This is a genomic window from Roseateles sp. SL47 (assembly GCF_026625885.1).
GTDB lineage: Bacteria > Pseudomonadota > Gammaproteobacteria > Burkholderiales > Burkholderiaceae_C > Roseateles.
Map to the genome: position 1 here is coordinate 1136077 of NZ_CP113068.1, position 57120 is coordinate 1193196.

The following is a 57120-nucleotide window of genomic DNA, read 5'->3' on the forward strand; positions in this document are numbered from 1 at the left end:
GACGGATCCAACGGGCAATGTTTTCGTCGGTGGGCTGGGCGATCCGGTCGTTCAGCAGTGCATGGTCCAGCGGTGCGACGCAGCGTTCCAGGCATTCCCGCAGCGCATGCACTTCACCGCCAGGGAAGGGGGCCCAGCCGGGTGGCAACTGCGCACGTACGGTGGCCAGATAGCTATGGCCGTGCAGCCTGCGGCTGCGATGGCTTTCAGGCAGGGCGTCGATATGACAGGCGGATTCAAAAGTTGCCGACGCCGTGAACAAGGAGGAGGGTGAAGCAGACATTCCGAGAGTGTGACATGCCCGCTTTTTCTTATTCCTTGTCTTGTATATCTCCTTAGTTGCAGTAATAGAGCGCGGTCGAAATTGTGGATAACGACGAAAAAATCTTTTAAATCATGGAGTTGATCAACCTCAAAGTGTGTGGGCGGGAGGGGGGACGACGCGGGGAGTCGCAGGCAACAACTTCCGCAGAAGCGACGTGCCTGTGGATAAATAGGCAGTTGTGCGAGAACGCTCCACAGCTTCATGCACCGGTCGATGCGGACGATTTGTGTCGCCAATCGCCCGGACATTGAAGCGGTCGACGGCTCACGGATGAGCCGTCGACCGACAGCCTTGGCCGGAAGCGGATGAAAAAAAGCCCCGCACTGCGGGGCTTTTGAGGTGAGCTTGTGAGGCGATTCAGGGCTTGTCCGGCCAGATGGACATCAGCAGCTGCGCCAGGCGTGCGCCGCCCTTGATCAATTCCAGGCGGACTTGCTCGGTGCTGCGGGTGTCATAGTCGGCCGGCGGCGTGGCGGCCCAGCGAGAGCCACGCGGGGTTTGCTGACGCGGACCAAAGCGCATGCCGTCAAACGCCAGTTGGGCTTGCAGCAGCGATTCGCTGGCCCATTCGTCGACCCAGCGGTCCGGCGACCCTCCGGTCGGGGTGACCAGTTTGGCCTGCGCCGGCATCGCTGCCAGCTGTGCCGGGCTCAGGCGGTTCGGCAGCCCGTCCCAATAGCTGTGCAGATTGCCGCCCGGTGTGCCGTCGGGCTTCGGCAGCGTGATGGCATTGCCACCCACCGTGTGGGTCTGCGCATCGGCGCCCTGCTTGTCCGGGTCATACACCTTGCCGTTGGCATCCAGGTAGATCGAGCCCATGTGCAGCGGTTGGTGCAGATCGCCCAGGGTATGGGCCACCAGGGCCAAGGCTTCGCGTTCGTTCAGATCCATCGGCGGGGTTTCCGGGCCGCCACGCAACACGAGGATGGCAGCCTTGAGGGCCGGCACCAGGTCGTGATCGGAAGTGCCGACGGCGCCGGGCTGATATCGCCCCCGCTGGATGGCCACATTCGAATAGTGATACTGCTTGTGGCAACTCTCGTCACCGGCCTTGGGCTTGCACTGCTCCAGGTTGCGCTGGACGTACTGCCGCATGCGGGCTTCTTCGTCCGGCTTCTCGAAGACAGCGCATTCGGGGAAGCGGCCGGTGGAGGTGTATTGGAAGTCCTTGGAGGGGTCGATGCCCTTGACGCAGTCATCCCACACCGCGATGTCGCGCAGCGAGATGTCCCCCAGGATGCGTTTGACCTCCGCTGCTGCCCGGTGGCCCTGGATCAGCTGGCTGGCGATGTCGCCAACTGTGTTGTGGCCGACGGCGCCATAACCGAAGGCCTGGCCGCAACAGGCGGCCAGCAAGGTGAGAGCGGCAGCGCCGCGGGACAGTGAAGTGAACATGAGCGTGGATCGTTGACGGACGGCAAACGGTTTCGGCCCCACAAGCAGGGCCTCGGCACGGCCGATTGTGCCCGGCCCGTTGTGACAGTCCTTCCGCCCGACATCTCACGCAAGCTCGCTTTACCAGTGCTTTACCGCAGCGCCTGGCGGGCCTGTGGATAAGCCTGTGATTGACCCTGTGGAGCATGTGTGGGTGACGATGTTGATGGACTTGTTAACAACTCCCGTGCGGCTGGGCAAAGGCGCTTGGTTGCTGGTCTTATGCGCTCACCGCATGAACTTGCACGCAAGCCTTCGTTCGGCGGTGAAGGCGCTGTGCATAAGCTGAGCCCATCTTTTTGGAGCCCTTCATGAGCATCAGCGCCATCAACGTCCGCAACCAGTTTCGCGGCACCATCAAGGAAATCATCGAAGGCCCGGTGGTGTCCGAGGTCGACGTGCAGACTGTCGGCGGCCTGGTCGTCACCTCGGTCATCACCACGCGCTCGGTCAAGGAACTCAACCTGACCGTGGGTCGCGAAGTGGTGGCGCTGGTGAAGTCGACCGAGGTGTCCCTGGCTACGCTGTAAGGAGATCGACATGGCTGCAGTTCTGACGCCGAAACTCGATGCCACGGACCTGACGGGAACGGGTCGTTGGTCTGGAAAGACCCGGACCGACGCGCCCCGTCTGTTGATCATTCCCGGCCTGCATGACAGCGGTGCTGCCCACTGGCAGACCTGGCTGGAGCAGCAGTGCCGGGATGCGCATCGGGTACGGCAGCGGGACTTCAGCCAGCCTGATCTGGAGCGTTGGTCGGAGCGTATTCAAAGCCGTCTGGAGAATGCGGGCGGCGGGGAATGGATCGCCGTGGCACACAGCTTTGGCTGCCTGGCACTGGCGCATTTCCTGCAGCAGCATCCGGACGCGCCCATCCGGGAAGCCCTGCTGGTGGCACCGGCGGAACCCGACAAGTTCGGCCTGGCCGAGCGCCTGCCCCATCAGCGCCTGGGCCGCCCGACGGCCTTGATCGCCAGCCAGAACGACCCCTGGATGAGCGCCGCCAGCGCCCTGCGCTGGGCCACCCGCTGGGGCAGCAGCTACAGCAACCTCGGCCTGGTGGGCCACATCAACGCGGAATCGGGTTTTGGCCCCTTCCCACTGGCCAAGCGATGGGTGGAAGCCGCCCGCTCACGAGCTGCCCGGGATCGCCGTCCGGAGCGAGCCAGCATTCTGGAGTGGTCGTTCTCCATCTGACGGCCCTCCCCTTCCGCCCGCACCTGTCCCCTTCGCCGCCCACACAGCCACCGGATTGCGGGCCTTCTTCCTTTCACCTTTCCTCACGGAGAACCGACATGGCGACTTTGCGCCTGGGCGATATCGCCCCCGACTTCGAACAAGCCTCCACCGAAGGCACCATCCGTTTCCATGACTGGCTGGGGGACCACTGGGGCGTGCTGTTCTCGCACCCGGCGGATTTCACACCGGTCTGCACGACTGAGCTGGGCACCACGGCCAAGCTCAAGGACGACTTTGCGCGCCGCAACACCAAGGTGATTGCGCTCTCGGTGGATCCGCTGGAGTCGCACCAGCGCTGGATTGCGGACATCAATGACACGCAGAACACCGAGGTGAATTTCCCGATCATTGCGGATGCGGACCGCAAGGTGTCCGAGCTGTATGACCTGATCCATCCCCAGGCCAGCACCACGGCCACCGTGCGTTCGGTATTCGTGATCGACCCTCACAAGAAGATCCGTCTGATCATCACCTACCCGGCCTCCACCGGACGCAACTTCGATGAACTGCTGCGGGTGATCGATTCGCTGCAGCTGACCGAGTACAACAGCGTGGCCACGCCCGCGAACTGGAAGGACGGCGACGACGTCGTGATCGTGCCGTCGCTGCAAGACCCGGAGGTGCTGAAGCAGAAGTTCCCGCAGGGCTGGGAGGCCGTGCGCCCCTATCTGCGCTACACGACGCTGCCGCGCCGATCCGCCGGCTAATGCGTTGATCTTCAACCTCGGATTGAAAGAGGTTCAAGCTGAGCGTAGTTCATTGAAAAAGCCAAGGGCCGCAGACTGCGGCCCTTTCCACTTTCAGCACACGCATCATGCCTTTCCATCGGACGCCCTCCCGTCGAGTTGTCAGGACCAGAAGCCGGAGCCATCCGGCGCAGTCGACACATGACCGCTTCATCGACGGCCTTCGTCAGGCCCTCCGATTTGCGGCGCTGGGGACCGCGCTGGTGCTGTCCACGGCCCATGCACAAACCCGGCCAGCGCCTCACCCCGAAGACGTCTCACCGACCCACCGGATCGGCGACCTCGAAGTGGTCGCCGAACTGCCCATCCGCCCCGGCAACGTCGCACCGGCCGCAGGTGGCCGCGTGTTTGCCACGGTGCACCCCCTCGGGGCGCCAGCCGCCGCGCAACTGATCGAGATCACCGGGGCCAACAGTTATCGCGCCTGGCCCAGTGAGGTGCTGCAGCGCGGCACCGGGGCCTCGGCGGACGATCGGATCGACTCGCCGCTGGGCCTTCTGGTGGACCATCGCGGCCGGCTGTGGGTCATCGACATGGGCCTGCAGTTGGGCAAGACCCGGCTGTGGAGCTTTGACATCCGTAGCGGCCAGGTGCTGCACCGCATCGAGCTGCCGGCAGACCTCGCGCCCAAGGGCAGTTTCATCCAGGATCTGGCCGTGGATGAGGTGGGCGGATGGGTGTATTTGGCCGATATTGCCAATCCTGGCCTGATCACCATCAACATCGCGACGGGTGAAAGCCGCCGGTTCGGCGGCCATGCTTCCGTGCAGGCCGACCCGAAGGCCCGCATGGTGATTGGCGGGCAGGAGATCCAGTTCCAGGGCGCACCCGCCCAGGTGGGGGTGAATCCGATCACCTTGTCGGCCGACCGCAAGACGGTGTTCTACGGGGCCATGAACGGCCAACGCTGGTATGCCGTGCCAGCCCATCTGCTGCGGCCGGGCGTGAGCGATGAACAGACCGCTGCCGGCATTCGGCAGGTGGGCGCCAAGCCGGTCTCCGATGGCGCCGCCACCACCCCGGACGGACGCCATTTCTTCACCAATCTGAATGCCTCCGGCATTGATGTGCTGGACAGCAAAGGCCAACTGAAGCCGCTGGTGCGGGACCCTCGGCTGGACTGGCCGGACAGCGTCCATCACTTCGAGGGCGGTTGGTTGTATGTGTCGGTGAACCAGCTCTACAAAACGCCGGCCTTCACCGGCGGTGCGGATCAAGGCAAACCCCCCTACCGTGTGATGCGGGTGTGGGTCGGTCAACCCAGCCGTTGACGCCATCACAGTGAGCACCAAGGGGGTGTCCAGGGGGGAGGCGGGGCCGCCCCGTCTTCTCCTGGCCCACACAAGGGGATATGGTGGGCCGATGGCCCCCCAGGGGTGCCGGCATGCCGACGGGTGTCGCACATGCTGCAAACGTGACCCACACTTGATTGGAGACAGCATGCCGCACACCATCCACCTGCACCGTGTCATCAAGGCGCCGCCTGAGCGGCTGTACCGGGCTTTTACCGATCCGGCGGCGATGAACAAATGGCTGCCGCCCCATGGATTCGTCGGGCAGGTTCACGACATGGATGTCCGCGTGGAGGGGCGCTGGCGCATGTCCTTCACGAACTTCGCGGGTCAGGCCGTCCATAGCTTCGGTGGCGAATATCTGGACGTCAAACCCGGTGCGCGGCTGCGCTACACCAGCCGGTTTGATGACGCCAAGCTGCCGGGGCAGATGACCACCACGGTGGTGTTCAAGGCTGTGTTTTGCGGAACGGACCTCGACATCACCCAGGAAGGGATTCCGGAGGTGATCCCACCCGAAGCCTGTTTCCTCGGCTGGCAGGAGTCTTTGCAACTGCTGACCTTGCTGGTGGAACCCGACATTCCGAACGCCTGACCCAGGTCGGACGGTATCGGTCCAGGGCGTTGCCGATGTCACGGGATGTCAGGGGCTGTCAGGGTCTGGGCATTTTTGGAGCGCTGAAGCGCCGTCGACCTGCGACCCACGCCTTGACCTTGTCGTTTTTTCCTGAGGGCTTGAATCGACCGCAGGGCATCGTTTTGGGGTGTCGACGTTTTTTCGAGCCCATTTCGTCGGTTTTGGGGCGTTCTGCAGAGGGTTCGCGCGGTCCCTCCCGCCCTCCACCCCACCGCACCAGCGCCGGCCCCCTTCACCACCACGCACTGTCCAGATTCCCCGGGTTCAAGGACATCCGACCTGTCGCACTCTCCGAAGAACGGAATCTCCGCGATTCCAACCCGCGTATTTCCAGGACAGAAGGAAGTAAGGAAACAAGGAGACGTTATGCAGAGGCCACCTTTGGTTCATCAGGGAAGCGCGTTGTCGGGCTATTCCTGAAGCGGTTGTGAACAGACCGATCTGCCCCTTAGCATCGCGGCCATGCGTGCCTCTCTGATTCCTGTTGTTCTGGCCCTGTTGGCACCCCTCTGGGGGGCGGCCCCATCGGCGTTGGCGGCCGGACCTTCATCGCCCTCTCCGTCCGCTGTGGGGACGTCGGATCGTTCGTCCACCGATGAAGTCAGCGTCCGCCTGATGTCGGCGGCCCGTTCCGTTCAACCGGGGCAGACCTTGCTGGTGGGGCTGGAGCAGCGCATCGCTGCGCACTGGCACACCTATTGGCGCAACCCTGGCGATTCTGGACAGCCCACCAGCATCCAGTGGACCTTGCCGACAGGTGCGCAGGCGGGTGAGATCCTGTGGCCGGCGCCGCAACGTTTTGATGTGGGGCCCATTACCAATTACGGTTATGAGAACCAGACGGTTCTGCTCACCGAAATCAAGCTGCCGTCGACGCTTCAGACCGGTTCCACTGTGCAACTGCAAGCCGAAGCCACCTGGCTGGTCTGTCGGGATGAATGCATTCCGCAGCAAGCCACCTTGGTGCTCAAGCTGCCGGTGACCGCGCAGGCGGTAGCGTCGGCCGACGCCAAGGCCTTGCTGGACACCCAGGCCGCGCTGCCCAAGGCTGCACCGTTCACCGTCCATGCAGCGGTGCAGGGGCAGCAACTGGTGGTCAGTTGGCCGGCGGATGCTGCTCTCCATGAGCAGGAGGTCAGTGCGGACAAGACCCTGTTCCTTCCGCAGGATTGGGGCCGTATCCAGCATGCGGCCAAGCCTCAGATCGAACGGGTCGACGGCCAGTGGCGGTTGCGCATGCCCGTTGGGGAGCAACCTGCCCAGGCTGGCCAGACGATGGAAGGGCTGCTGCTGCTGCCAGGGAAGGCCTGGGCCGTCAAAACAAGGGTCGACGGCCTTGCAGGCAGCGCCACAACCGCCCCGTCAACCACCAGCGCCCCCACCGATGCAAGGACTCCCCTCACCGCCACCGCCGCCCCGGACGCCCTGAGCCTCTGGGCTGCCCTGGGCCTTGCCGTGCTGGGCGGGCTCATCCTCAACCTCATGCCCTGCGTATTCCCGGTGCTGGCGATCAAGGCGCTGAGCTTCCTGCACGGCGACGCGGGTGAACATCGTCGCCAGGGCCTGGCCTACACCGGGGGCGTGCTGGTGGCCTTCGGGGGGCTGGCTGCCGTGCTGCTGGCCCTGCGCAGTGCCGGATCCAGCGTCGGTTGGGGCTTCCAGTTCCATTCGCCGGTGTTTGTCCTTCTGTTGGCCTGGCTGATGTTTGTGCTGGGCCTGTCGCTGGCCGGTCTTCTGCAGGTGGGGGCAGGCCTTGCCGGCATCGGCCAGGGCCTTGCCAGCCGTGGAGGTCTGGTGGGCAGCTTCTTTACCGGCGTGCTGGCCACCATCGTGGCCACCCCCTGCACCGCACCGTTCATGGGCGCTGCCATGGCCTATGCACTGGCGCAGCCGCCGCTGCAGCTGTTCCTGGTGTTCATGGCCCTCGGCATCGGTCTGGCCCTGCCTTACCTGGCGCTGGCGTTCTGGCCGGCCTTGCAGCGGCGCATGCCGCGCCCCGGGCGCTGGATGGAGGTGCTCAAGCAAGGTCTGGCCTTCCCCATGTTTGGCGCCGCGATCTGGCTGGTGTGGGTGCTGGCACAGCAGGCAGGGCCGCAGGGTGTGCTGCTGGCGCTCTCCGGCATGGGGCTGCTGGCGCTGGGCATCTGGGCCCATGGCATCAGCCGTGGCAGCGCGCGGGTCGGCCGATGGACCGGCGGTGTTGCTGCATTGGCTTCGGTGGCGGCTGCGGCCGCGCTGCTGCCGATGCTTCAGCAGGAGGCCAATGCCAGCCAGCCGGGCTCGGCGCCCAGCGCGGCTGCCCATGAGGAAGCCTATACGCCGGAACGCCTGGCCGAACTTCGTGCCCAGGGCCAACCGGTGTTTGTGAATCTGACCGCCTCGTGGTGCATCACCTGCCTGGTCAACGAGCGGGTGGCCTTGTCCACCCCCGAAGTGAAGCAGGCCTTCCAGACAGGCGGCATCACCTACCTCAAGGGCGACTGGACCCGTCAGGATGCCCGCATCACTGAACTGCTGGCTCGGCATGGCCGCAGCGGCGTCCCGCTCTATCTGTTCTATCCGGCTGGCACGGGTGACGAGGCACAGGTGCTGCCCCAGATCCTCACGCCGGGCATCGTCACCACGGCGTTGCGCGGCAGTGCCACCTGAGTCGTGTGCTTGCCTGAAGCCAGCCCCGCCCTGTGGCGGATGCCAGCGAAGGTGTTTCAAGCCTGGTGGTGGAAGACACCGACCCGGCAGTTCCCTGTGTTCCACCTCGCGCCCCCGGCGCGCTCTCTGGAGATCGATCCATGAAGCTGACCTTCTCGACGAATGCCCCGAAGTTTTTGGGCCACGGCCTGCATTCGGCCACACGGCGCGGCCTGCTGATCGGCGCTGCGCTGGTCGCCGTGATCGGGCCGGTACACGCACAGGCTCAAATCGACCAGGCGGCTCCGGCATTCAGCGCCACCACGGCGGATGGCAAGACGCTGTCGCTAGACAGCCTGCGTGGCAAAACGGTGGTGCTGGAGTGGACCAACCATGATTGCCCCTACGTGAAAAAGCACTATGGCAGCGGCAACATCCCGGCGCTGCAGAAGGAGGCCGCCGTCAAGGGGGTGGTCTGGCTGCAGGTCATCTCGTCCGCACCGGGCCAGCAGGGCCATGTGGATGGTCCGACCGCCATCAAGCTCAACGAGCAGCGCGGCGCCACGCCGGCCAACACGCTGCTGGATCCCAGCGGCCAGATCGGCAAGGCCTACGGTGCGCAGACCTCCCCGCACCTGTTCATCATCAACCCGCAGGGCGTGCTGGTTTACAAAGGTGGTATCGACAGCATTGCCACCGCCAAGACGGAAGACATCGCCAAGGCCGAGCCCTATGTCAAGACTGCGCTGACCGAACTGACGGCGGGCAAGAAGGTCTCGCAGGCCAACACCCGTCCCTACGGCTGTTCGATCAAGTACGCGAGCTGAAGCCTGCGGCGCCTGCGCTTCCTATCCTTCGGATCGACCCGCCTGCTGCTCTAGGGAGCGCTCCCTCATTCGCGGTGCCCCCCGTCAACGGGTGGCAATGATTCAACCGCTAAAGTCCGTACAAAAGAAATCGGGCAGTGCGATGACGGAAGAACGGCAGGCGTTGGGAAAACGTCCGTTCGCTGAGGGTGTGCTGGAACCTCCGGTGCACCTGGGGCGACGGACGGAAGTGATCGGTGTGCGTGTGGCTGAAGGGCGAAGCGCGCTGCTCAAACTGCTGCGCACCCCGCAGCCGTCCGTGGCCGACATGGCCCGGCTGCGTCGGGAATTCGAACTCCCGCAACGCCTGGACCCCCGCTTCATCCTGCGCCCGACCGCCCTGACCGAGCACGCCGGTCGCGCCGGTCTGCTGTTCGATGCGCCGGAGCTCGCCGGCGCGCAAACCCTTCGGCAACGACTGCGCCAAGGCCCACTGGACCCCCAAGCGCTGCTGCGCATCGCCCTGGACCTGGTCGACGCGCTTCAGCACCTGCATGCCCAGGGCCTCATCCATCGCGACCTGGGGCTGGGCCAGGTGGTTCTGCTGGAGGGGGCGGGCAGCATTCCCGGCCGTGTGCGCGTGGCCGACCTGGGCCTGGCGGCCGAGATTGATCGTGAACGTCCCCTGGTCCAGAAGGCTGAACTGATCGAAGCATCGCTGGCCACGCTGGCGCCGGAGTTGACCGGGCGGATGAGTCGTGACGTGGACTACCGCGCCGACCTCTACAGCTTCGGGGCCTCCCTGCTGGAGGCACTGACCGGCGCGCCGCCCTTCCCCGTCAACGACCCGGCCAGCGCCGTCCATGCCCATCTGGCACTGCCGGCCCCACTGGCCACTCGGCGCAACCCCCGCGTGTTCGCGCCGCTGGCTGCGGTGGTGGCACATTGCCTGAACAAGGAACCCGAGGCACGTTATCAAAGCCATCAGGCGCTGCGTCAGGATCTCCAGCTCTGTCTGGCCGCCCTGGAACAGGGACGTGCATTGCCGGGCTTCACGCCGGCCCGGGGTGACATCGCCCTGCGCTTCCAGGCCAGTGGGCGGCTCTACGGACGCGAAGCCGCGCTGCAGCAACTGGCCCAGGCCTTTGAGCAGGCCGCCCATGGGCAGGTTCGCGGCGCCGGGCTGGTGGCCATCGCCGGCTTTTCGGGCATTGGCAAGACGGCGCTGGTGCTGGCCTCGCAGCGCAGCCTGCTGGCGCAGCAGGGCCACTTTGCCGCTGCCAAGTTCAACCAGTATGGCCAGGACCGCCCGTATGGTGCGCTTTTGCATTTGCTGGCCCAGCGGGCCGCCCAGGTGCTGGCGCTGCCCGAGGCCTTGCAGGCACCCTGGCGTGAGCGGCTGCAGGCATTGCCCGGCCCGAATGCCGCCGTGCTGGCCGGGGCCGTGCCCGAACTGCTGCCGCTGCTGCAGCCGGTGCAGGCACTGGTGCCGGTTGGCCCCACCGAATCCGAGAACCGATTCCTGCGCACCGTCAGCCAGGGCTTTGCCGCCCTGGCCCGAGACGGCGAGCCGCAGACCTTCTTCCTCGATGACTGGCAATGGGCCGATCGAGCCTCACGCCGCCTGCTGCGTGAATGTCTGGGCGATGCCTCGCTGACGCACAGTCTGTTCATCCTGGCCTACCGGGACAACGAAGTCCGCCCCGGTCATCCGATTGCGCAGGAACTTCAGGAACTGCGGCAGCAACTGGGAGAGCGTTTCACGCCGCTGCGCCTGGGCCCGCTGGGGCTGGACGACAGCCGCCAGTTGCTGGCGGACAGCCTGCACCGTGCCGGGGAACCCGACGATGCTGCGCTGTTGGAATTGGCCAGCCTCTGCCAGGCTCGCACGGGGGGCAATCCGTTTTTCATGCGCCGCCTGATGGAAGACCTCTGGCGGCGCGGCCTGTTCCATTTCGATGCGGCCCGGCAGCGCTGGACCTTCCTGCTGGAGCGGATCGCCGCCACGCGCATGGCCGACAACGTGGTGGCGCTGATGCTGGAGCAATTGGAGCAGTTGCCCGAAGCGACCTGCGAAGCGCTGAGTGTGGCGGCGCTGTTGGGCGCCACCGTGGATCTGGAGAGCCTGTCGACGGCCATGTCGGCCGACCCGACGCAGTTGGCGCAAGCGCTGCTGCCGGCCCTGCAGGCGCAGCTGTTGGTGCCGGCCAGTGCGCTGTACCGCTATGGGCCGCAATTGCAGGGCCAAGCCAGTGACGATGTTCGTTATGCCTTTGCGCATGACCGGGTGCAGGAAGCCGCGCTGCAGCGCATGGCTGCGGCCAGTCGCACGGGGCTGCATCTGCGCATCGGAAGGCTGCTGCGCCAGCGTCACCAGACGCAATCACCCCAACAGCCGCTGCCGTATGCGGTGCTGAACCATCTCAATGCGGCCCGCATGCTCCTGCGTCCTGGTGTCGACGACGAGGAGCGTTCGGCGCTGGCCGAGGCGAACCGCGCGGCGTCCCGCCGGGCGCTGGAAGCGGCCGCCTTCGAGCCAGCGGCCGACTATGCGGATGTGGCACTGGAGCTGGCCCCGGAGGGCCCCGCTGTGACCACCTGGCGCCACCATGCTGCCCGCGCTGCTTATCTCGCCGGCCGGCCGGAGCGGATGGAATCGCTGCTGACCGAAGCCCTGGCAGCGGCCGCCACGCCGGCCGAACGCGCGCGCCTGCTGGAGGTGCGGATGGAGGCGTTTTATGCCCAGGGCCGGCTGGCCGATACCGTCAGCCTGGGCCTGGAGCTGTTCGAGCTCCTCGGTGCCGCGCTGCCGCAACTCGATCCCGGCCAGCCGCAAGCCGACCTCGCGCGCATGCTGCGACAACTGCGCGAGGACATCGAGACGCTGGGCATCGACACCCTGGCCGCACAAGCGCCGATGCAGGACGAAGGCTGGCTGCTGCAGATCTCCATCGCCGCCAAGATGACGGCCGCCGCCTACATCGTGCGTCCGGCGCTGCTGCCCTTGCTGACGGTCTTCCAGGTCCGTCTGATGGTGGACCATGGCCACGTGCCGCAGGCGCTATCGGCCTATTCGGTGCTGGGCCTGATGTGTGCGGAGTTCCTGGCGGACTACCACTTCTCGCATGCGATCGGACGCATGACCTTGTTGCTGGTGGAGCGGCATGGCTGGGTGCAGGCGTTTGCCCATGCCGGCTTCTCGTTCCATTCCTTCCTGAGTCACTGGGTCGACGGACTCGCGTCCAGCATGGACGGCTTGATGCAGACGCATCGCAATGGCCTGGAATTCGGCAACTTCCGACATGCCGGGCTGGGGCTGTATGTGCATGACGTGCACGCCTTCCTCAGCGGCCAGCCCCTGCCGCACATGGAGACCATGCTGGACGAGCATGTGCAGCGGCTGCAGGCTATGCGGCAACCGGTGGCGCAGGACTACACCCAGGCCCTGCTGGCGCTGGTCCGTGCCTTGCGCCAGTCACCGTTCAAGCCCGCTGAACTGCCAGGTCTCGCCACCATCACACGCACCTACCAGGAGCGGCAGGATCTAACCGGTCTGATGTTCCTGCACGGCTGGCAGGCGGTGATCGCCTGGGTGGGCAATGACCCGGCGACCGCGTGGCGGCATGCCATTCAGTCGCGCGAGCTGTTTGCGGCCGGGCGCGGCATGCATGCGCAGTCGCTGTTCCTGTTCATCGCGGCCTGGGCGAACCAGCAGTTGGCCCTCCAAGGCGAGGCGCCTCGGGACCCGGTCCTGGTTGAGCAGGCGTTGACGGCGCTGACGCGCTGGAATGACGCCCGGCCGGGGCATCTATCGGCCCGGTTGCTGTTGTTGAAAGCCCAGGCGTGCGAGGGGGATGCGCAGGTCGATGCGCTGCTGGCCCAGGCCCTCATCGCCGCCCAAGCGCCCGGGCAGCCCGCCATGGACCGCGCCGCCGTGTTGCGCGCGCAAGCAGACGCCTGGGCGCATCGCCACCCCGATCGAGCGGCACAGGCACGCCAGGACCTGCAGCAGGCCTGGCAGGACTGGGGCATGACGGTCGCGGTGGTGCCAGCCGTCTCCCTTCCTTCCGCCCCTCCACCGTCCCTCACCGAGGGGCTTGTGTCGCACGCCTCCAGCGATCCTCATCTGGGTGATGCCGCCGACCTGAGCAGCCTGATCAAGGCCGTGCAGGCCATCAGCAGCCAGCCCGACCTTGCGGCCCTGCTGCGGCGGCTGCTGGAGGTGGTGGCCGAGAACGCCGGGGCGCAGCGTGCCGCTGTGGTGCTGGCCAGCGGCACCTCTGGCGCCTCCGCATCGACGGCCGCCGGTGCATCCACCGGGATCGCCGCCGGGAGCTCAGCCATGACGCCTGCAAAAGCGATCTGGCCGCCATGGGTGCTGCAGGGCGAAGTTTGCATGGAGGGCCCGGTGCCGGTTCATTTGCAGGAACAACTCGCGCTGGACGCCGCCGATCATCAACTGCCCACCGCACTCATGCGCGAAGTGCTGCGGACCGGACAGCGCCTGTGGTTGCCGGACGCGAGCACTCCGGACCAGCACCCCTGGTTCCGGCGAGGTGTCTCGCCTGCACGTTCGGTGCTGATCCTGCCGCTGCTCAAGCAGGGCCAGACCGTTGGTGCGCTGTATCTGGAGAACCGCGCCGTGGCCGGCGTGTTCACCGAGGCGCGCGTGAGTTTTCTGGAGCTGCTGTGCGCCAACGTGGTCAGCGCGGTCGATAACGCGCGGCTGGTGGCGGAACTCCGGGACCTCAACACCAGCCTGGAACAGCGAGTCGCCCAGCGGACCCAGGAACTGGTGGACAGTGAGGAGCGCCTGCGCGCCGTCCTGGACAACGCGCCGATGCCGATGGTCGTCACCCGTCTCAGGGATGGTCTGATCGTTTATGGGAACGGCCCATCCGTGGCGATTGGCGGTCATTCGCTGGAAGGCCTGGTGGGCAAACCCGCCTTCTCCTTCTACCGCGACCCGGTCGACCGTGACCGCATCCAGCAACGCTTCCGGGAACAGGGTCGGCTGCAATCGGAGGAGGTCTGTCTGTTGGCCGCCGACGGCAGTGAGCGGTGGATGCTGCTGTCGATGGTGCCGGTGAGGTATGACGGTGAGCCCTCGGTGCTCAGCACCTTGGTGGATTTCACCGAGCGCAAGCGGCTGGAGATTGAACTTCAGCGCCTGGCCACCACCGACGCGCTGACCGGGGCGTTCAATCGACGCTGCTTCATGGAGCGGGCCGAGGCGGAACTCGCCCGCAGTCGGCGTTATGGGGCCGCGTTGTCGTTGGTGATGATGGACGTCGACCACTTCAAGCGGATCAACGACACGCTGGGTCATGCGCGTGGGGACGACGCGTTGTGCCGGGTGGTGCAGGTGTGTGCCCAGCTCGTGCGCAAGCAGGATGTGCTGGGTCGGGTGGGGGGTGAAGAATTTGCGTTGCTGTTGCCGCAGACCTCGCTGGAGGAGGCTCACCATCTGGTCGAACGTCTGCGGGAACGCATTGCCAGCAGCCGGATGGATGACGGCCACCATGGCATGACCGCCGTGGTGTTGACGGCCAGTTTTGGTGTGACCGGCATGCGTCCGGACGACACCAGCATCGACGATTTGTTGGGCCGTGCGGATGAGGCGCTCTATCGCGCCAAGGCGGCTGGGCGCAATCGGGTGGAGCGCGCGGCCTGAGCCGCCGTCGGCATCACGGCACCAGCCGTGATGGCCGCGCTCGCTCCCGGTAGAACTGGTCGAACTGGGTGGCGTAATGGACCTGCGTCTCCGGCGTCAGCCATCGCATCAACCCCTTGCGCAGGGTCGCGGCCCCTTCCGGCCGGCCCAGCGCCCGGTCCAACCCTCGGATGGCGGACCAGCCCCAGGCGGTGCGAGGGCAGGCGATGCCGGCCATGACCAGGTCGCTGGCCCCGACGATGGGCACGGTGACCAGATCCTTGGGGTCTCCCATCATCATCAGGGCCATGTCCGAGTCAATGGAGTAGTCCGCGCGATCCAGGCTGATCATCTGCAGCAGGCGCCCGCCGAAATCGCGGGGCGAATAGAGCGCGACATTGCTGTTCGCCGGACGATGCGCCAGCATGTCGTCAATGGCGGTGCCATAGCTGCGGCCGTCGACCAGCGCGCCACGCAGGGTCTCGTCGGCCAGCAGCCGGGGCAGCAGCACCTCACCGGAGGGCATGCGCGGCAGACGGTTCAGGCGGTCCCGCCGGACCACCAGTTGCGGAGGCGGCGTGAGCTGGGTGTTGGTGAAGTAGGCCATCTTCTCGCGGTCTGGCGTCCTCACGACATTGGCCCGGCACACCTGCTGGCCGTCTTCCATCATTTGCCAGCTTCGTTTGGTGTTGGCAATCAGGATGTCATGCTGCACCCCGGGCCACCAGACCTTGAAGTAAGTCACCAGGCCGTTGGTCACCCCGTGAGCGCCTGGTTGAGCGGCGGCGGTGTTGTCTGACGTCAGCCACACGATGCGGTCGATCGCGACCGGCGCGGGGGCCAGCTTCGGTGCAGGGGTGGGCGTCGTGGGCGGGGACGCGGAGGCCGGCAGGGGCTGGGCCTGGGTCGGCAAGGGCAGCAGCGCTATAAGGGCCACTAGGGCCTGAAGGGCGCCATGGGCCACAAGCGCGGCCGGGGCGGCAAGCGTCACAAATGACGGGAGAGCTGCCCACCCAAGTGGCGAACGCCGTGTCGTGGGGCCAGCCGCATGGACGGCTGTGACAGGCACGCCGCTGGACCGCTGGCCGGGCGTCCAGCTACTGGGGCAAGCCTTGAACATCAGCGGCTTCATCCGCGTCGCGAGAAAAATGACAACGTTATCCACGGCCAACAGCATAACGGGAGAGCCCCACCCTCATCATCGGTGGAATGCCCACCAACGGGGGGCGTTGGTCCTGGCTCACTGTAAGCCATGAGAGACAGGCCAGAAACAAAAAAGGCCCCGCCAGCGTGCTAACGCCAGGGCGGGGCTGCTCTTGGAGCAAACGGTCTGGATGGTGTCAGCCGTGCGGTAACAAGGCCTCGACCGACCGAGGAGACAAACGGTTCGGTAGGAGACGCCAGCAGTCAGCGGGCGAGGTTGATCTGGTCGAAGACGCCGCCGTCATCGAAGTGCGTCTTCTGGGCATTGCGCCAGCCGCCGAAGACCTCATCAATCGTCACCAGTTTCACCGGTGCAAATTGCTTGTCGTACTTCTGAGCGACCTTCGGGTCACGGGGACGGTAGTAGTTCTTGGCCGCAATCTCCTGGCCTTCCGGCGAGTAGAGGTATTGCAGATAGGCCTCGGCCACCTTGCGGGTGCCCTTCTTGTCGACATTCTTGTCCACCACCGACACCGGCGGTTCGGCCAGGATGGAGAGGCTGGGGGTCACGATCTGGAACTTCTCAGGCCCCAGTTCCTTCACCGCCAGGTAGGCTTCGTTTTCCCAGGCAATCAGCACGTCACCAATGCCGCGCTCCACAAAGGTGGTGGTGGCACCCCGTGCGCCGGAATCCAGCACTTTGGTGTTGCCGTAGATGCGCTTCACAAAGGCCTTGGCCGATTCGGCATTGCCCCCCGGCTGCTTCAGGGCATAGGCCCAGGCCGCCAGATAGTTCCAGCGGGCACCGCCGGAGGTCTTCGGATTGGGCGTGATCACGTCCACACCGCTGCGTGCCAGATCCGGCCAGTCATTGATGTGTTTGGGGTTGCCCTTGCGCACCAGGAACACAATGGTCGAGGTGTAGGGGGCGGCATTGTTGGGCAGACGCTTCTGCCAGTCGGCGGGCAACAGCTTGCCGTGGTCGTACAGGGCGTCGATGTCGTAGGCCAGCGCCAGCGTCACCACATCGGCATCCAGGCCGTCAATCACCGACCGGGCCTGCTTGCCCGAACCGCCGTGGGAATTCTTGATGGTCACCGTTTCGCCGGTCTTGGTCTTCCAGTACTTGGCAAAAGAAGCATTAAAAGCCTGGTAGAGCTCCCGTGTTGGGTCATAGGACACATTCAACAGGGTTGTCTGGGCCTGAGCCAGCGCGGCACCCCCTAGCAGGGTGACGGCGGCAAGCAGCGATATGGAGCGGCGAAGAGCGTTCACAGGAGGTGGTCGGTTGATGGTGGGGAGTGCCCACTGTAGGCAGGCATACGAAAAAAGGGAACCAATAAGTTCTGCTTTGCTTTGCAGTTTCAGCGGGACCAACGGGACCAACAGGATCAATCGGCCAGGGCGTGGCTGGCACGGGCCTGTTGCACCACTGATCGATTCAAGGGCGGTGCAAAGGTCTCGATGAAGGCGTAGACATAGTCCCGCAGATAGGCATCCCGCCGCACGGCCAGCCGGGTGAGGTTGTCAGCAAAAAGATGGCGGGCATCAATGGCGCGGAGTTGGCGGTCCCGTTCCTCGTCATAAGCAATCGCCGCGACGATGCCGACACCCAGGCCCAGTTCCACATAGGTCTTGATCACGTCGGCGTCCATGGCCACCAGCACCACATTCAGATCGATGCCAGCGGCTGAAAATGCTTCGTCGATATGGCCCCGGCCGGTGTAGCCGCTTTCGTAGGTGATGATGGGATGGCGGCCCAGTTGCGCCAGCGTCAGCGGCTTCCCCTCCGCCGTTTCAAGGGCCAATGGATGGTCGTGAGGCACCAGCACCGTGTGGGTCCATCGATAGCAGGGCAGCGTCAGCAGTTCCGGATGCTGCGCCAGCGCTTCGGTGGCAATGCCGATATCCGCTTCACCGTCCATCAACAGCCGGGCCACCTGCTGCGGTGTGCCTTGCTGGAATTGCAGGCTCACTTCTGGATGGGTGTTGCGGAAGTCCCGCACCGCTGGCGGCAGCGCATAACGTGCCTGGCTGTGCGTCGCGGCAATGCGCAGATGGCCGCTGTCGGCGCGGGCGAAGTCCTCACCCGCCCGGCGCAGGTTCTCTGCTTCCCGCAGCAATCGTTCCACGATCGGCATCACATTGCGGCCCGGTTCGGTCAGGCCGGTGAGGCGTTTTCCTGCCCGAATGAAGATGTCGATGCCCAATTCATCCTCAAGTTCACGGATCTGACGGCTCACACCCGGCTGGGAAGTGTGCAGGGCCTGGGCCACTTCAGTGAGATTGAATCCGCGGCGTTGTGCCTCGCGAACCGAACGCAGTTGCTGGAAATTCATCTTCGATCATTTCATTGGCTTATTCGGTTTCATTATTCGAATCCACCCCTAATCTGTCCTCCAACAAATATCGATAAGCTTTTCTCGGATGTGGTGATGCGCTTATGCTGCTGTCTCAGGGGACAGACATGAGATCTCACGCCATGACGTGGATACACCGAGCTGCACTGCTTGTTGCGGTGTGTGGCGCTGTGCATGCGGCAGCGGAAGCAGTCAGCCATGCAGGATCCGACCCAGTGACCGTGCCGACGAGCCCAGGGCCAAGCCCAGGCCCTGGCCCTGGCAGAGCGTCGTCACCGACACCGGGGAATGAGCGTATCGTCTGGCTGATGCCGCAGATTGACGCCTCACCGGCTTCCGGCAATGCGGGCAATGCACCGAGGCGCGTGCTGACACAGACCACGGCGGACTACCTCATTTCGAATTGGGGTGGACGCACGCAGCATGAGCTGATGATGGCCAACATCAAGCGCAGCCTGCGCATGCTGCAAACCGGAGAACCGGCCTGCATGCTGGGCATGCTCCACACGCCTGATCGGGACGCGCAGCTGTGGTTTGCAGACACACATCTCACGCCCCCTCATCAATTTGTAGTACGCGTCTCCGCACTGGCCCAGGTGCCGCGTAATGCGGCCGGTGAGGTGAGCCTGCAACGTGTCTGGGATGAACGAAAGCTGAGCGGTGCTTTTGTCCAGGGCCGGAGTTACGGACCGGAATTGGATGAAGTGATTCGACGCCGACCAGCGGACACGATGAGTGCCTATGTGACACCCGATGTCGGCGGTAATCTGCTGTCGATGATCGCAGTCGGCCGTGCGGACTACACGCTCGAATACGACTTCTTTCTGACGGACCATCTGGCTGCGCGCGGCGGCGGCGTGGATCTGGTGAGTCTCCCCATCGAGGGCCATGCCGAGCCCATTCTTTCAGGCGTGGCCTGCCCGAAGAATGACTGGGGACAACGTGTGGCCACTCGGGCCAATGAAGTGTTGTCGTCGCCTCAGGCGCGTCGTTTATTGAAAGACGAATTGCTCAACGGACTGAGTGCGAATGCACGGGCGCGATATGGTGCGCGCATCGATGCTTTCTACAACCGTCCGGCCCCGGGCGCGGCGGCTTCCGCTGCCAGTGCGCCCGCCGGCAAGGATCGTGTCAGCCCTCGATCTCCATCGCCGCCCGCACCCGCTCCTCGGTGAGATCGGCCACACATTCCTGCAGGAATCGATAGGCAAAGCCCCGCAGATAGTGGCCGCGTTTGAGCGCAATGCGAGTGGTGTTGGCCGGGAACAGATGGCTGGCATCCAGCCGCTGCAATCCCGCATCCCGGTTGGGCTCGAACGCCATGGCCGCGATGATGCCCACCCCCAGGCCCACCTGCACATAGGTCTTGATGACATCCGCATCGAGTGCGGACATGACGATGTCCGGCGCCAGGCCGGCCTGCGCAAAACTCGCATCAATGCGGGCGCGGCCGGTATAGCCCTCGTGATAGGTGATGAGCGCTTGCTCGGACAGCGCCTCCAGCGTGAGCGGCTGCTGCGTCAGCGGATGGCCTTCCGGCACCACCACCGCGTGCCGCCATTCATAGAACGGGAAGGTCACAAAGGCCTCATCCCGGCCCAGTGCTTCGGTGGCAATGCCGACATCGGCCTCACCGCTTTGCAGCAGCGAGACGATCTCCGCCGGGCTGCCTTGATGCAGCACCAGATGCACGCGGGGATAGGCGGCCTTGAACCGCGCCACCACCTGCGGCAGTGCATATCGCGCCTGGGTATGGGTGGTGGCAATGGTCAGTTGCCCCTGGTCGGCGCTGGAGAACTGCTGGGCCAGCCGCTTGATGTTGCGTACATCCTGCAGCATGCGGTCGACCACCTGTGCCACTTCCTTGCCGGGTTCGGTGAGCCCCAGCAGGCGCTTTCCCCGGCGCTGGAACAGCTCCACCCCCAGCTCATCCTCCAGGTCCTTGATGTGTTTGCTGACCCCCGACTGCGAGGTGAACAGCGCCGCCGCCACCTCGGTCAGGTTGAAGTTCTGCTGCACCGCCTCGCGGACGATGCGCAACTGCTGGAGGTTCATGGCAGGGTCAGGCTGCCTCGGTCAGGCCGAACACGCTCAGGCGCGAGGCCTGCAGGCGCACCTGCTGGCCGTGGCTCAGCGCCAGGGCTTCGGCCTGCTCGCGGCTCAGTTCGGCTTCCAGATGCTCCCCTTGGGGTCCACGCAGTTCCACCCGTGCGGCGGCGCCAAAGCTCAGCACCCGCTCCACGGTGGCCGGCAGGCCCGGCGCATCGGCCTGCGGAATGATCTGCAGCTCATGCGGACGGGCATAGGCCTGCACCAGCCCTTGCGGCTGCGCGTCGTCATGCACCAGCCCCTGCGCCAGCAACTGGTCACCCACCTTCAGCACGCCGCCTTCGGAGCGCCCTTCAAATCGGTTCACCGCACCGAGGAAGCCGTAGACAAAGGGCGTGGCGGGGCGCTCGTACACCTCGACCGGCGAGCCCACCTGTTCCACGCGGCCATGGTCCATCAAGACCACGCGGTCGGCCACTTCCAGGGCTTCTTCCTGATCGTGCGTCACGAAGATGCTGGTGATGTGCAGCTCATCATGCAGGCGGCGCAGCCAGCGGCGCAGTTCCTTGCGCACCTTGGCATCCAGGGCCCCAAAGGGTTCGTCCAGGAGCAGCACGCGGGGCTCCACCGCCAGCGCGCGCGCCAGTGCAATCCGCTGGCGTTGACCGCCGGAGAGTTGCGGCGGATAGCGGTCGGCCAGCCAATCCAGTTGCACCAGCTGCAGCAGCTCATGCACCTTGCGCTTGATCTCGGATTCCGGCGGGCGCTGCTTGCGCGGCTTCACACGCAGGCCGAAGGCAACGTTGTCGAACACCGTCATGTGGCGGAACAGCGCGTAATGCTGGAAGACAAAACCGACTTCACGCTCACGCACATGCGTGTCGGAGGCGTCGTTGCCGTCCAGCAGCACCTGGCCTCGGTCGGCCGTTTCCAGGCCGGCGATGATGCGCAGCAGGGTGGTCTTGCCGCAGCCGGAAGGGCCCAGCAGTGCGGTCAGCTCGCCGGCGGGGAAATCCAGACTGACATCGCCCAGCGCGGTGAAGCTGCCAAACGACTTGTGGATGTTGCGGACTTGGATGCTCATGGGGGTCTTTCTTCGGCGTTCCGCTCAATCAACGACCACGGCGCGCGAGGCGCGCCATTCAACAACCTGCTTGAGCACCAGCGTGGCCACGGCCAGCAGCGCCAGCAGCGAGGCCACCGCAAAGGCGGCGGCGAACTGGTACTCGTTATAGAGAATTTCCACCTGCAGCGGCAGCGTGTTGGTCTGGCCGCGCACATGGCCCGACACCACCGACACCGCGCCGAATTCACCAAAGGCTCGCGCATTGCAGAGGATCACCCCATACAGCAGGCCCCATTTGATGTTGGGCAGGGTGACATGCCAGAAGGTGCGCCAGCCGGAGGCCCCCAGCACGGTGGCCGCTTCTTCCTCATCTCGCCCTTGTGCCTGCATCAGCGGGATCAGCTCGCGGGCCACGAAGGGGAAGGTCACGAACACGGTGGCCAGCACAATGCCGGGCACGGCGAAGATGATGCGGATGTCATGGGCCTGCAGCCACGGGCCGAACCAGCCCTGCGCGCCGAAGATCAGCACATAGATCAGGCCGGCGACCACCGGAGACACCGAGAAGGGCAGGTCGATCAGCGTGATCAGCAGCTGCTTGCCGCGAAAGTCATGCTTGGTAATGGCCCAGGCGGCGCAAACGCCAAACACCAGGTTCAGCGGCACCGAGATCACGGCAGCCAGCAGCGTCAGTTTGATGGCGGAGATGGCATCCGGCTCGATCAGCGACGCCAGATAAGCGTCCCAGCCCTTGCGCAGGGCTTCGGTGAACACGGCGGCCAGCGGCATCAGCAGGAACAGGGCGAAGAAGCCCAGGCCCAGCGTGAGCAGTGCGTAGCGCACCCAAGGGGCTTCGCGGGTGGCGGGGTTGTGCTGGTAATAGCCGGCGCTGCGAGCGCGGCCCAGGTTTGCGGCGGATCCAGCCATCTCAGCGCCTTCCGTCCAGGCCGTTGCGACGCAGGCTCCAGGCCTGCAGTCCATTGATGGCCAGCAACAAGGTGAACGAGAACACCAGCATCACCACGGCAATCGCGGTGGCGCCGACGTAGTCGTACTGTTCCAGTTTGGTGATGATCATCAGCGGGGTGATCTCGCTGACCATCGGCATGTTGCCGGCGATGAAGATCACCGACCCATATTCGCCAACGGCACGGGCAAAGGCCAATGCAAATCCGGTCAGCAGGGCCGGGGTGAGCATGGGCAGCACCACCAGGCGGAAGGCCTGCCAGCGGTGCGCGCCGAGCGAGGCGGCGGCCTCTTCCAATTCGGTATCCAGGTCTTCCAGGACCGGCTGCACCGTGCGCACCACAAAGGGCAGCCCGATGAAGATCAGCGCCACCAGCACGCCCAGCGGGGTGAAGGCCACCTTGATGCCCAGCGGCTCCAGATGGCTGCCCAGCCAGCCGTTGGGTGCATACAGCGCCGTCAGGGCAATGCCGGCCACGGCGGTCGGCAGGGCAAAGGGCAGGTCGATCAGGGCGTCGACCAGCTTCTTGCCGAAGAAGTCATACCGCACCAGGGACCAGGCGAGGATGAAACCAAACACCACATTGATGCCGGCCGCCAGCAGCGCAGCGCCAAAGCTCAGGCGATAGGAGGCCAGCACCCGCGGCGATGTTGCGGCCGCCCAGAAGGCTTCCGCGCCATGGCCGGCGGACTTGAGAAACACTGCACACAGCGGGATCAGCACCAGCAGCGACAGGTAGAACAGCGTGAAGCCCAGCGTCGGGGCGAAGCCCGGCAGCACGCGTCGGCGCTTGCGGCGCGGCGCCGGCGGTGCCGACGCCGTGGAGAGGACGGCTGTATTCATCGGAAGGTGCTCAACGCTTCAGGGACGCCATGATCTGATCGTATTGGCCGCCGTCCACAAAGTGCGTCTTGTAGACCTTGCTCCAGCCGCCCAGCGTCTGGTCGACGCCAAACAGCTTGATCGGTGCAAAGCGTTGGGCGTGCTTCTTGAACACGTTGGGGTCACGCGGGCGGAAATTGTTCTGGGCGATGATCTCCTGGGCCTCCGGCGTCCACAGGAAATCGAGATAAGCCTTGGCCAGGGCGGTGGAGCCCTTCCTGGCGGCCACCTTGTCGACCACGGCCACCGGCGCATCGGCCTCGATGGAAATGCTGGGGTAGACCACCTCGAACTGGCCCTTGCCGAATTCGTTTTCAATCAGCTCGGCTTCGGATTCGAAGGTCAGCAGCACATCACCAATGCCGCGCTGGGTGAAGGTGGTGGTGGCGCCACGGCCGCCGCCGTCCAGCACCGGCACATTGCTCAGGATGTGGGTCAGCAGGTCCTTGGCCTGGGCGTCGGTGCCGCCTTTGGCGATCACGCTGCCCCAGGCGGCCAGGTAGCCATAACGGCCGTTGCCGGTCACCTTCGGGTTGGGAATGATCACCTGCACACCGGGGCGAGCCAGATCGTTCCAGTCCTTGATCTGCTTCGGATTGCCCTTGCGCACCAGGAACAGCATGGTGGAGCTGTAGGGCGCGGCGCCGTTCGGGAACCGCTGGCGCCAGTCGGCGCCGGTCAGGCCCTTGTCGGCGAGCGTGTCCACGTCGGTGGCCTGGTTCATGGTCACCACGTCGGCCTCCAGCCCGCCGATCACCGAACCGATCTGCTTGGACGAGCCGCCGTGGGACTGATTGATCGTCACTGTCTGCCCGGTCTTGGCCTTCCAGTGGTTCACAAAGGCTGGGTTGACCTGCTTGTACAGCTCACGGGCCACGTCGTAGGACACGTTCAACAGCGTGTGCGGCGCGGCGGCCTGGGCGTGGACCGGGTGGACAGCCTGGACGCCCACCAGCGGCAGCGCAGCGGCGGCCAGCATCAGGATCTGGCGGCGGGAGGTCGAAATGGAACTGACTGCGCGGGACTTGTGGATGGGCATGGCTGAGAGACGTAACAATCGACAGTGGGTCGGGCTACGTAGCTTGCCAATAAGTCCTTATTCGCGGAACGATTGTTTAAGTATTTGCTTATCCCGAATAAGCAATAAGCGATCCTGAAGTGGGGGGTGAACGCCGCAGGAGCGTGACGCGGAAGCCCGAAGCGCCTCCCCCAGACCCCGAGGGCCCCACGTCACGTCCTGGGTTTTCACCATGCAACTCCGACGCATGACGCCGGCTGGGCCTTCCATGGAAAGGTGATCCGTGCAGGCAGTGTGGGCGATGCTCGCGCGGGCCGCCAATCACCAATCGGCCTATGCAAGCAAAAAAATCGCATATCGAGGGGGGGCCCCCTCACTCTGTCCAGTACTCAGCCAGCCACGGCGTCGGGCGCACGTAGCGGGTCAGGTGCTTCCAGCGGTTCTTCATGCCCTTGTCGAACGTTTTGCGGAAGTGATCCCACGGGCTTTCATGCGCCGGTTCCTGCTGCGTCCAGCGTCCCACCAGCACGTCGCTGGGATTGGGCCCGCCCGGGAAGGTCACGATCTTCGCGCCATTGGGCAGCTTCGCTGACTTGAAGTAGCGCAGCGGGAACGGCGGCAGGCAATGCAGCCGGAAGTGGCGCGTCCACAGATGCGGCCAGAACTTGATGCCGCCCGGCACTGACGCGGTCACGAAATGCTGCTCGAAACCGTGACGGTCCGCCACGCCCTGCGGGTCGGCCCGGAACTGCGCCAGGATGTGCGGATATTTGCCCACCGGGAAGCGGAACACCGACGTCTGGCCCAATTTCTGCATCGGCTTGGCCCAGTTGCGGGCCAGCACCACATCGTCCGGAGCACCGTGGGTGAAGTAGCCGTCGATGTTGTCCACAATCACCGAATCCAGGTCGATGAACAGCACCGGGCCCGACAGACCCGTGGTCGGGCCCAGGTCCGAGCCCCACATCACCAGCTTGCGCCACTTGCCCATCGACTTCTTGGGCCATTCGCAACCCAGTTCCGGCAGGTCGTAAGCATCCACTTCGGGGCGAATGCCGTCCTTGTTGTCGGTCAGGCACACCAACCGGAAGTCACCGGTGATGTGACGGCGCAGCATGCCGTAGAGCCGGTTCACATAGTCCGCCCCGTAGGCTGTGCCCCACTTCACGCAGATGACTTGTTTCATTCACAACCTCTCTCAGGACGGATCACCGCCACGATCAAACTTTCGAACTCTAGGGATCCGGCTTGTCGCCCACATCCTCAGCGAGTAAAGATTGGTGAAATGGATCCGCAATAACCCGCGGCTGCGGGCGAAGGGCGACACCATAGCAGAAGCTGACTATTCTCGAAAAACGCGCTAACTCATGCGGCCTTATTCGTTCCCGTAGGAGATCAGGCTTTTTAGAGTCGGGCGCCATGACTGCCGCCGCCTCCCGCCTCCTCACCCCTCATCCTGCCGATCCCGCCGATCCCGCCGATCCAGCGTCGGGGCGGCCACGTGCCACTGTCCGGCCACCCGACCGGACGCAGGAAGCGCCGCTCAGCCAGTCCGCCGCTGGTGGCCGTTCTGAAACCTTCGAGATTCGCCCATTCGGCGGCCCACTGGGCGCCGAAGTCCTGGGTCTGGATCTGGGTCAACCCCTGAGCGACGCCGGTTTCGCCCGTCTGCATCGTGCCCATCTGGCGCACCATGTTCTGGTCTTCCGCGGCCAGCGCATCACCCCCGCCGCCCACGTCGCCTTCAGCCGCCGCTGGGGTCCGCTGGAAGTGCATGTGCTGCGCAATTTCCAGCTACCCGGCCATCCCGAAATCCTGCAGGTGTCCAACCTGCGGGACGAGTCCGGCCAGCCGCTGGGGCTGGGCGATGCCGGTGTCTTCTGGCATTCCGACCTCTCCTACAAAGAAAAGCCCAGCCTGGGCTCCTTGCTGCATGCGCAGGAACTGCCGGCCGAAGGCGGCGACACCTTGTTCGCCGACCAGCATCTCGCTTATGAGCAGTTGCCCCAGGCGCTCAAGCAGGCCATCCAGGGTCTGAAGGCCGAGCACAGTTATCTCGCCCGTTATGAAGAGCTGCGGGCTCGCAATCCCTGGCGCCCCAAGCTCACCGACGCCCAACTGGCCGAGGTGCGGCCCACGGTGCATCCGGTGGTCCGCCGCCATCCAGAAACCGGCCATCCCGCCTTGTTTGTGAGTGAGCACTTCACCACCCGCATCGTGGGTGTGCCGCAGGATGAAAGCCTGGACCTGCTGGCCCAGCTGTTTGCGCTCAGCACCCGGCCCGAACTGGTCTACCGCCACCAGTGGCAGCCGCACGACCTCGTGTTCTGGGACAACCGCTCGGTGATGCACCTGGCCACCGGTTGTCCGCCTGAGCTGCGGCGGCACTTGCACCGCACCACCGTGGAAGGGGATGCGGTTCTCGGCTGAGCGCCGAAGCTGCGGTCCCCAACCTTCTGAGCGCCTGCCCGGCGCTGCCCCACCCGCCCCGTCTCAAAGGCCTCTCATGAAACGATGGATTGCCACGGCGCTTGTCGCCGCCCTGGGCCTGAATGCCCTTCCCGCCCGGGCCGAAGGCCAACTCCGCATTGCCGAGCAGTTCGGCATCGTCTATTTGCTGCTCAATGTGGCGCAGGATCAGAAACTGATCGAAAAACATGGCAAGGCCGAAGGCATCGACATTCGGGTGCAGACGGTGCAGCTGTCCGGCGGGCCTGCCATCAATGAAGCGCTGCTCTCCGGCAGCATCGATGTGGCTGGCGCCGGGGTCGGTCCGCTGCTGACCCTCTGGGACAAGACCTACGGCAAGCAGAACGTGCGCGGCATTGCCTCGCTGGGCAACTTCCCGTATTACCTCACCAGCAGCAATCCGGCGGTCAAGACCATTGCCGACTTCAGTGACAAGGACCGCATCGCCCTACCCGCCGTGGGCGTGTCCGTCCAGGCGCGGCTGCTGCAGCTGGCCTCGGCGCGGCAGTGGGGTGACAGCCAGTTCAACCGGCTGGACCGCCTGCAGGTGGCCCTGCCGCATCCCGAGGCCACGGCCGCGTTGATCAAGGGCGGTACCGAGATCAACGCGCACTTCGGCAACCCGCCGTTCCAGGAGCAGGGGCTGGCCGGCAATCCGGGCGTGCATGTGGTGCTCAAGAGTTATGACGTGTTGGGCGGCCCGGCCTCCGCCACGGTGCTCTACACCACCGAGAAATTCCGCAAGGAGAACCCGAAGACCTACAAGGCCTTTGTGGCGGCACTGTCGGAGGCGGCGGATTTCATCACCCGCCACCCGGAACAGGCGGCCGACATCTACCAGCGCAACGAGGGTTCCAAAGTACCGCGCGAGTTGCTGCTGAAGGTGATCCGCAACCCGGAAGTGCAATTCAAGATCGCGCCGCAGAACACCTTTGCCCTGGCCGAATTCATGCACCGCGTGGGCGCGATCAAGAACAAGCCGACCTCGGTGAAGGATTACTTCTTCGACGATCCGCATAACGCCTCCGGCAGCTGACGGAGCCCTCCGCATGAGTGCCCTGCCTCACCTGATCGACCCTGCGGATGCCGCGCTGAAAGCTGCACGTGCCTCGCTGGAAGCCGGCGCCAGGACCCCAGCGCTTGGCCTGCGACCGGCGGCGGCGCCGGATCGAGCAAGCGCCGCCGCGCCAGACATCCCCCGACTGCAGGTGGACGGCCTCAGCCTCGACTACCGGGTCGACACCCGCGTGATCCGCGCCACCCATCAGGTGGACTTCAGCGTCATGCCGGGAGAACGCTTTGTGTTGCTGGGGGCCTCGGGCTGCGGCAAGTCTTCCCTGCTCAAGGCGGTGGGCGGTTTCCTGCCTCCCGCCGAAGGACGCATTCTGCTGGACGGCCAAGCCATCCGGGGCCCCGGCCCCGACCGGATGGTGGTGTTCCAGGAGTTTGATCAGCTGCCACCCTGGAAGACGGTGCTGGACAACGTCGCTTTCCCGCTGACGGCTTCCCGCCAGAGGGACAAGACGGCTGCCCGCCAGCATGCCCGTGACTGGCTGGCGCGGGTGGGCCTGGCCGCCTTCGGTGATGCCTTCCCGCATCAGCTCTCCGGCGGCATGAAGCAGCGTGTGGCCATTGCCCGCGCCCTGGCCATGGCGCCGCGCATGCTGCTGATGGATGAACCCTTTGCGGCGCTGGATGCGCTCACCCGCCGTCGCATGCTGGAAGAACTGCTGGCGCTGTGGGAGCAGGAGCGGTTCACGCTGTTGTTTGTCACCCATTCCATCGAGGAGGCCCTGCATGTGGGCCATCGCATCCTCGTGCTGTCGCCGCATCCCGGTCGGGTGCGGGCCGAATTCAATGCGCAGGGCCTGACACCGGCTCAGCGGGATGCGCTCGGCCAGCGCATTGAAGCACTGCTGTTTGAATCATGAGCGTCACCTCGTTGCCCAGCATGCCCGGTCCGGCCGGTCTCGATCCCTCCGCGCGAAGCGGCTGTGATGCCTGTGGGGGCGACATGCCCGTCACGGTGGCGGGCGGCCTGCCCGCAGCGGTGGCCGGTGGCGCAGGACGGCCGGGCAGCGTCCGGCACACGCCGTCACCCCGGCCCGACCGGCTGATCGACCCCGTCTCCTACGTGCCGACGCCGCAGCGCGCCCCTGCGCTGTGGCACCGCCTGGTGGATTCAGGCGGATGGCGCCAGGCCAGCCTGCTGCTGCTGCTGGCCGGTCTGTGGGAAATCGCCGCCCGTTGGGCCGGCAACGACCTGCTGCTGCCGACCTTCAGCGCGGCCGCCCAGGCACTGTGGCAGGGGCTGGTCAGTGGGGAACTGCTGATGCGTGCGGGCGTGTCGCTGCAACTGCTGCTGCAGGGCTATGCCTTGGGCGTGGTGCTGGCGCTGGGCCTCACCGCCCTGGCCACCGCCTCACGCTGGGGCCGCGACCTGCTGGCCAGCCTCACGGCGATGTTCAATCCGCTGCCCGCCATTGCCCTGCTGCCGCTGGCCCTGCTCTGGTTTGGCCTGGGCGCCCGCAGCTTGATCTTTGTGCTGATCCATGCGGTGCTGTGGCCCCTGGCTCTGGCGGCCAGTGGCGGTGTCTCGGCCGTGCCGGAGACCTTGCGCATGGCCGGCCGCAACTACGGTCTCACCGGCCCGCGTTATGTCCTGCAGATCCTGTTGCCCGCTGCGCTGCCCTCGGTGCTGTCCGGCCTGCGTGTCGGCTGGGCCTTTGCCTGGCGCACCCTGATCGCCGCCGAGCTGTTCTTTGGCGCTTCGTCGGGCCAGGGCGGGCTGGGCTGGTACATCTTCCAGAACCGCAACGAACTGATGACCGACCATGTCTTTGCCGGCCTGGCACTGGTCATTTTGATCGGCTGGCTGGTGGAGCGGCTGGTGTTCAGCACGGTGGAGCGCTGGACGGTGCGTCGTTGGGGCATGCAGCGCTGATCAAAAAGAAACGCCCCGGCCGAAGCCGGGGCGCGCTCGCATCGGATGACAAGGTGATCAGTTCATCTGGGTCGTCTCAGTCCTCCATCGTTGCACTCGAACAGCAGATACACCGAGCGCGGCCGGTGGCGTGCCCGCCTGACTCCGCGACCGTGCAGGCAGACCCAGCATGGCGGCAGTGGTGGCAATGATGAGCTGCGCACGCTCGGTGAAGGCGTGGCGGGCCGGCGTGAAACGGTGAATCGACATGGCTGCAGCTTAAGAACCGCCTCGGCGACAACGAACGAATGCTTGTTCATATGCAAGTGAGCTTTCCGTTTGCACCCAAGCTCCCGAGTGATGCCAAGTGATGCCAAGCAGCGCCACGGCCAGCCAGGGAGAGTCGATTGCCCGGCGCGGCACCTGGGACCGTGCTGCCCCTCATGCGCTCACGGTATAAGCTGCTGCGAAAACCGTGTTTGGTCGTCATGACCGGATCTGGTTAGGCTGCACGGTTTTGCCCGCGTGCCGCGCTACCCGTGCGGCTGCGACGAGGGCGTTGTCCCCCAGATCCCACCAGGATTCAAGGAGCTTGCATGACCGCCATCCCCTCTGCCCCCGCTTCGACCTCGGCCACGGCGGACCGTCCCGCAGATCCCTCTTCGTCCCGCCGCTCAGCCGCAGACGCCCCGCGCCCTGCCGTGCTGGACCTGATCGGCAACACGCCGCTGGTGCCGGTGCGCCGGCTGGACACCGGCCCCTGCGAACTCTTCCTGAAGCTGGAATCCCAGAATCCGGGCGGCTCCATCAAGGACCGCATCGGCCTGTCCATGATCGAAGCCGCCGAGCGCGATGGCCTGCTGCCGCCCGGCGGCACCGTGGTGGAGGCCACTGCCGGCAACACCGGCCTGGGCCTGGCTCTGGTGGCGCGGGCCAAGGGCTACCGGGTGGTGCTGGTGGTGCCCGACAAGATGTCGGCGGAAAAGGTGTTGCAGCTCAAGGCGCTGGGTGCCGAGGTCCACATGACCCGTTCCGATGTGGGCAAGGGGCACCCGGACTACTACCAGGACCGCGCCGCCCGCCTGGTGCAGGACATCCCCGGCGCCTGGTATGCGGACCAGTTCAACAACCCGGCCAATCCCCTGGCCCATGAAACCACCACCGGCCCCGAGATCTGGCAGCAGACCGGCCACCGTATCGATGCGCTGGTGTGCGGGGTGGGCTCCGGCGGCACGCTGACGGGCCTGTCGCGCTTCTTTGCCAAGGTCCGGCCGGGCCTGGACCTGGTGCTGGCCGACCCGGAGGGGTCGGTGCTGAAGGACTATGTGGAAACCGGCCACTACGGTGAAGCCGGGGCCTGGGCGGTCGAGGGCATCGGCGAAGACTTCATTCCGCCGATTGCCGACCTCAGCGGTGTGCGCCACGCCTATGCAGTGAGCGACACCGAGAGCTTTGCCACCGCCCGCGAGCTCTACCGCGCCGAAGGCATCCTGGCCGGCTCCTCCAGCGGCACGCTGCTGGCGGCCGCCCTGCGTTACTGCCGGGCCCAGACCACGCCGCGCCGGGTGGTGACCTTTGTCTGCGATACCGGCACCCGGTATCTCTCCAAGGTCTACAACGATCACTGGATGTTCGACCAGGGCCTGCTGCAGCGCGCCCATCAAGGTGACCTGCGGGACCTGGTCTCCCGCCGGGCCGAGGACGGCGCGGTGGTGAGCGTGTCGCCGGAGGACACGCTGGCAACGGCCTTCTCGCGCATGCGCCAGGCCGATGTCTCCCAATTGCCGGTCCTGCGCCAGGGCCGGCTGGTGGGCCTGCTGGACGAATCCGACCTGCTGGCCCAGATGCACATGGACGCCCGTCACTTCAAGGACCCGGTGGAGAGCGCCATGAGCCATGATGTACACACCCTGCCGCCCGGTGCGCCGCTGGCCTCGCTGATTGAACAGCTGCGCCGCGGCCTGGTGGCGGTGATTGCCGACGACCAGCGCTTTTATGGCCTGGTCACCCGATTCGATCTGCTGAACCATCTGCGAAAGGGCTTGTCATGAGCCAGGACCATCAGGATTCCCACGGCGCGCCGCTGCGCTTTGACACGCTGGCCATCCACGGCGGCCAGCATCCGGACCCCCTGACCGGCGCGGTGATGCCGCCGATTTATGCCACCTCCACCTATCGGCAGCAGAGCCCGGGGGTGCACCAGGGCTATGAATACGGCCGCACCCACAACCCCACCCGGCAGGCCTACGAGCGTGCCGTGGCCAGCCTGGAAGGCGGGGCGCAGGGGTTTGCCTTCTCGTCCGGGCTGGCGGCCATGGCCACGGTGCTGGACACGCTGGAGGCCGGGTCCCATATCGTCGCCGGGGATGACCTGTACGGCGGCAGCTACCGTCTGTTCGAGCGGGTGCGTCGCAAAAGCGCCGGCCTGCAGGTGACCTATGTCGACAGCACCGATCCCGAGCAGGTGCGCGCGGCCTTGCGGCCCGACACCAAACTCATCTGGATCGAGACACCCAGCAATCCGATCCTGAAGCTGACGGACCTGTCGGCGGTGGCTGCCATTGCGCGTGAGCACGGCGCACTGACCGTGGCGGACAACACCTTTGCCAGCCCCTGGGGCCAGCGGCCGCTTTCGCTGGGCTTTGATCTGGTGCTCCATTCCGCCACCAAATACCTCAACGGGCACAGCGACGTGATTTCCGGTGTGGTGGTGGTCGGTGGCGCGCCGCGCCAGGCGGCGCTGCGCGAGCAGTTGGAGTTCCTGCACAACGCCATCGGATCGGTGTCCGGTCCGTTCGACAGCTTTCTCGCCCTGCGCGGCTTGAAGACGCTGGCCCTGCGCATGGCCCGACACAACGACAGCGCGCTGACGCTGGCGCGTTGGCTGGAAGCGCAGCCGAAGGTGCGCAAGGTCTTTTACCCGGGGCTGGAAAGCCATCCGCAGCATGCGCTGGCCCAGCGGCAGATGCGCGGCGGCGGCGGCATGATCAGCGTGCAGCTGGACACTGATCTGGCCGGCGCCCGTCGCTTCCTGGAGCGGGTGCGCATCTTCTCGCTGGCGGAAAGCCTGGGCGGGGTGGAGAGCCTGATCTCGTTGCCCGCGCTGATGACCCATGCCTCCATCCCGGCGGACAAGCGGGCCCAGTTGGGCATCACCGATTCCCTGGTCCGGATTTCGGCCGGCATCGAGGACGTGGAAGACCTGAAGGCGGATCTCCAGGCGGGCCTGGATTCGATCTGACGACGCAGGCTGGGAGGGGGGGCAGCCGGAGGGCGGCGCAGGGCTCAGGGTCGCCCTCCCAGCAGCCGGGCCGGCAGGAACAGGATCGCCTTCAGCAGGGCGAAGATGGCGTCCACGCTGATGCCGATCAGCCGGAACGGCAACAGCACCAGCCACACCAGCGGCCACAGCACCAGTGCCAGCACGGCCAGCGGCCAGCACAGCACGAAAAGAAACATCCACAGCAGCAGGCTCAGCATCTCGGGCTCCGTCTTCCATGCTCGCCGACCGGGAGGTCGGCGGTCGTGTCACTTTAGGAGGGGGGGCGGCACCGTCCCGGGGGATGCGACGAACCGACGGCGGCCAAGGCCAGGCCGTCTTCCGGAGCGACTGGTGCTGCGGCGCTCGGTCCCTTCGGCGCCTGTTCAACCGTTCAGAGGCCAACCTTCCATAATCGCCGCGCGACCCGTCGGGATGTCCGAAGCACGCTCACCGCCGTTCCAGGGTTGACTCGGAAATCCCATAGGGATGAAGTTTTTAGATCCCGTTTATCCGAAGTTATGTATGATCTGGCTTCGTCTTTTCGGAGAGTTAGATGAGTTCGCTGAATTACCGTCACCTGCATTACTTCTGGGTGGTCGCCAAGGAAGGCGGCTTTGCCCGAGCGGCCGACCGTCTGGGCATGGCGGTGCAAACCATCAGCGCTCAGGTGCGCGAGCTGGAACGTTCGCTGGGGCACCAGTTGCTCAAGCCGGAGGGCCGGGGCCTGGTGCTGACAGAAGCCGGCCAGGCGGCCTTCAGCCGGGCAGAAGAGATCTTCCAGATCGGCCAACTGGTGCCGCATGAGGTCCATGAGGCGGCCACCCAGCGGGTACAGCGGCTGTCGGTGGGCCTGTCGGACGGGTTGTCCAAACTGGCCGCCCATGCGCTGCTGGCCCCGGTACTGGACACCCCCAACCTGCGCCTGGTGTGCCATGAAGGCGAGGTCGACCAACTCCTGGGCGAGCTGGCCTTGCATCATCTGGACTTAGTACTGACTGACCAGCCAGCCCCCGTCAATCCGACACTTCGCATCACCAGCCAGTTGCTGGCCAGCACCTCGGTGGACTGGTGGGGGCCGGCGGAACTGGTGGCTCGCGCGCAGCGCTCACCCAGCCGGCCCTTCCCGCATGGGTTGGAAGATCTGCCGGTGCTGCTGCCCACCCGCCACGCCTCCCTGCGGGCCGGTCTGGAGCGTTGGTTCGAGCAGCATCACATCCGTCCGCAGGTGGTGGGTGAGTTCGAGGACAGCGCCCTGATGAGCGTGTTTGCCGCGCGCGGCCTGGGCGTGTTCCCGGTCAGCCGGCTGGGGGCCGATGACTTGGCGCTCATGAGTGGCCTGCATCTGTTGGGGCAGACCGAGGTGATGGAAGACGTCCATGGCATCTATTCGCGCCGCGGGCAGAACCATCCGCTGGTGGCCAAGCTGCTGGCGGCGTCTCGCCGCCCTGGCCGTGCGGACGGGGGTGTTTCCACGGCGGGCAATGATTCCGATTTTCCTTCAGAAGAATGAGCAAATAGATGGTTTTTCGGAAGTCGAGATTGCCCTAAGGTGTGCTTACGCGCGCGCGGTTTCCAGTCAGGGGCCGGGCGTCTTTTCCCACCCCAAGGAGTTCAGTCATGAGTGACTTCCAACGTTCCCCGGCGTCCCCCACGACCTGGACGCCCACCCCGGCCGGCGGCTCGGTCTTCAGCCAGGGCGCCGACGTGACGCGTGTGTTGCGCAACACCTACGCGTTGCTGTCGATGACGCTGCTGTTCAGCGGTGCCATTGCCACCGCCACGGTCAGCTACCAGTGGCCCGCCCCCGGCATGCTGCTGACGCTGCTGGGCTATTTCGGCCTGCTGTTCGGTATCCACCGTGCTCGCAACAGCGGCATGGCCATTCCGCTGGTGTTTGCGCTCACCGGCTTCATGGGCTGGTCGCTGGGCCCGATGCTGAATGCCGTCCTGAGCCTGCCGGGCGGGGCCAACACCATCGCGCTGGCGCTGGGCACCACCGGTGCCACCTTCCTGGCGCTGTCGGCCTATGTGCTGGCCACCAAGAAGGACTTCAGCTTCATGGGCGGCTTCCTGTTCGCCGGCATGATCGTCGCCCTGCTGGCCGCCGTCGCCAACATCTGGCTGCAGATGCCGGTGCTGGGTCTGGTGATCTCCGGTGTGGTGGCGCTGGCTTCCATCGGTCTGATCCTGTATGAGACCAGCAACATCGTCCATGGCGGCGAGCGCAACTATGTGATGGCCACCGTCAGCCTGTTTGTGTCGATCTTCAACCTGTTCACCAGCCTGCTGAGCATTTTCGGCTTTGCTGGCAGCAGCGACGACTGAGTGCAGACAGCGCTGAGCCCGGCCCCGGGTGGGTCGGGCGCAAGCGTCCCAGCTTCGAGGTCGTCCCTTTGCGGGGACGGCTTTTTTTATGCGGGCTGTCCCGAAGCGCGGCTTCAGAGCGCTTCGGAGGGCGCGTCGAAGGGCAGACGCGCCCCCACCTTGTCGCGGATGCGGTCGATCCAACCCAGTACCGCCAGCGTTTCCGAATGCGGCATGCCCGGGCTTTCGATCTCACCAGCGCGGATGCACCGCATGGCCTCGGCAATCTGATATTCAAAGCCGTTGGTCTTGAACGGCAAGTCCACCGTTTCTGCCGGGTTGCTGGGCCGCAGCCATTGGGCACGGGTCGCCTGCCAGAAGGTTTCCGGCAGCACGATGGCGCCCGCGTCCCCCATCACCTGCAAGGTGTTGGGGGCAAACGTGTCGATGCCGCAGACGAACTGGGCCACCAATCCATCACCGAAGTCCAGGCTGGCCGACACCCGTGCATCCACGCCTGTCGGCGCCAGCACGCCGTGGGCTTCCAGCGCACGCAACTCGGGCACTTCTCCCAGCGCATGCCGCAGCACAAAGCGGGTGGCGTTCAGGTTGTAAACCCCCACGTCGAGCAAGGCGCCCCCCGCCAGCGCGGGGCTGAAGAGACGGCTGTCCGGGTTGTAAGGGGCAGGGAAGCAGAAGCTGGACTGCAAGGCGCGCAGCTGACCGATGCGACCTTGTTGCAGCCAGCGGGCGATCTCCTGATAGACCGGCAGGAAGCGTGTCCACACCGCTTCCATCAAGAACACGCCCTGCGCCTGGGCGGTCTCCACCAAGGTCCGGGCCATGGCTTCGGTCGGTACCAGCGACTTCTCGCACAACACGGCCTTGCCCGCTTTCAGCGCCGCCCTTGCATAGTCGAAATGCTGACCATGCGGCGTGGCGATATACACCCCATCCACCTCGGGGTCGGCCAGCAGCGCGGCGGGGTCCGTGGTCACGCGCAGGGCCGGCTCCCCCGGCTCCGACCAGCGCTGTGCAAACTGCTCGGCCCGATGGCTGTCGCGGCCGCAGACGGCATGCAGGCGGCAGCCGTCCAGGTGCCGGACGGCGTCCGCGAACACATGGGCGATCGCACCGGGCCCGATGAGCGCCCATTGGAAAGTGGAAGTCATGCTGGTGGGCGGCGAAGCCGCGCAAGAGGGGCAGGTAGGCGGATGCTAGTGTGCTGTCCCGCAAGTCACGACCAAAAATGCAACCGATGGATTGACCTGAGACGTTTCCTGTCGCCAGAACAAGGCGCGAAAGACGCGGTTTCATTGGCAGTGACTTGCGGGACAGCACACGAGTTCACGCGCCGGTGGATGGGCGGAAGCCGCCCGACCGGACCCATGCCCTTCGGCTGAACTCCCCCCATGGGCTAGGCTTGCGCCTTTGCCCGATTGCCATCGAACAGCGAGCTCCCCCTCATGAGGATTCCATTTGTCCTGGCCGCCTCCCTGGCCATTGCCGCGCCGGTGCTGGCGCAGACCGTGCCTGCCCAGGCCGCTTCCGCTGCAACGGCCAATGCGCTGATCGCGCCGAGCCCGCTGCCGCTGCAATATCCGCCGTTTGACAAGATCCGGGACGAAGACATCGGCCCCGCGCTTGAACAGGGCATGGCCGAGCAGCTGCAGGAAGTGAAGGCGATTGCCGCCAATCCGCAGCCTGCCACGTTTGACAACACCATCGTCGCGCTGGAGCGGGCCGGCCGCACGCTGGCACGCGCCAACACCCTGCTGTCCAGCCTGCTGGGCGCCGATGCCAACCCGGCGCGACTGAAGCTGCAGGGCGACTTTGCCGCGCGGCTGGCCGCTCATCGCGATGCCATCGCACTGAATCCGCAGCTCTTCGCCCGGGTGGAATCGCTCTGGCAGCGTCGCACCGAGCTGGGCCTGGGTGCGCAGGAGCAGCGCCTGATCGAGCGCCGCTACACCAGCCTGGTGCGAGCCGGCGCCAAGCTGGATGAAGCGGGCAAGGCCCGTATGAAGGCCATCAATGCCGAGCTGGCCACCCTGGGGGCCCGCTTCAACCAGAACGTGTTGGCCGAAGTGAATGACTCCGCCGTGGTGGTGGAGAAGGCCGACGAACTGGCCGGCTTGAGCGATGAGCAGATCACCAGCGCCGCAGCGGCCGCCAAGGCCCGTGGCCTGGAAGGCAAGTATGTGATTGTCCTGCTCAACACCACCGGCCAGCCGGTGCTGTCCCAGCTGGAAAACCGCGCGCTGCGCGAGCGCATCTACAAGGCTTCGGTGGCCCGTGGCAGCCGTGGCAATGAATTCGACAACACCGCGCTGGTGTCCCGCGTGGCCACGCTGCGTGCCGAACGGGCCCGTTTGCTCGGCTTTGCCACCCATGCGGACTTTGTCCTGAGCGACGAGACCGCCCGCAAGCCGCAGGCGGTGAATGCCATGCTGCGCCAACTGGCCCCGGCCGCTGTGGCTGCTGCCCGCCGCGAAGGCGACGACCTGCAGGCCATGATCGACCGCGAACAGGCCGCCCGTCATCAGCCCAGCTTCAAGCTGGCGGCGTGGGACTGGAGCTACTACACCGAGAAGGTGCGGGCCGCGAAGTACGGTTTCGACCAATCCCAGCTCAAGCCCTATCTGGAGCTGCGCAATGTGCTGGAAAACGGTGTGTTCTACGCTGCAGCTCAGCTCTACGGCTTGAGCTTCAAGGAACGCAAAGACCTGCCCGTCTATCACAAGGACGTGATGGTCTATGACGTGTTGAATGCCGATGGCTCGCAACTGGCCATCTTCATTGCCGACATGTATGCCCGTCCTTCCAAGCGCGGGGGCGCCTGGATGAATGCCTATGTGGACCAGAACGGCCTGTTCAACCAGAAGCCCGTCATTGCCAACCACCTCAACATTCCCAAGCCGGCCGACGGCAAGCCCACGCTGCTGACCTGGGACGAGGTCAACACCATGTTCCACGAGTTCGGCCACGCCCTGCACGGCATGTTCTCGAACGTGAAGTACCCGAGCATGGCCGGCACCCGGGTGCCGCGAGACTTCGTCGAATATCCGTCGCAGGTCAACGAGATGTGGGCCACCTGGCCGAGCGTGCTGGCCAACTATGCCAAGCACTACAAGACCGGCGAGCCCATGCCGCGTGAGCTGCTGGACAAGGTGCAGGCCGCCAGCAAGTTCAATCAGGGCTTTGCCACCACCGAATACCTGAGCGCTGCCATGCTGGACCAACGCTGGCATCAGCTGCCGCTGGACCAGGTGCCGTCCGCTGCGGGCGTGATGGATTTTGAAGCGAAGGTGCTGAAGGAAGAGGGGTATGACTATGCGGCCGTACCGCCGCGTTATCGCACGCCCTACTTCAGCCACATCATGGGCGGTTATGCCGCCGGCTACTACGCCTATATCTGGTCGGAGGTGCTGGATGCAGACACGGTGGAATGGTTCAAGACCAATGGCGGCCTGAAGCGCGAGCTGGGCGACATGTTCCGTGAGCGCTTGCTGTCGCAGGGCGGTAGCCAGGACGCACTGACCCTGTTCCGCAGCGTGGTCGGCCATGAACCCGACATCGCACCGCTGCTGGAGCGTCGTGGCCTGGTGATCGACAAGCCCAAGGCGGCCGCTGGCAAATAAACGCAGCGGAGCATGAAAAATGGGCGCCGCAGGGCGCCCATTTTGTTTTCATCGACCTCAGCAGCTCAGCAGCTCAGCAGCTCAGCAGCTCAGCAGCTCAGCACATCTGCACATCTGCACATCCGCGCCGGGAGCACCGGGCACGGAGCTGCTTCAAGGCGCCGGCGCCGCCTCCCCGCCAGACACCACCTGCGCCTGCTCCTTCAGCATCTTCTGCATCAGCGAAAAGAAGCGGTCGTAGAACTGACCGGCCGGGATGGTTTCCGAGGCCACCTTCACCAGCGATTCGGAGGTGGAGGACAGCGGGACGGAGATGGAGCCAATGGCGCTGACGCCCAGACTGGTGGAATTGGTGCTGCGCTTGACGGTGTAGCGGTCCTGCAGCGCGGAGACATAGGCGGTGGAGAGCTTGCCTGCGCCGCCCTCGGGCACGCAGACGATGTTGAAGCTGATCTCCACATGGACCTCGCCTTCCGGCTGGAAGCGCTTGCTGCCGCTGATGGAGCCGCTCTGGGCGAGGTTGATCACATAGCCCTGGCTCAGCAGGGCGCGCCGCGCAGCTTCGCAGGTGTCCTCGACGCTGGCGTCGAAGAGCCGGGAGAAGGTTTCATCGGCCTGGAAACGTTCGTTCTGGTAGACCGAACCTTTGCGCCCACCAGCGGCGTTGTCGTTGCCAAAAGTGGCGCAGCCAGCCAGGCCAACGCTCAGGCCCAGCGCGATGGCGGCTGCAAGCCGGCCAGTCACCAGAGGTTTTGCCTTGCGGCTTGTGAAACCATTGCTTCGAGGCGTACTGAATAAGCGCTGTGTCATCGTCGTCGGGCCCCTGCGGCCACTCACGACATTATCGCCAACCCCGTCCGCCCCGCCCTTCGAGAGCCTGACGGATATGCTGCAAATCTGTAAAGAACGATGTCAGTGCTGGATCTGCGCCGCCAGCAGCGTCTGCCATTCACCGTCCACGCAAGCGCTCATCCGGCAGGCATGGCCGCTGCAGCGGTGCCAATGTTCCTGCGCGGCGGACAGCAGCGCGGGCCAGTAGGGATGATCCCCTTCGCAGCGATTGCGCGAAATCACCAGCGCCACCTCATCCTGCATTTCATGCCCCTGCGCATCGAAATAGTCCAGGCGCGCCCGGACCACCACCGTCAGCGGGGTCGACAGCAACAGTTCGGCATTCACGCAATGCGAGGGTTTGAATGCTGGCGACGCCGGGGCTGGCGCAAAGCGCATGGCGGCCGAGTCGGCGAGTGGGGTCGGGAGGGGGGCATTCCTGGCGCTTCCCCATCGAGCGCGCAATGTGTTCTTGTCCATGGCCGAAATCCTAAAGAGACTGTCTCGCCGCACCTGTCGGGTGCAGGCGCGACCCGTTGTAGGACAGCATGCCGTCGTCGTGCGTCCAACGCGTGACAAACCCCTGATGGCCGCTTGTCCTACAAAGAGTCGCGGACGTGGACGACAGGCCGCCATGTTCGGCATACGTAGAGTTCATCTCAGCACGCCACGGGGCGCCAAGGAGCCAGAGATGGGACAAGCCGACCACTTCCAGACCTTTCACCTTCATGCCGATGACAGCGGTGCCCAGATTCACTGGGCGTCGGTGTCCGACATGGAATCGTTGCTGGGTTTGGAAGCGGCACTGCCCTACCTCACGGACCACGCCCCCGCGACGTTTGCCGAGCCGGCCCCTGCCGTCGTGTCGAATCCCCGCCACGCCGCGTGAGCCAGTGTCTGTCATCGACAAGGAGATCTACATGATGATTCGAGCCACCGTTCTCGCCCTGGCCACTGCTGTGGGCGCCCTCACGATCCTGCCGGGCTGCGCCGTGACCCGCGGTCAGTCTTCCGTTGGCGAATATGTGGACGACGCCTCCATCACCACGGCGGTGAAGGCCAAGTTCGTGGAAGCCAGGACGGTGGATGCTTCGTCCATCAGTGTGGAAACGCTGCAGGGTGAAGTGATGCTGTCCGGTTTCGCCAAGAACGCCACCGAAAAGACCAATGCGGAAGCGATTGCCCGCCAGGTCAAGGGCGTGAAGCGCGTCAAGAACGAAATCGCCATCCGTAACTGATGGCGGGAGACCGCCACCTCGGTCCGCCAGGACGGAGGCCCGGGTGGCGGCTGCCTTCTGTCAGGATTTGCGCGGACGGTCCGCATGCCGGAGCATGTTGACCGTCCGCGCGCCGTTGTTCCCCGTCCACCGCCCCGTTCCAGCGCCTGCCATGGACTCCCACGTTTCCCCGTCCACACTGACCTGCTTTCTGGTGGAGGACAACCCCGTCATCCGCGAGAACCTGGTCGCCACCCTGGAAGAGATGGTGGATCTGAGGGTGCTGGGCCATGCCGTGGATGAGGAGGGCGCCTTGACCTGGCTGACGCAGGACAACCGACCCTGCGACCTGCTGATCATCGACATCTTCCTGAGCCAGGGCACCGGCCTGAATGTGTTGCAGGCCGCCAGCGCCCGGATGCCGTCGGCACGCCGTGTGATCCTGAGCAACTACGCCACCCCGGACATGCGACAACGCTGCATGGCGCTGGGTGCGCACCGGGTGTTCGACAAATCGGCCGAGCTGGAAGATCTGCTGGCCTACTGCCAGTGCCTGGCCGAGCGCCAGGAGCCTGATGCGGCGGATGGCAATGCCGGGCCGTATTGAGCGACGCCCGGCGCAGCGCCATGGCATTCGCCAGTGGTGGTGGTGGGGCCCGTGTTGGCGCTGTCGATGGCTTGATCGGCCCCTCTTACTCAATCAGCCCATTCTTGAGCGCGTAATAGGTCAACTCGCTGTTGGTGTTGAGCGCCAGCTTTTCCAGCACCCGGGAACGATAGGTGCTCACGGTCTTGACGCTGAGCGACATGCCGTCCGCAATATGACCCACCGTTTCCCCTCGCGCCAGTCTCAGGAAGACCTGCAGCTCACGCTCGGACAGCGTGTCATGCGGCGCCTGGTCCTGGGCGGCACCCAGGCCGTCGGCCAGCAGTTCGGCCACGGCGGGCGTGATGTATTTGCGTCCCCGAAAGACGGTTCGCACTGCCGTGGCGATTTCTTCGGGGTCGCATTCCTTGTTCAGATAACCGCTGGCCCCCTGGCGCAGCAGCGTGGTGGCGTAGTGGGCCTCCGGAAAGCCACTCAGGATGAGTACCGGAAGTTCCGGCTTGCGGGCCTTGATGGCCGCCAGTGTTTCCACGCCGCTCTGGTCGGGCAGCGACAGGTCCATCAGCATGACGTCGACGTCGCCAGCGCGGACCAGGTCCAGCGCTTCGCGGCCGGAGCTGGCTTCACCGGTCACACGCAGGTCGACCTGTTCGGACAGAAATTGCCGCAATCCGGCGCGGACAATCGCATGGTCATCAACGATGGCGATTCGGATCATGGTGGCTCTGGTCAGTGGGGCGTCATGCCCTGGGGAGTGTAGAGGATGAGTTTCAAAGACACCGTGGCCAACCTGGGGAGCAAGGCCTGGGCCTTGCCGCTCGGGCTCTTCGTGGCCTTGCTGATGGTGTTGATCAGCGAGTTGGCCTACTTCGGAGCCGTCTCCCAGATGGACCGACTGGTGACCCTGGGCCGGGCCCGGCTGGAGCTTGTCAGGCTGCTGGCGCGGGTGACGGACGCGGAATCAGGGCAACGGGGATACCTGATCACCGGACGGCCGGAATATCTGGACCCTTACCGGTTTGCCGCCGAGGATGCCTCCAAGGGCCTGGACTCCCTGCAGCGCATGTACGGACAGGTGGGGGCCGAGGATGCACAGCGGCGCAGCAAGGAGATTGCCACCGCCGTCAGCGCCAAGCTCAGCGAGCTGCAGGAGGTGCTCAAGCTTTCGCAGGACGGACGCACACAGGCGGCCCAGACCTTGATGATGACGGACATCGGGCGCGACCAGATGGAGCAGATCCGCCGCAAGTCGGCGGAATTGCTGGCGGACGAGAACCAGCGCATCGCCCTGGGAACTGCCCAGGTCTATGACACCCTCATGCTCAACCGCATCGGTGTGGCCGCCATGACGCTGATCAGCATCGTGGTGTTTGTGCTGTTCCTGCGCAAGAGCAAGGCCATGGACAGCCAGCGCGAGCAACAGCAGCAGGACATCCGGGCGGAACGGGACCGGCTGGAGATCGAGGTGGGCCGCCGCACTGCCGAACTCACCCAGCTGGCCCGCCATCTGCAAACGGCCCGGGAGGATGAACGGGCCCGCCTGGCCCGCGACCTGCATGACGAGCTGGGCGCCCTGCTCACCGCCGCGAAGCTGGATGTGGCCCGCTTGCGGCCCAAGCTCCAGGCGGGAGCCCCGGAACTCATGCAGCGGCTCACCCACCTCACCGAAACCCTGAACAGCGGCATTGCGCTGAAGCGTCGCATCATTGAAGACCTGAGGCCCTCCACCTTGGATCAACTGGGCCTGGTGCCCGCGCTGGAAATCCTCTGCCGGGAAACGTCGGAGCGGCTGGGCGTGCCCATCGAGGTCGAGCTGGAAGAACAGGTGCAGTTGCCGCGCAGCGCGCAGCTCACCACCTTCCGCCTGGTGCAGGAAGCCCTGACCAACATGGCCAAATATGCGCAGGCCACGCAGGCCAAGGTGACTTTGAAGCAGGAATATGCGCAGGCCATGGTCAGCGTGGTGGACAACGGCTGCGGTTTTGACCCTGCCCGCATGACGCTGGGCTCGCATGGGCTGCTGGGCATGCGCTTCCGGGTGGAAGCCGAGCGCGGGCAACTTCAGTTGCGAAGTGCCCCCGGGCAGGGCTGCGAGGTCCGCGCCTGGCTGCCGCTGTCGGTGCCGACCGTGGACACGCCCACGGTGGACGTAGGCCTGTTCCTACAACCGGCCGGCACGCCGGGTGACCCCGGATCGTGGCTGCGACCGACCCCACGCGACTGAGCGCCTGCCTACAGTCAAGCCATGGCCCGGGTGAGCTGCCCGGCCGCATTGACTTCCCACGCAGGACCGATGCAAGGCCCTCTCCACACCAGGGCCGAGGCCTTCCCGCGGCCATCGGATCCTTCATTCCTTCAAGGAGCCCGATATGAAGCAAACGCAAGAACACCGCCCGATGTTGATGGTGCTGCCGGCCCTGGTGGCTGCCGTGGCGCTGGCTGCCTGCGGCCGCGAGGACGATGACCGGACGGCCGGCCAGCGTCTGGATGACGGCATCGCCAAGATGGAGCAGAAATCCGATCAGGCGCGCCAGGATACCCGTGAGGCCATGGATGCCATGGGCCAGAAGGTAGACCGTGCGGCCGACAAGATGGGCGCAGAAGCCTCGGATGCCTCCATCACGACCTCCATCAAGGCTGCGCTGGCGGGTGATCCCAAGCTGAGCGCGCTGGACGTGAAGGTGGAGACGAACAACGGCCATGTCACGCTGGATGGCACGGCACCGGATCTGGCCGCCCGCGACCGGGCCGGCTCCATGGCGCTGGCTGCCAAGGGCGTTCAATCGGTCAACAACCGCATCAAGGTCAACAGCTGACCCAGCTCATCCCGTGCGAGTGAGGACCGCAGTGAGCGGTTGAGGCCCTCCACGGTGGCCGCGTTTTGCGCCGAACCGTGAGCGCCGCACGTTGAGCTCCGCACCCTGAGCGGCCCTCCACCAGCCCCGATGCCGGTCCTGGACAGCCTCGGGGCTTTTTCCATGCACACAGAGGCCAGGAACTGGAGCCACCCGGTGCCACAACTCATCCGCACCGCCCCGTCTATCTCCGGGGCCCGGCTGAATAGGAGTACCAGATGTTTCGCGCCCATTCCCCCACCCCAGGCCCCGTGCAGCTGCACAGCACGGGCGCCCCCTCCGAAGCTGTGCCGCAGGAGCTTGCGTATGCGGAGGTCGCCCTGCCAAGTCCCCCGCAGAAGCTCACCGATCCTGATTTGATCACCTGGAAAGGTCATGACACCTGCTCCACGCTCGTGCCGGATCGGCTGCTGGAGATTCCGTCGCGTTTCGGGCTTCCCCCTGTTCATGAACTGGCGCAATTGGGCGTGACACACGCCACGGTGGCCAACGCCACTTTGCTCCCGGCCGTGGAGGGAAGGAAATGCATGATGGTGTTCGGGAGCCCTGGCGAATCCACCACGGCAGACGCCAAGCTTCGAATGGCGAAATTGTGTTGTGGTCTGGCGGATCAACGGGTGGGGCAGATCGTCTTTGCGATCAAACCGAAGGTCCTGCACGTCGACACCTTCGCGTCGGACAGATCCGTCACGCTTCCGGCAGACCGAGGTCCGTTGACGGTGGATGTGCAGAAGGTCGCGCCCTCCATGTCGGGTGCGCCGGAAGCGCTGGCGCTCTCGGTCACACTGCCCACCGGAGAAACGGAACGGACGGATGAGATCGGCCTGTGGCCGGTCCGGTTGGAGGGGGCGACGGCCGAAACCCTGCACACCACCATCAAGAACCTGCATGAGGCCGCAGGCAGGGAGATGGTGGCCTTTGGGTGCCGTGGTGGCAACACCGAGTCGGGCATCCTGGCGATCCTTTATGCCCAGCGTCTGACGGCCGAGGCCGTGTTCAAGGACGGTGAGGCGCCCAAGGCGAGCGAGCTGGTGAGTGCGAGCACTCGCTGGACCCAGCTCTGCAAAAGGGTGCGTAGTGACCAATTCGCGGCGAAGTGCTCCCCCACCCTCCTCCAGGAGCACGCCGAGCTGCTGGAGCAGGAATTCCGCCAACGTGGTGAGTTCAAACCGGGCTTGGTGCCCCCGCCAACACACCCCAAGCCGGCGCAAACTGCGGCTCGGACTCACACCGCTGCAACGGCTGGGGTCGCTTCAAACGCTTCAACCCCTTCAACGACCGAGGCGATCGCCGCCCACCGAGGCCAGGCGCTTCGCCTCCAGGGTGCACTGAAGCCCCCCAAAAAACCGATGGGCGCGGTGCATCCGCCCGGACATCTTCACAACGCGGTGACGGGAGGGAAGCCCCAATCAGCCGGGACCCACAACGCCGCGACCGTACAGCGCGAGCTCGACGATACGGGTTCCGTGTCGGACGGTTCCGATTCCCTCTACTCGACCGTGAATGACGCACTGTCGGTGATGTCCGACGATTCGACCACCGCACCCCAGTGGGTGCCCGTGCAGGTGGAAGGGCAGACATTGCATTCCTACGCCCGTTTGAATCAGACCCCTCTCAAGGACCACTCCCGCAACTTGTACGGCGCCGCTTCTGAACTGCCAGCCGCCGGGGCCGGGGCTGCCGCTGCGTTGCGAAACGCGTCACCGGCAGTGATACCCACCGAAGGACTCTATTCGGTGGCCGCTGCGGAGGAGCCCAGGTTCAAGGCGAGCACCGCTCAACTACGTCGCTCCATTCATCACACCGGCATCTCCCTGAGGCGCGCTGACACCGCCCCTGCGGACTCGCCCAAGTCGGATCGATCCAGCCTGCCTGGAGCCGCATGGTTGTCTCGAACTCATCCGTCCAGTGGCGAGCTGACGAGCTATCTCCAGCATGTCGCCACCCAGTTCGTCCAGGAAGCCAGGCGCGGCCCCCTGGGTCTCTTTGCCAACAAGGAAACCTACGGCGTGGGTAAGGCGATTGAGTCGGTCAAAAGCCTGGCTGTGACGGGCGGCAATCGATTGGCACTTGCCGAAGCGATTGATCAGTCCTTGTCTCAGGCAAAAACTGATGAAGACCTGGAGGCATCGATTGCACTGCTCGAACGAGCAATGTTCAGTGAACTGAACAAGTGCTTCGAAGAACTGGGTGATCCTGCTCAAAAGAACACCTGGCTTCGTCGCAGCCAGCAGCGAAAGGAACTGTCTGGTGCTATCCAGTCGATGGCCGAGGATCTCCGGCGGATCGAAGCCGGACCCTTCCTCACAACTCAAGCAGCTGAACAGGCTGCAAGGCACGCGCAGGGCATGAACATGACCTTGATGGCCTTGAACGCGCTCTACAAGGTGGGGAACGACCCCAGTCGGATTCGATGAGGAAAGGGCACCGGCCCCCTCTCCCGTGGGGAGACAGGGGCCGAGTGTCCGTTCTGCCCGGCAGCCACCGGCGTCGCGGCTGCCGACGCCCTGTCAGCGGATCAGCAGGTCTTCGGCCTTCTTGCCAGCGGCCAGTGCGTCCTTGAACCAATTGGGACGCTTGCCCACACCGGTCCAGGTACGGCCTGCGCCGTCGTGATACTTGGGGCTGCCCATGGATGCGCGGCCGGCGACGCCACGCTGGCCAGCCGCCTTGCGGCCGGGCTTGCCGGCAATGCCGGCCTTGGCGGCACGGCCTCGGCGGCCCGACGTCTTCACGCTGGCGCCAAACAGCTCCTCGGGGGTCAGCCCGTAATGGTCGATGGCTTCACGAATGCGGGCCACCACACCAGAAATCTCCTTCGTCCGAAGCGATTCAGCTTCCTTCTGGAGTTTTTCGATTTGACTGAGCACTTGCTTCAACGATTTGGGCATTGATCTACTCCGGATCACGCGACGGGCCTCAGGCTCTATGTCGCATTTGCCTCCCAGGCGGGACTTTAGCGCGTTTGAGATTGCAAGTGGAATCGCGTTGTCGCTTGTGCTAAGTCAATGCATGAATACTTGGCATCTCAACATCCGCGAAATCAGCCTGAAATCATCGCTTCATGCTTGTTATCAAATCGAGAATGGCTCTTCCGTGAGGTGTCGAGGAGGAACACATGACCGAGCCGGAGAGCCAGGGCGCGCCGGAATCACGAATCCGCATTCCAGGTGGGGCTGCCACTGCACAGCAGATTTTGGAGGTCAGGGCAGTGTTGGTGTCGCAGTTGTGGGAGGCCCTTCGAATGCCTCTGACCATGGCCTGGACCGAAGCACTGGAAGCGGGTTGGCTCGTCTTTTGCGGCAGCCTCACGCACGCCAGTCGCCATGGCATTGCCGAGCAGGAATGGACACTGCGTCAGGCGCTGTTCGAGCGTCTCGGGTTGATGGGCAATGGTTTGGCGGCCGACCTGCTGGCGCAAGGCGATGCCGCTTTCATCGAGTGCTGTGGCGGCCGGCCGCCAACCCTCTGGCCGGAGCGGCGCCGGGAGGTGATGCAATCGCTCATCACCGCGCTCAAGGCTGGCGATTCAGCGGCGGCGCAGCGTGAGGCGCTCATTCAGGTGGAGTTGGACCGATATGAATTGATGGCATTCATCGCTCCATAAACACCCAGAGTGGCCATGGGGACATGACATCGGATTGATGAACAACAAGCTTCCGCACCGGAGCGTCGCGGCGACCTGCCGTCGTGGGAAGGGCCTGTTTACAGTAGCCAGCCCGACCGTTTTCCCGTTGCCCCATGGTTCAAGCTCCGCCGATCAATACGCCGACCTATTTGCGATTGAGGATCCAGATCCGCGAGGACATCATGAGCGGTCAGTGGGCGCTCGGCAGCCACCTGACCCTGCGAGGTCTTGGTGCGCATTACCGAGTGAGCAATGTGCCAGTGCGCGAAGCGCTGCTGCAATTGCAGGGGGACGGCCTGGTGGAGATGCGAATGAACCTGGGCGCGACGGTCACCGTGGTGGATGAATCATGGCTGCGGGATTTCCTGTCCGTTCGCGATGCCCTGGAAGCCATGCTCACTCGCAATGCCTGTGAGCGGCATCGTGTGGAACAGCTCGCCTTGCTGGGGCGGCATCAGCGCACGCTGGCCAAGGCCGTGGAGGAGCAGGACTGGGAGTCGATGTTTGCTGCCGAGCGCCAATTCACCAGCCGCCTGTATGAGACCGGCGGCAATGCCCATGCAGCGGGGGTACTGGAACCTCGCAACTGTCTGCTGGAAGCTTTTCGGCGCTCCAGGCCGCCGCTGGCGCCTGTTGATCCCCCTCGGTGGGCGGAGCGCTTGCATCTGCTGTGTGATGCGATCAGCCGCTCGGACACCGACACCGCCTGCTCCCAGGTGGCGCAACATCTGGCGGCATTGCGGCTGCATCTGACGCGGCTGCTTCGTTCCCCTGAGCGGGCAGCCTCACGGAGACATCGGGCTGAAGCCTGATGGCTCAAGGTCCGGGTGCCGCTCCCGCCAGGCGCGCAGGGCTTGCCGGTAACGATCCATCTCCAGGTCGTGGAGATCAAAAATGCAGGGGTCGCAGCCATTGCCGCAGCAGGCGTCGAAATCCGGCTGCGGCGGCGGGACGGGCATCGGGTCCGCGTCGACAGGGCGGCCGTCGGGGAGCGGGCTGGGGGATTCCGGCGCAATCATGCGGTGATTCTGCCAAAGCCCCCCGGCCTTCTCACGACGGGCTGACCGTCACCTTCCATCCCGCGTCGGTCTGCTCGGTGGTGATGCCCACCGGCAGGAAGCGCTGGATGGTGTCGAAATTGGTGGTGGCGTGTTGCGTCAATTCCGTGGCGGTGTAGGACGCCGCCCTCCCGCGTTTCCATACCGCCAGTGCCAGCGGCAGCACCCACTGGTCCGTCAGATGCGGGCCCAGCGCGCCAGGCAGGCGCTGATAGTCAGTCAATTCCTTGACCAGCCGCTGCGAAACCGCTTCCGCTGTCACCCCCTTCTCACCCAGCTGCGTGAAGACCTCGGTGACCTGCTCATGGGTGAGCGTGGCCATCAGCGCGTTCCCCGGCCCCTCGTTCTGCCGAACCGGGAGGATCTGGCGAGGATCAAATGTCCAACCCAGCGCCGACGTCAGTTGCTCCAGCTCCCGCTGCGGCACGTGGCGCGGCAGGCCCGGGGCCATGCACTCGGCCTGGCCGGACAGCAGCGGGCCGCGCGCCATCAGGTCAAAGGGCTGAAGACGTTCGGCCGCTGAGGCCAGTGCCACCTGCACCTCTCCCCCGCCGGCCGGGTAGAAGCCGGCGCGGCGCAGATGCAGATCGGCGTCGGAGCCCAAGCGGCGCAGCAGCGGCGCATAACTGCGCTGCAGGAACTGGAAGGACGGCGCCATCGGGTTGTGCGTCCCGCCCGACAGATGCAGGGTGGACGGTCCATCGGCCAGCATCAGGGCCGGCCACACCGTTTGCAGCACCAGCAGGCAGCTACCGGCCGTGCCCACCTGGAAACGGTAGTCGCCGGACCGCACCGGGCCCGGGGCAAAGCGCAACTGAGTGGATTGCAGCGTGTCGCCTTCCACCTCCGCGCCGCTGATCTCGGCCGCCGCCCGCACACAGGCCAGATGCTGCCGCATCAGACCCGGCTTGGCGCGGCCAGCGCGGATTCGATCCAGTGTCACCGCCTGGCCCGTACACATGGCCAGTGCCAGCGACGTGCGCAGGATCTGCCCGCCGCCCTCCCCGGCGGCTCCATCGATTTTGATCATCTTCTTCTTTCCGTTGTCTGGCGCAGCCTCCTTCAGCCGATCAGCCGGTGAGCCGATCAGCGGGTGAGCCTGTCATCCTTTCACGCAGACCACCTGCTTCAAGGTGTGCACCACCTCCACCAGATCCTTCTGCGCGTCCATCACCGCATCAATGTCCTTGTAGGCCATCGGAATCTCATCGATCACGTCGGCGTCCTTACGGCATTCCACGCCTTCGGTCGCCTTGATCTGATCGTCCACGGTGAACATCTTCTTCGCCTTGGTACGGCTCATCACGCGGCCGGCGCCGTGGCTGCAGCTCTCGAAACTCTCCGGATTCCCCAGGCCACGCACGATGTAGCTGCGTGCCCCCATGCTTCCGGGAATGATGCCCAGCTGGCCGCGCTTGGCGCTCACCGCGCCCTTGCGGGTCACAAAGACTTCTTCCCCGAAGTGGGTCTCCTTCTGCACATAGTTGTGGTGGCAGTTCACCGCTTCCACATGGGATTCGAAGGGCTTGGGAATGAGCTTACGCACCGTGGCCATCAGGTTGGCCATCATCACTTCACGGTTGCGCATCGCGAATTTCTGGGCCCATGACACCCCGCGGACATAGTCACCGAAGTACTGGGCGCCTTCCTCGAAATAGGCCAGGTCCTTGTCCGGCAGATTGCGCTGGTTGCGTTCTGCATCCTTCTTGGCCAGTTCGATGAAGTGAGTGCCGATGGCATTACCGACACCGCGAGAACCGGAGTGCAGCATGAACCAGACAAAGCCGGCTTCATCCAGGCAGATCTCAATGAAGTGATTCCCGGTTCCCAGCGTGCCCAGGTGTTTGCGGTTGTTGGTGTTCTTCAGGCGCGGGTGCAATTCGCACAATGCGTCGAATTCCTCCACCAGCGTGCTCCACATCTGGTCCACCAGCGCCGGCGGGTTTTCCCAGGCGCCCTGGTCGCGGCCGCGGTGGCGAGGCGACGAGCCGTGTGGAACGGCGCGTTCGATCGCCGAGCGTAGCGGGCCCAGGTTGTCGGGCAGGTCTTCGGCGCGCAGCGTGGTCTTGGCGGCCATCATCCCGCAGCCGATATCCACGCCCACGGCCGCCGGAATGATGGCCTTGATGGTGGGAATCACCGAGCCGACGGTAGCGCCGATCCCCAAGTGCACATCCGGCATGGCCGCCACATGCTTGAACACCACCGGCAGGCGGGCGGCATTGGAGAGCTGCTGCATGGCTTCCGGCTCCACCGGAACGCCCTGGGTCCACATCTTCACCGGCACACCGCCAGGGACTTCTTGCGTCTTGTAGTTCATGTTTTTCTCTTTTGATCAGGTGTCCTGCTTAGCGCAAGGCCTGTGCCAACAGCTGGGCGTTGTCGCGAAAGAATTCTAAGTTCTTGATTTGCAAAGAATATTTGAATCTTCGGCGGAAGTGGTTGGAACACGCAACCGGCTGCGAATATTCAAAACGAGAAAGATGGCTAGCTCATTTAGCGTATGGGCTCGCGCTGCGATGCCGGCACGCATCGGCAGGCTCGGGAGAGCCGTGTGCCCTCTTTAGGGGATTGCAGCGAAGCGTCCCAGCAACCATGGTGCATAGGGGCACCACAGTGGGGCAAAAGACGCAGAAAAGCGGTCTCCAAGCCGCCAGGCACTCACCAAATTGACATCTGACACCTCAACGCTGCGCCAAGGCGGGGCGGGTGGGGGCATGGAGACTTCAGGATGAAAATCGCCTACCTGATCAATCACTATCCCAAGGTGAGCCACACCTTTATCCGGCGCGAGATCATCGCGCTGGAACGGCAAGGGATGGAGGTGCTACGGGTGGCCGTGCGCGGTTGGGATGACGCCGCGCCGGACCCTCAGGACCAGCAGGAAAAGACCCGCACCCATTACCTACTGCGCGGCGGGCTGTTGCCGCTGCTGGGGGCGACCGTATCGGAGGCGCTGGCGTCACCCGCGCGCCTTTTCAAGGCGCTGGCCCTGGCGCTGCGCCTGGGTCACCGGGCGGACCGACCGATGCCGCTGCACCTGATCTACCTGGCCGAAGCCTGCATGGCCCTCCGGCTGCTGCGTCAACACGACATCAGCCATGTCCACGCGCATTTCGGCACCAATTCCACCGAGGTGGCCTTGCTGATTGAAGCCTTGGGCGGGCTGGGCTACAGCTTCACCTGCCATGGCTCGGAAGAGTTCGACAAACCCGAATCGCTGCATCTGGGCGAAAAGATCCGCCGTGCGCGATTTGTGGTGGCCATCACCTCCTTCTGCCGCAGCCAGGTCTACCGCTGGGTGGACCATGCCCACTGGCCCAAGATCGAGGTGGTGCGCTGCGGGGTGGATCCCGCGTTCCACACCTTTCAGCCGGTGCCGGCCGCCGGGCGCCGGCTGGTGGCGGTTGGCCGGCTGTGCGAACAGAAGGGGCATCTGCTGCTGCTGGAAGCGGCGGCCCGGCTGGCGGCGGACGGCGTGGATTTTGAGCTGGTGCTGGCGGGGGACGGTGAACTGCGCGGGCCCATTGAAAAGCGGATCGCCGAGCTGAAGCTACAGCGCCATGTGCGCATCACCGGTTGGATCGGCAGCGATCAGGTGCGCGAGGAGATGCTGGCGGCCCGGGCGCTGGTGGTGTCCAGCTTTGCCGAAGGGCTGCCGGTGGTGGCCATGGAAGCGATGGCGCTGCGTCGGCCGGTCATCAGTACGGCGATTGCAGGCATTCCGGAGCTGGTCGTGCCCAAGGAGAACGGCTGGCTGGTGCCTGCGGGCGATCCCAAGGCCCTGGCACGCGCCATGGCGGCTTGCCTGGCGTGTGACGACCCCACGCTGCAGCGCATGGGGGAGGCCGCCCGCCTGCGGGTCATGGCCAGCCATGATGTCGACCAGGAAGCGGCACGACTGGCGGTGCTGTTCCGGGAGCATGTGCAACCCACTGAAACCGCTTCGGGGATGAGGACATCGGCCCATGGCGTGGTGGTCGGTGGGCACGGGGACTGAACGGCTATCGCCTAGCCCTTATCCGCCATGGGGTGGCAGCGGTGGCTGGAGCCGGTCGATAAGCGGCAACAAGCGGCGACCAACGGCCAGCCAGCAGCCACCGTTGACTGATGAATGTTGACTGATGAATGTTGACTGATGAATGTTGACTGCTGACTGCTGACCGGTTGAACTCAGTCCAGTGTCTGCACTTCATCATCCGGATGTACCGGTTGGCAGTCGTCGCCCAGCGGCGTCCATCCCCGGTGAACCACCACCCGGCGCTCATTCAGGCACAACTCCACCCGCTGTGCACCGGGCGCCTGCTGACGCACGAACCGCTCCAGCGAGTCCGGCAGGCTGACGCGCATTCGAAGTGCGTAGAGATCGTCCAGTGGATGGTCGTCCATGTGCAGCAGCGGCACCCACTGGCCGATGAACATCAACCCGTGGGACCTCACCTGCACATCCGTTGGCTGATAGTCCTGGGACCGGAGCCACGCCTGGGCTTGGGCGCGGTCGTAGCGAGGCGTGGACACAGGCACGGGGACTGGCCCTTGCCCTTGCCCTTGCCCTTGCCCTTGCCCTTGACGTGTTCCTGTTCCTGGCGCCTGCGTCTTCACCTGCGGCTGGCTGTGAGGGTCCCAAGCCGCAGCCAGCATCTCCGCCACCCACTGATTGCAGTTCTGGTAGCGCAGGCCATAGGCATAGGCGTTGGCACTGTAGCGGTCGCTCAGCAGCCGCAAGGCGGTGGCTTTGTCCAGGGCGCGATCGTGCAGTGCTTCGCCCGACTGCCACCTGCCCGAGCCACTGGCCACCCCACCGCCTGCGTCTGCGTCTGCGTCTGCTGGCCACGTGACAATGGAGACAAAGATCGGGCCGGTGGCCTTCCCAGCCAGGAGGAATGCGGCCAGTCCTTGATCAAACAACCGGGGGCGCGACTCGTCGCAGACGTAATAGAGCTGGCGCACGGACCAAGGCCCTTCCGGGTTGTCCTTGAGCGCCAGCCCGGCGTGTGAATAGCGGATGCCGAACCGACGCAGGTCGGTGCCGGCACGGGACACAAGGGCGATGTTGGCGCCGTCGCGGGCCAATTCCCGCATCACGGTGGCGGTGAAACGCAGGATCAGATCCTGGTCACCTGCCGAAACCGCGTGCGAACGCTCGCACAGTCCCAGAGATTGAGCTTGTGCGGCCAGCGGGACGCTGAGCAGCAGCGCAGCGACCCCCCTCCCGCTCAGGGAGCGTCGAGGGGGTAACGGTGTGTCGCCTCCGAACGGGTCATCGAGGCGAATGGGGGCGAACAGAGCGAACAGAACCAACAGGGCCGCTGGTCAGATCTTCACCACCTTCGCGCTCATCTGCTGGCGCCACCCGTCGTCCAGCACCAGGAAGAAGGGCCGCTGCGACGCGTCATCGGAAAACTCCAGACCGTAGGTCCGCTCCTTGACCTGCACCCGCTGGCCCTTGGCCAACGGCTGCTGTTCCAGCGTCTTGCCGGGCACGTAAAGATTGAACGATTGCAGCGCTTCCGGCGAGACGCCCTCGTCCGCCTGCAGGGCCACCTGCATCACACCCGGGCGGTCCTTGGCCTCCGCCACATCCACCACCCGGTAACGGCCCTGGCCCACCTTGCGGTCGTCCTTTTTGGAGCTGTTGCTGGAGGAGCCGATGGAATTGGACACACTGCCAGAGGATTCAGAACCCGCGCTGGAGGCTGAGGAGACAAAACTCTCGGCATGGGCGGCGAGGGAGGCCAGTGCCAGGGTGGCAGCGGCGGACAGGGTGGTCAGGCTTAAACGCATGGCATCAACAGGCACAGTGGCGGACGGCATGATTAAAACAGAGTGATGTGTACGGTAGTGGTGCAGCAGGTGTGCGGCGTGTATGCGGCGTGTAGAAGTTGTGACCACATTGACCAATTGGGCAGAGGCTCACCATGGCCCGCAGATCGCATCGCCGGGTGACCGCCGCTGCGCCATGGCGTCCACCAGGAACTCCACCAGCGCCCGGGTCTTGGCCGCCAGATGGTGCCGGGTGGGAAACACCAGCCAGATGTCGGCCGGTGGCAGGCTCCACTCCGGCAGCACGGGAAGCAGCCGCCCCTGCCGAAGCGCCTCGGCGGCGTCCCACTGCGACCGCATCACGATGCCCCGACCCTCCAGCGCCCAGGCCATGGCCGAAGCGCCGTCATTGGTGCTGAGGGGCCCCCGCACCTTTACCGCTTCCTGCTGTCCGCCCTGTGTGAGGTGCCAGGTGCCAAAAACCTCATCCCCTTCGCGCAGGAACAGGCAGGCATGCCGGGCCAGGTCCCGGGGAGACCGCGCACGCCGGCGCGGGCGAGGTAGGCCGGGGCCGCGCACAGGACGCGCCGGTTGTGGGCCAGCTTGCGAGCGGTCAGGCGAGCGTCCGGCAGTTCTCCCACTCGCACCTGCAGGTCAAAGGCTTCGTCCACCGGATGGCCCGGGCGGTCACTCAGATGCAACTGCACTTCCACCTCCGGGTAGGCGTCCGCAAACCGGCCCAGCAGCGGTGCCACCTGCTGCCGTCCGAAGCCCAGCGAGGCGCTCACCCGCAGCAGGCCCTGCGGGCGGGCACCCCGGCCCGCGACGGTCTCCTCCAGTGCGGCCAGGTCTTCCAGCACCCGCGTGCCCTCCACCAGATAGGTCTCACCTTCCGGAGTCAGGTTGATGCGCCGCGTGGTGCGATGCAGCAGCCGCACGCCCAAGCGCTGCTCCAGCGCCGCCAGCCGTTTGCTGGCCGTGGAAGGCGTGATCCCGAGTTCCTGGGCGGCCGCTGCCAGGCTGCCTCGCCGCACCAGCAGCACAAAGAAGCTCAGGTCGGAGAAGCCGCCCATTCGTGAATCTGGCGCACTAAAGATGTTCATGAGGTGACATTGTGTCGCTTGATCGCGGGATTAGGATCGGCTCACCGGCATCGATTGCCACCCCCTCAGGCCCCGGAGAACCCCACCATGTCCGAGCTGTTTCCCGGCTTCGCCGCCCAGACCGTCGACACCGACGAGGGCGTCCATATCCAGACCCGGGTGGGCGGCAGTGGCCCGCCCTTGCTGCTGCTGCATGGCCATCCGCAGACCCATGCGCTCTGGCACAAGGTCACGCCAGCGCTGGCTCGGCATTTCACCGTGGTGCTGGCCGACCTGCGGGGTTATGGGGATTCCTCCAAGCCGACCGGCCTGCCCGACCATGAGAACTACAGCAAACGGGTGATGGCCCGTGACATGCTGCGAGTGATGCAGTCGCTGGGTCATGGCCGCTTCCGGGTGATGGCGCACGACCGCGGCGCCCGGGTGGCCCACCGGCTGGCGGCCGACCATGGCGATGCCGTGCAGCGCCTGGTGCTGCTGGACATTGCGCCCACCCTGGCGATGTATGAGCAGACCAGCGAGGCCTTTGCCCGTGCGTACTGGCACTGGTTCTTCCTGATCCAGCCCGCACCGCTGCCGGAGCGATTCCTCCTGGCCGACCCGGAAGCCTATGTCCGTGAGGTGATGGGCCGCCGCAATGCCGGCCTGGCGCCGTTTGACCCCCGCGCCCTGGCCGAATACATCCGATGTGCGCGTCAGCCGGAGACTGCGCACGGGGTGTGTGAGGACTATCGCGCCGCCGCCGGCATCGACCTGGTGCATGACCGTGAAGACCGCGACCGGGGGCATCGGCTGGCCACACCCCTGCTGGCGCTCTGGGGGGAACAGGGCGTGGTGCACCGCTGCTTCGATCCGCTGGCCGAATGGCGCCGCGTGGCAACGGATGTGCGGGGCGAAGCGCTGCCCTGTGGGCATTACATCGCCGAAGAGGCACCGCAGGCCCTGCTGCAGCGTGCCCTGCCGTTCCTGCTGGAGGACCTGCAATGACCGCCCGGACCCTCTACCGCAAGCTGGTCGACGCCCACACCGTCACGGTGTTGGATGAGCAGCATGTGCTGCTGTTCTGCGACCTGCACCTGATGAATGAATACACCAGCCCCCAGGCTTTTGCCGGCCTGCATGAGAAAGGGCGAGGTGTGCCGATGCCGGGCCGGCATGTGGCGGTGGTGAGCCACATCATCCCCACCCATCCAGCCCTGCCGCGTGTCATCAAC

52 protein-coding genes and 1 pseudogene (2 of these 53 cut by a window edge) are annotated in these 57120 nt (G+C 65.2%); 29 read left to right on the forward strand and 24 right to left on the reverse strand.

What is annotated here, in order from left to right; genetic code table 11:
• Positions 1–283, reverse strand: partial view of a 6-pyruvoyl trahydropterin synthase family protein gene (locus tag OU995_RS04970; RefSeq protein WP_267834405.1) — the 5' portion only. The gene continues 830 nt to the left of window position 1, outside the view; the window shows 283 of its 1113 coding nt (coding positions 1–283); the start codon lies at positions 281–283; its stop codon lies off the left edge, out of view.
• Positions 284–682: 399 nt separating this feature from the next.
• Positions 683–1720 (reverse strand): S1/P1 nuclease, encoded by a 1038-nt coding sequence (locus OU995_RS04975; protein ID WP_267834406.1) that lies wholly within the window; start codon positions 1718–1720, stop codon positions 683–685.
• Positions 1721–2070: 350 nt separating this feature from the next.
• On the opposite strand from OU995_RS04975, the gene OU995_RS04980 reads away from it, so the two are divergent.
• The 8 genes from OU995_RS04980 to OU995_RS05015 all read left to right on the forward strand — a co-directional run bounded on the left by OU995_RS04980 (position 2071) and on the right by OU995_RS05015 (position 14781).
• Positions 2071–2289, forward strand: a complete 219-nt coding sequence (locus OU995_RS04980; RefSeq protein WP_267834407.1) for a TOBE domain-containing protein — start codon at positions 2071–2073, stop codon at positions 2287–2289.
• A 10-nt stretch (positions 2290–2299) separates the two neighbouring features.
• On the forward strand, positions 2300–2956 hold the full coding sequence (locus tag OU995_RS04985; RefSeq protein ID WP_267834408.1) for an RBBP9/YdeN family alpha/beta hydrolase: 657 nt from the start codon (positions 2300–2302) through the stop codon (positions 2954–2956).
• Between the two features lie 98 nt (positions 2957–3054).
• A complete protein-coding gene (locus OU995_RS04990; protein ID WP_267834409.1) occupies positions 3055–3705 on the forward strand; it encodes a peroxiredoxin in 651 nt (216 codons plus the stop codon).
• A 242-nt stretch (positions 3706–3947) separates the two neighbouring features.
• Positions 3948–5015, forward strand: coding sequence for an L-dopachrome tautomerase-related protein (locus OU995_RS04995; RefSeq protein ID WP_267834410.1), 1068 nt, complete (start codon positions 3948–3950; stop codon positions 5013–5015).
• Positions 5016–5184: 169 nt separating this feature from the next.
• Positions 5185–5631 (forward strand): SRPBCC family protein, encoded by a 447-nt coding sequence (locus OU995_RS05000; RefSeq protein ID WP_267834411.1) that lies wholly within the window; start codon positions 5185–5187, stop codon positions 5629–5631.
• Between the two features lie 504 nt (positions 5632–6135).
• Entirely contained in the window at positions 6136–8322 is a 2187-nt protein-coding gene (locus OU995_RS05005; protein WP_267834412.1) for a protein-disulfide reductase DsbD family protein, read from the forward strand.
• 140 nt (positions 8323–8462) lie between these two features.
• Complete coding sequence (locus OU995_RS05010; RefSeq protein WP_267834413.1) at positions 8463–9128, forward strand: redoxin domain-containing protein; 666 nt, start codon at positions 8463–8465, stop codon at positions 9126–9128.
• A 142-nt stretch (positions 9129–9270) separates the two neighbouring features.
• A complete protein-coding gene (locus OU995_RS05015; RefSeq protein ID WP_267834414.1) occupies positions 9271–14781 on the forward strand; it encodes a diguanylate cyclase in 5511 nt (1836 codons plus the stop codon).
• Positions 14782–14794: 13 nt separating this feature from the next.
• Here OU995_RS05015 and OU995_RS05020 read toward each other — a convergent pair whose 3' ends face one another.
• The 3 genes from OU995_RS05020 to OU995_RS05030 all read right to left on the reverse strand — a co-directional run bounded on the left by OU995_RS05020 (position 14795) and on the right by OU995_RS05030 (position 18242).
• On the reverse strand, positions 14795–15751 hold the full coding sequence (locus tag OU995_RS05020) for a TIGR02285 family protein (RefSeq protein ID WP_267834415.1): 957 nt from the start codon (positions 15749–15751) through the stop codon (positions 14795–14797).
• 416 nt (positions 15752–16167) lie between these two features.
• Positions 16168–17178 carry a sulfate ABC transporter substrate-binding protein gene (locus OU995_RS05025; protein WP_420714811.1) on the reverse strand — a complete coding sequence of 337 codons (1011 nt, stop codon included), beginning with the start codon at positions 17176–17178 and terminating at the stop codon, positions 16168–16170.
• Positions 17179–17294: 116 nt separating this feature from the next.
• Entirely contained in the window at positions 17295–18242 is a 948-nt protein-coding gene (locus OU995_RS05030; protein ID WP_267834416.1) for a CysB family HTH-type transcriptional regulator, read from the reverse strand.
• 329 nt (positions 18243–18571) lie between these two features.
• On the opposite strand from OU995_RS05030, the gene OU995_RS05035 reads away from it, so the two are divergent.
• Positions 18572–19438: a hypothetical protein gene (locus OU995_RS05035; RefSeq protein ID WP_267834418.1), complete on the forward strand. Its 867-nt coding sequence runs from the start codon at positions 18572–18574 to the stop codon at positions 19436–19438.
• On the opposite strand, the gene OU995_RS05040 is transcribed toward OU995_RS05035, so the two are convergent.
• The 6 genes from OU995_RS05040 to OU995_RS05065 all read right to left on the reverse strand — a co-directional run bounded on the left by OU995_RS05040 (position 19395) and on the right by OU995_RS05065 (position 25431).
• On the reverse strand, positions 19395–20318 hold the full coding sequence (locus OU995_RS05040) for a CysB family HTH-type transcriptional regulator (RefSeq protein ID WP_267834419.1): 924 nt from the start codon (positions 20316–20318) through the stop codon (positions 19395–19397). The genes OU995_RS05035 and OU995_RS05040 overlap by 44 nt on opposite strands.
• Before the next feature lie 7 nt (positions 20319–20325).
• The gene (locus OU995_RS05045) at positions 20326–21396 is read right to left on the reverse strand and encodes a sulfate/molybdate ABC transporter ATP-binding protein (RefSeq protein WP_267834420.1); all 1071 of its coding nucleotides are present in this window, start codon (positions 21394–21396) and stop codon (positions 20326–20328) included.
• A 24-nt stretch (positions 21397–21420) separates the two neighbouring features.
• Positions 21421–22305, reverse strand: coding sequence for a sulfate ABC transporter permease subunit CysW (gene cysW, locus OU995_RS05050; RefSeq protein WP_267834421.1), 885 nt, complete (start codon positions 22303–22305; stop codon positions 21421–21423).
• Position 22306: 1 nt separating this feature from the next.
• Positions 22307–23188, reverse strand: a complete 882-nt coding sequence (cysT, locus tag OU995_RS05055) for a sulfate ABC transporter permease subunit CysT (protein ID WP_267834422.1) — start codon at positions 23186–23188, stop codon at positions 22307–22309.
• A gap of 10 nt (positions 23189–23198) precedes the next feature.
• On the reverse strand, positions 23199–24266 hold the full coding sequence (locus OU995_RS05060; RefSeq protein WP_267834423.1) for a sulfate ABC transporter substrate-binding protein: 1068 nt from the start codon (positions 24264–24266) through the stop codon (positions 23199–23201).
• A gap of 352 nt (positions 24267–24618) precedes the next feature.
• Positions 24619–25431 carry a glycosyl transferase gene (locus tag OU995_RS05065; protein WP_267834424.1) on the reverse strand — a complete coding sequence of 271 codons (813 nt, stop codon included), beginning with the start codon at positions 25429–25431 and terminating at the stop codon, positions 24619–24621.
• Positions 25432–25664: 233 nt separating this feature from the next.
• On the opposite strand from OU995_RS05065, the gene OU995_RS05070 reads away from it, so the two are divergent.
• The 4 genes from OU995_RS05070 (at position 25665) to OU995_RS05085 (ending at position 29658) form a co-directional block, all read left to right on the forward strand.
• Positions 25665–26675: a TauD/TfdA dioxygenase family protein gene (locus OU995_RS05070; protein ID WP_267834425.1), complete on the forward strand. Its 1011-nt coding sequence runs from the start codon at positions 25665–25667 to the stop codon at positions 26673–26675.
• A 76-nt stretch (positions 26676–26751) separates the two neighbouring features.
• Entirely contained in the window at positions 26752–27750 is a 999-nt protein-coding gene (locus tag OU995_RS05075; protein ID WP_267834426.1) for an ABC transporter substrate-binding protein, read from the forward strand.
• A 13-nt stretch (positions 27751–27763) separates the two neighbouring features.
• Positions 27764–28645 (forward strand): ABC transporter ATP-binding protein, encoded by an 882-nt coding sequence (locus tag OU995_RS05080; RefSeq protein ID WP_267834427.1) that lies wholly within the window; start codon positions 27764–27766, stop codon positions 28643–28645.
• Positions 28642–29658, forward strand: coding sequence for an ABC transporter permease (locus OU995_RS05085; protein ID WP_267834429.1), 1017 nt, complete (start codon positions 28642–28644; stop codon positions 29656–29658). Before OU995_RS05080 ends, OU995_RS05085 begins: the two co-directional genes overlap by 4 nt.
• A gap of 57 nt (positions 29659–29715) precedes the next feature.
• Here OU995_RS05085 and OU995_RS05090 read toward each other — a convergent pair whose 3' ends face one another.
• Positions 29716–29907 carry a hypothetical protein gene (locus OU995_RS05090; RefSeq protein ID WP_267834431.1) on the reverse strand — a complete coding sequence of 64 codons (192 nt, stop codon included), beginning with the start codon at positions 29905–29907 and terminating at the stop codon, positions 29716–29718.
• A gap of 326 nt (positions 29908–30233) precedes the next feature.
• Between OU995_RS05090 and OU995_RS05095 the strand changes: the two genes are divergently transcribed.
• The gene (locus tag OU995_RS05095) at positions 30234–31688 is read left to right on the forward strand and encodes a pyridoxal-phosphate dependent enzyme (protein ID WP_267834433.1); all 1455 of its coding nucleotides are present in this window, start codon (positions 30234–30236) and stop codon (positions 31686–31688) included.
• The gene (locus OU995_RS05100) at positions 31685–32878 is read left to right on the forward strand and encodes a trans-sulfuration enzyme family protein (RefSeq protein ID WP_267834435.1); all 1194 of its coding nucleotides are present in this window, start codon (positions 31685–31687) and stop codon (positions 32876–32878) included. The genes OU995_RS05095 and OU995_RS05100 overlap by 4 nt, the downstream gene beginning before the upstream one ends.
• Positions 32879–32922: 44 nt before the next feature.
• Here OU995_RS05100 and OU995_RS05105 read toward each other — a convergent pair whose 3' ends face one another.
• A complete protein-coding gene (locus tag OU995_RS05105; RefSeq protein WP_267834436.1) occupies positions 32923–33117 on the reverse strand; it encodes a hypothetical protein in 195 nt (64 codons plus the stop codon).
• A 335-nt stretch (positions 33118–33452) separates the two neighbouring features.
• On the opposite strand from OU995_RS05105, the gene OU995_RS05110 reads away from it, so the two are divergent.
• Complete coding sequence (locus OU995_RS05110; RefSeq protein WP_267834438.1) at positions 33453–34409, forward strand: LysR family transcriptional regulator; 957 nt, start codon at positions 33453–33455, stop codon at positions 34407–34409.
• 107 nt (positions 34410–34516) lie between these two features.
• A complete protein-coding gene (locus tag OU995_RS05115; RefSeq protein ID WP_267834439.1) occupies positions 34517–35224 on the forward strand; it encodes a Bax inhibitor-1/YccA family protein in 708 nt (235 codons plus the stop codon).
• A 113-nt stretch (positions 35225–35337) separates the two neighbouring features.
• Here the strand turns inward: OU995_RS05115 and OU995_RS05120 are convergent, their stop codons facing one another.
• Complete coding sequence (locus tag OU995_RS05120) at positions 35338–36375, reverse strand: Gfo/Idh/MocA family protein (protein WP_267834440.1); 1038 nt, start codon at positions 36373–36375, stop codon at positions 35338–35340.
• 294 nt (positions 36376–36669) lie between these two features.
• On the opposite strand from OU995_RS05120, the gene OU995_RS05125 reads away from it, so the two are divergent.
• Positions 36670–38844, forward strand: a complete 2175-nt coding sequence (locus tag OU995_RS05125) for a M3 family metallopeptidase (protein WP_267834441.1) — start codon at positions 36670–36672, stop codon at positions 38842–38844.
• Between the two features lie 153 nt (positions 38845–38997).
• Here OU995_RS05125 and OU995_RS05130 read toward each other — a convergent pair whose 3' ends face one another.
• Together OU995_RS05130 and OU995_RS05135 are read right to left on the reverse strand one after the other, a co-directional pair.
• Entirely contained in the window at positions 38998–39588 is a 591-nt protein-coding gene (locus OU995_RS05130; protein ID WP_267834443.1) for a DUF2242 domain-containing protein, read from the reverse strand.
• A 168-nt stretch (positions 39589–39756) separates the two neighbouring features.
• Positions 39757–40155 carry a hypothetical protein gene (locus OU995_RS05135; RefSeq protein WP_267834444.1) on the reverse strand — a complete coding sequence of 133 codons (399 nt, stop codon included), beginning with the start codon at positions 40153–40155 and terminating at the stop codon, positions 39757–39759.
• A gap of 211 nt (positions 40156–40366) precedes the next feature.
• Between OU995_RS05135 and OU995_RS05140 the strand changes: the two genes are divergently transcribed.
• From OU995_RS05140 to OU995_RS05150, 3 genes are all read left to right on the forward strand, one after another.
• Complete coding sequence (locus OU995_RS05140) at positions 40367–40564, forward strand: hypothetical protein (RefSeq protein WP_267834445.1); 198 nt, start codon at positions 40367–40369, stop codon at positions 40562–40564.
• A 34-nt stretch (positions 40565–40598) separates the two neighbouring features.
• On the forward strand, positions 40599–40913 hold the full coding sequence (locus OU995_RS05145; RefSeq protein WP_267836183.1) for a BON domain-containing protein: 315 nt from the start codon (positions 40599–40601) through the stop codon (positions 40911–40913).
• Between the two features lie 151 nt (positions 40914–41064).
• Entirely contained in the window at positions 41065–41499 is a 435-nt protein-coding gene (locus tag OU995_RS05150; RefSeq protein WP_267834446.1) for a response regulator, read from the forward strand.
• A gap of 85 nt (positions 41500–41584) precedes the next feature.
• On the opposite strand, the gene OU995_RS05155 is transcribed toward OU995_RS05150, so the two are convergent.
• Complete coding sequence (locus OU995_RS05155) at positions 41585–42217, reverse strand: response regulator transcription factor (RefSeq protein WP_267834447.1); 633 nt, start codon at positions 42215–42217, stop codon at positions 41585–41587.
• A gap of 45 nt (positions 42218–42262) precedes the next feature.
• On the opposite strand from OU995_RS05155, the gene OU995_RS05160 reads away from it, so the two are divergent.
• From OU995_RS05160 to OU995_RS05170, 3 genes are all read left to right on the forward strand, one after another.
• A complete protein-coding gene (locus OU995_RS05160) occupies positions 42263–43723 on the forward strand; it encodes a CHASE3 domain-containing protein (RefSeq protein WP_267834448.1) in 1461 nt (486 codons plus the stop codon).
• A 145-nt stretch (positions 43724–43868) separates the two neighbouring features.
• Complete coding sequence (locus tag OU995_RS05165; RefSeq protein WP_267834449.1) at positions 43869–44315, forward strand: BON domain-containing protein; 447 nt, start codon at positions 43869–43871, stop codon at positions 44313–44315.
• 290 nt (positions 44316–44605) lie between these two features.
• A complete protein-coding gene (locus OU995_RS05170; RefSeq protein WP_267834450.1) occupies positions 44606–46771 on the forward strand; it encodes a hypothetical protein in 2166 nt (721 codons plus the stop codon).
• 93 nt (positions 46772–46864) lie between these two features.
• On the opposite strand, the gene OU995_RS05175 is transcribed toward OU995_RS05170, so the two are convergent.
• The gene (locus tag OU995_RS05175; protein WP_267834451.1) at positions 46865–47245 is read right to left on the reverse strand and encodes an H-NS histone family protein; all 381 of its coding nucleotides are present in this window, start codon (positions 47243–47245) and stop codon (positions 46865–46867) included.
• Positions 47246–47472: 227 nt separating this feature from the next.
• Here OU995_RS05175 and OU995_RS05180 point away from each other — a divergent pair, with 227 nt between their 5' ends.
• Both OU995_RS05180 and OU995_RS05185 read left to right on the forward strand, forming a co-directional pair.
• A complete protein-coding gene (locus tag OU995_RS05180) occupies positions 47473–47961 on the forward strand; it encodes a hypothetical protein (protein WP_267834453.1) in 489 nt (162 codons plus the stop codon).
• A gap of 134 nt (positions 47962–48095) precedes the next feature.
• Entirely contained in the window at positions 48096–48794 is a 699-nt protein-coding gene (locus tag OU995_RS05185; protein WP_267834454.1) for a GntR family transcriptional regulator, read from the forward strand.
• Here the strand turns inward: OU995_RS05185 and OU995_RS05190 are convergent.
• From OU995_RS05190 to OU995_RS05200, 3 genes are all read right to left on the reverse strand, one after another.
• A complete protein-coding gene (locus OU995_RS05190) occupies positions 48768–49001 on the reverse strand; it encodes an oxidoreductase-like domain-containing protein (protein ID WP_267834455.1) in 234 nt (77 codons plus the stop codon). The genes OU995_RS05185 and OU995_RS05190 overlap by 27 nt on opposite strands.
• A 31-nt stretch (positions 49002–49032) precedes the next feature.
• The gene (gene rtcA, locus OU995_RS05195; RefSeq protein WP_267834456.1) at positions 49033–50070 is read right to left on the reverse strand and encodes an RNA 3'-terminal phosphate cyclase; all 1038 of its coding nucleotides are present in this window, start codon (positions 50068–50070) and stop codon (positions 49033–49035) included.
• A 72-nt stretch (positions 50071–50142) separates the two neighbouring features.
• Positions 50143–51360, reverse strand: a complete 1218-nt coding sequence (locus OU995_RS05200) for an RtcB family protein (protein ID WP_267834457.1) — start codon at positions 51358–51360, stop codon at positions 50143–50145.
• 411 nt (positions 51361–51771) lie between these two features.
• On the opposite strand from OU995_RS05200, the gene OU995_RS05205 reads away from it, so the two are divergent.
• Positions 51772–53040 (forward strand): glycosyltransferase, encoded by a 1269-nt coding sequence (locus OU995_RS05205; protein ID WP_267834458.1) that lies wholly within the window; start codon positions 51772–51774, stop codon positions 53038–53040.
• A 173-nt stretch (positions 53041–53213) separates the two neighbouring features.
• Here the strand turns inward: OU995_RS05205 and OU995_RS05210 are convergent, their stop codons facing one another.
• The 3 genes and pseudogenes from OU995_RS05210 to OU995_RS05220 form a co-directional block, all read right to left on the reverse strand.
• Entirely contained in the window at positions 53214–54341 is a 1128-nt protein-coding gene (locus OU995_RS05210) for a DUF2145 domain-containing protein (RefSeq protein WP_267834459.1), read from the reverse strand.
• A gap of 12 nt (positions 54342–54353) precedes the next feature.
• Complete coding sequence (locus OU995_RS05215) at positions 54354–54854, reverse strand: hypothetical protein (protein WP_267834461.1); 501 nt, start codon at positions 54852–54854, stop codon at positions 54354–54356.
• A 99-nt stretch (positions 54855–54953) separates the two neighbouring features.
• Positions 54954–55876, reverse strand: a pseudogene (locus OU995_RS05220) (LysR family transcriptional regulator).
• 117 nt (positions 55877–55993) lie between these two features.
• Between OU995_RS05220 and OU995_RS05225 the strand changes: the two are divergent.
• On the forward strand, positions 55994–56893 hold the full coding sequence (locus OU995_RS05225; RefSeq protein ID WP_267834462.1) for an alpha/beta fold hydrolase: 900 nt from the start codon (positions 55994–55996) through the stop codon (positions 56891–56893).
• Positions 56890–57120 carry the 5' portion of a 3-isopropylmalate dehydratase large subunit gene (gene leuC, locus OU995_RS05230; protein ID WP_267834463.1) on the forward strand. Its footprint extends 1188 nt past the window's final position, so the window shows 231 of its 1419 coding nt (coding positions 1–231); its start codon is at positions 56890–56892; the stop codon falls past the right edge of the window. The genes OU995_RS05225 and leuC overlap by 4 nt, the downstream gene beginning before the upstream one ends.

Bases quoted from the DNA above. Each gene is read 5' to 3' on its own strand.
- OU995_RS05185 (WP_267834454.1), top strand. From the start codon at position 48,096: ATGGTTCAAGCTCCGCCGATCAATACGCCGACCTATTTGCGATTGAGG.
- OU995_RS05070 (WP_267834425.1), top strand. From the start codon at position 25,665: ATGACTGCCGCCGCCTCCCGCCTCCTCACCCCTCATCCTGCCGATCCC.
- OU995_RS05060 (WP_267834423.1), bottom strand. From the start codon at position 24,266: ATGCCCATCCACAAGTCCCGCGCAGTCAGTTCCATTTCGACCTCCCGC.
- OU995_RS05085 (WP_267834429.1), top strand. From the start codon at position 28,642: ATGAGCGTCACCTCGTTGCCCAGCATGCCCGGTCCGGCCGGTCTCGAT.
- rtcA (WP_267834456.1), bottom strand. From the start codon at position 50,070: ATGATCAAAATCGATGGAGCCGCCGGGGAGGGCGGCGGGCAGATCCTG.
- OU995_RS05190 (WP_267834455.1), bottom strand. From the start codon at position 49,001: ATGATTGCGCCGGAATCCCCCAGCCCGCTCCCCGACGGCCGCCCTGTC.
- OU995_RS05135 (WP_267834444.1), bottom strand. From the start codon at position 40,155: ATGGACAAGAACACATTGCGCGCTCGATGGGGAAGCGCCAGGAATGCC.
- OU995_RS05095 (WP_267834433.1), top strand. From the start codon at position 30,234: ATGACCGCCATCCCCTCTGCCCCCGCTTCGACCTCGGCCACGGCGGAC.
- OU995_RS05200 (WP_267834457.1), bottom strand. From the start codon at position 51,360: ATGAACTACAAGACGCAAGAAGTCCCTGGCGGTGTGCCGGTGAAGATG.
- OU995_RS05030 (WP_267834416.1), bottom strand. From the start codon at position 18,242: ATGAATTTCCAGCAACTGCGTTCGGTTCGCGAGGCACAACGCCGCGGA.
- OU995_RS05110 (WP_267834438.1), top strand. From the start codon at position 33,453: ATGAGTTCGCTGAATTACCGTCACCTGCATTACTTCTGGGTGGTCGCC.
- OU995_RS05205 (WP_267834458.1), top strand. From the start codon at position 51,772: ATGAAAATCGCCTACCTGATCAATCACTATCCCAAGGTGAGCCACACC.
- OU995_RS04975 (WP_267834406.1), bottom strand. From the start codon at position 1,720: ATGTTCACTTCACTGTCCCGCGGCGCTGCCGCTCTCACCTTGCTGGCC.
- cysW (WP_267834421.1), bottom strand. From the start codon at position 22,305: ATGGCTGGATCCGCCGCAAACCTGGGCCGCGCTCGCAGCGCCGGCTAT.
- OU995_RS05000 (WP_267834411.1), top strand. From the start codon at position 5,185: ATGCCGCACACCATCCACCTGCACCGTGTCATCAAGGCGCCGCCTGAG.
- OU995_RS05215 (WP_267834461.1), bottom strand. From the start codon at position 54,854: ATGCCGTCCGCCACTGTGCCTGTTGATGCCATGCGTTTAAGCCTGACC.
- OU995_RS04990 (WP_267834409.1), top strand. From the start codon at position 3,055: ATGGCGACTTTGCGCCTGGGCGATATCGCCCCCGACTTCGAACAAGCC.
- OU995_RS05090 (WP_267834431.1), bottom strand. From the start codon at position 29,907: ATGTCGATTCACCGTTTCACGCCGGCCCGCCACGCCTTCACCGAGCGT.
- OU995_RS05155 (WP_267834447.1), bottom strand. From the start codon at position 42,217: ATGATCCGAATCGCCATCGTTGATGACCATGCGATTGTCCGCGCCGGA.
- OU995_RS05140 (WP_267834445.1), top strand. From the start codon at position 40,367: ATGGGACAAGCCGACCACTTCCAGACCTTTCACCTTCATGCCGATGAC.
- cysT (WP_267834422.1), bottom strand. From the start codon at position 23,188: ATGAATACAGCCGTCCTCTCCACGGCGTCGGCACCGCCGGCGCCGCGC.
- OU995_RS05045 (WP_267834420.1), bottom strand. From the start codon at position 21,396: ATGAGCATCCAAGTCCGCAACATCCACAAGTCGTTTGGCAGCTTCACC.
- OU995_RS05160 (WP_267834448.1), top strand. From the start codon at position 42,263: ATGAGTTTCAAAGACACCGTGGCCAACCTGGGGAGCAAGGCCTGGGCC.
- OU995_RS05165 (WP_267834449.1), top strand. From the start codon at position 43,869: ATGAAGCAAACGCAAGAACACCGCCCGATGTTGATGGTGCTGCCGGCC.
- OU995_RS05040 (WP_267834419.1), bottom strand. From the start codon at position 20,318: ATGAACCTCCAGCAGTTGCGCATCGTCCGCGAGGCGGTGCAGCAGAAC.
- OU995_RS05120 (WP_267834440.1), bottom strand. From the start codon at position 36,375: ATGACTTCCACTTTCCAATGGGCGCTCATCGGGCCCGGTGCGATCGCC.
- OU995_RS05015 (WP_267834414.1), top strand. From the start codon at position 9,271: ATGACGGAAGAACGGCAGGCGTTGGGAAAACGTCCGTTCGCTGAGGGT.
- OU995_RS05075 (WP_267834426.1), top strand. From the start codon at position 26,752: ATGAAACGATGGATTGCCACGGCGCTTGTCGCCGCCCTGGGCCTGAAT.
- OU995_RS05175 (WP_267834451.1), bottom strand. From the start codon at position 47,245: ATGCCCAAATCGTTGAAGCAAGTGCTCAGTCAAATCGAAAAACTCCAG.
- OU995_RS04980 (WP_267834407.1), top strand. From the start codon at position 2,071: ATGAGCATCAGCGCCATCAACGTCCGCAACCAGTTTCGCGGCACCATC.
- OU995_RS05005 (WP_267834412.1), top strand. From the start codon at position 6,136: ATGCGTGCCTCTCTGATTCCTGTTGTTCTGGCCCTGTTGGCACCCCTC.
- OU995_RS05125 (WP_267834441.1), top strand. From the start codon at position 36,670: ATGAGGATTCCATTTGTCCTGGCCGCCTCCCTGGCCATTGCCGCGCCG.
- OU995_RS05115 (WP_267834439.1), top strand. From the start codon at position 34,517: ATGAGTGACTTCCAACGTTCCCCGGCGTCCCCCACGACCTGGACGCCC.
- OU995_RS05100 (WP_267834435.1), top strand. From the start codon at position 31,685: ATGAGCCAGGACCATCAGGATTCCCACGGCGCGCCGCTGCGCTTTGAC.
- OU995_RS05150 (WP_267834446.1), top strand. From the start codon at position 41,065: ATGGACTCCCACGTTTCCCCGTCCACACTGACCTGCTTTCTGGTGGAG.
- OU995_RS05225 (WP_267834462.1), top strand. From the start codon at position 55,994: ATGTCCGAGCTGTTTCCCGGCTTCGCCGCCCAGACCGTCGACACCGAC.
- OU995_RS04985 (WP_267834408.1), top strand. From the start codon at position 2,300: ATGGCTGCAGTTCTGACGCCGAAACTCGATGCCACGGACCTGACGGGA.
- OU995_RS05035 (WP_267834418.1), top strand. From the start codon at position 18,572: ATGCCGCAGATTGACGCCTCACCGGCTTCCGGCAATGCGGGCAATGCA.
- OU995_RS05080 (WP_267834427.1), top strand. From the start codon at position 27,764: ATGAGTGCCCTGCCTCACCTGATCGACCCTGCGGATGCCGCGCTGAAA.
- OU995_RS05105 (WP_267834436.1), bottom strand. From the start codon at position 33,117: ATGCTGAGCCTGCTGCTGTGGATGTTTCTTTTCGTGCTGTGCTGGCCG.
- OU995_RS05180 (WP_267834453.1), top strand. From the start codon at position 47,473: ATGACCGAGCCGGAGAGCCAGGGCGCGCCGGAATCACGAATCCGCATT.
- OU995_RS05145 (WP_267836183.1), top strand. From the start codon at position 40,599: ATGATTCGAGCCACCGTTCTCGCCCTGGCCACTGCTGTGGGCGCCCTC.
- OU995_RS05065 (WP_267834424.1), bottom strand. From the start codon at position 25,431: ATGAAACAAGTCATCTGCGTGAAGTGGGGCACAGCCTACGGGGCGGAC.
- OU995_RS05010 (WP_267834413.1), top strand. From the start codon at position 8,463: ATGAAGCTGACCTTCTCGACGAATGCCCCGAAGTTTTTGGGCCACGGC.